Source organism: Nitrosospira multiformis, assembly GCF_900103165.1.
Lineage (GTDB): Bacteria > Pseudomonadota > Gammaproteobacteria > Burkholderiales > Nitrosomonadaceae > Nitrosospira > Nitrosospira multiformis_D.
In genome coordinates, this window is the sequence record NZ_FNKY01000001.1 from 1,095,759 (window position 1) to 1,153,429 (window position 57,671).

General features: G+C 52.4%; 56 protein-coding genes (2 of these 56 cut by a window edge). 21 read left to right on the top strand and 35 right to left on the bottom strand.

Annotation, left to right across the window (positions count from 1 at the left end):
* Positions 1-874, bottom strand: partial view of an LPS-assembly protein LptD gene (locus BLR00_RS04895; RefSeq protein WP_074634136.1) — the start only. Its footprint begins 1,985 nt before the window's first position; the window shows 874 of its 2,859 coding nt (coding positions 1-874); it begins with the start codon at positions 872-874; its stop codon lies beyond the left edge, outside the window.
* A 593-nt stretch (positions 875-1,467) separates the two neighbouring features.
* On the opposite strand from BLR00_RS04895, the gene mpl reads away from it, so the two are divergent.
* Positions 1,468-2,820, top strand: a complete 1,353-nt coding sequence (gene mpl / locus BLR00_RS04900) for a UDP-N-acetylmuramate:L-alanyl-gamma-D-glutamyl-meso-diaminopimelate ligase (RefSeq protein ID WP_074631098.1) — start codon at positions 1,468-1,470, stop codon at positions 2,818-2,820.
* 56 nt (positions 2,821-2,876) lie between these two features.
* Here mpl and BLR00_RS04905 read toward each other — a convergent pair whose 3' ends face one another.
* Positions 2,877-3,398 carry a DUF3617 domain-containing protein gene (locus BLR00_RS04905; RefSeq protein ID WP_074631099.1) on the bottom strand — a complete coding sequence of 174 codons (522 nt, stop codon included), beginning with the start codon at positions 3,396-3,398 and terminating at the stop codon, positions 2,877-2,879.
* A gap of 404 nt (positions 3,399-3,802) precedes the next feature.
* Between BLR00_RS04905 and BLR00_RS04910 the strand changes: the two genes are divergently transcribed.
* Complete coding sequence (locus BLR00_RS04910) at positions 3,803-4,456, top strand: ankyrin repeat domain-containing protein (protein WP_176759940.1); 654 nt, start codon at positions 3,803-3,805, stop codon at positions 4,454-4,456.
* 169 nt (positions 4,457-4,625) lie between these two features.
* Here BLR00_RS04910 and BLR00_RS04915 read toward each other — a convergent pair whose 3' ends face one another.
* The 4 genes from BLR00_RS04915 to BLR00_RS16200 all read right to left on the bottom strand — a co-directional run bounded on the left by BLR00_RS04915 (position 4,626) and on the right by BLR00_RS16200 (position 9,538).
* Positions 4,626-5,894 carry a cytochrome P450 gene (locus BLR00_RS04915; protein ID WP_074631101.1) on the bottom strand — a complete coding sequence of 423 codons (1,269 nt, stop codon included), beginning with the start codon at positions 5,892-5,894 and terminating at the stop codon, positions 4,626-4,628.
* Positions 5,895-5,963: 69 nt separating this feature from the next.
* The gene (locus tag BLR00_RS04920) at positions 5,964-8,111 is read right to left on the bottom strand and encodes a di-heme-cytochrome C peroxidase (RefSeq protein ID WP_305367274.1); all 2,148 of its coding nucleotides are present in this window, start codon (positions 8,109-8,111) and stop codon (positions 5,964-5,966) included.
* A gap of 456 nt (positions 8,112-8,567) precedes the next feature.
* Entirely contained in the window at positions 8,568-8,759 is a 192-nt protein-coding gene (locus BLR00_RS16195; protein ID WP_107797676.1) for a hypothetical protein, read from the bottom strand.
* A 2-nt stretch (positions 8,760-8,761) separates the two neighbouring features.
* Positions 8,762-9,538, bottom strand: a complete 777-nt coding sequence (locus BLR00_RS16200) for a PEP-CTERM sorting domain-containing protein (protein WP_107797677.1) — start codon at positions 9,536-9,538, stop codon at positions 8,762-8,764.
* A gap of 737 nt (positions 9,539-10,275) precedes the next feature.
* Here BLR00_RS16200 and BLR00_RS04930 point away from each other — a divergent pair.
* From BLR00_RS04930 to mgtE, 5 genes are all read left to right on the top strand, one after another.
* Positions 10,276-12,132, top strand: coding sequence for a ribonuclease catalytic domain-containing protein (locus tag BLR00_RS04930; RefSeq protein WP_074631103.1), 1,857 nt, complete (start codon positions 10,276-10,278; stop codon positions 12,130-12,132).
* A 307-nt stretch (positions 12,133-12,439) separates the two neighbouring features.
* On the top strand, positions 12,440-13,243 hold the full coding sequence (locus BLR00_RS04935; protein ID WP_308811295.1) for an energy transducer TonB: 804 nt from the start codon (positions 12,440-12,442) through the stop codon (positions 13,241-13,243).
* Between the two features lie 75 nt (positions 13,244-13,318).
* Positions 13,319-14,137 (top strand): shikimate dehydrogenase, encoded by an 819-nt coding sequence (gene aroE / locus BLR00_RS04940; protein WP_074631104.1) that lies wholly within the window; start codon positions 13,319-13,321, stop codon positions 14,135-14,137.
* A 153-nt stretch (positions 14,138-14,290) separates the two neighbouring features.
* Positions 14,291-14,989, top strand: a complete 699-nt coding sequence (mtgA, locus tag BLR00_RS04945; protein WP_074631105.1) for a monofunctional biosynthetic peptidoglycan transglycosylase — start codon at positions 14,291-14,293, stop codon at positions 14,987-14,989.
* 426 nt (positions 14,990-15,415) lie between these two features.
* A complete protein-coding gene (mgtE, locus tag BLR00_RS04950; protein WP_074631106.1) occupies positions 15,416-16,858 on the top strand; it encodes a magnesium transporter in 1,443 nt (480 codons plus the stop codon).
* Between the two features lie 25 nt (positions 16,859-16,883).
* On the opposite strand, the gene lysA is transcribed toward mgtE, so the two are convergent.
* Positions 16,884-18,137, bottom strand: a complete 1,254-nt coding sequence (lysA, locus tag BLR00_RS04955; protein ID WP_074631107.1) for a diaminopimelate decarboxylase — start codon at positions 18,135-18,137, stop codon at positions 16,884-16,886.
* The gene (gene lptM, locus BLR00_RS16205; protein ID WP_074631108.1) at positions 18,134-18,268 is read right to left on the bottom strand and encodes an LPS translocon maturation chaperone LptM; all 135 of its coding nucleotides are present in this window, start codon (positions 18,266-18,268) and stop codon (positions 18,134-18,136) included. The genes lysA and lptM overlap by 4 nt, the downstream gene beginning before the upstream one ends.
* Before the next feature lie 502 nt (positions 18,269-18,770).
* On the opposite strand from lptM, the gene BLR00_RS16600 reads away from it, so the two are divergent.
* The 3 genes from BLR00_RS16600 to BLR00_RS04975 all read left to right on the top strand — a co-directional run bounded on the left by BLR00_RS16600 (position 18,771) and on the right by BLR00_RS04975 (position 21,309).
* Positions 18,771-19,328 (top strand): FxDxF family PEP-CTERM protein, encoded by a 558-nt coding sequence (locus tag BLR00_RS16600; RefSeq protein ID WP_074631111.1) that lies wholly within the window; start codon positions 18,771-18,773, stop codon positions 19,326-19,328.
* A 379-nt stretch (positions 19,329-19,707) separates the two neighbouring features.
* Positions 19,708-20,379: a PEP-CTERM sorting domain-containing protein gene (locus BLR00_RS04970; protein WP_074631113.1), complete on the top strand. Its 672-nt coding sequence runs from the start codon at positions 19,708-19,710 to the stop codon at positions 20,377-20,379.
* A gap of 486 nt (positions 20,380-20,865) precedes the next feature.
* Positions 20,866-21,309 carry a hypothetical protein gene (locus BLR00_RS04975; protein WP_074631115.1) on the top strand — a complete coding sequence of 148 codons (444 nt, stop codon included), beginning with the start codon at positions 20,866-20,868 and terminating at the stop codon, positions 21,307-21,309.
* A 187-nt stretch (positions 21,310-21,496) separates the two neighbouring features.
* Here the strand turns inward: BLR00_RS04975 and BLR00_RS04980 are convergent, their stop codons facing one another.
* From BLR00_RS04980 to BLR00_RS05015, 8 genes are all read right to left on the bottom strand, one after another.
* Complete coding sequence (locus tag BLR00_RS04980; protein WP_074631117.1) at positions 21,497-22,966, bottom strand: patatin-like phospholipase family protein; 1,470 nt, start codon at positions 22,964-22,966, stop codon at positions 21,497-21,499.
* Between the two features lie 284 nt (positions 22,967-23,250).
* The gene (locus BLR00_RS04985; protein WP_074631119.1) at positions 23,251-24,012 is read right to left on the bottom strand and encodes a M48 family metallopeptidase; all 762 of its coding nucleotides are present in this window, start codon (positions 24,010-24,012) and stop codon (positions 23,251-23,253) included.
* The gene (locus BLR00_RS04990; RefSeq protein WP_074631126.1) at positions 23,975-24,745 is read right to left on the bottom strand and encodes a lysophospholipid acyltransferase family protein; all 771 of its coding nucleotides are present in this window, start codon (positions 24,743-24,745) and stop codon (positions 23,975-23,977) included. The genes BLR00_RS04985 and BLR00_RS04990 overlap by 38 nt, the downstream gene beginning before the upstream one ends.
* Positions 24,742-25,275 carry a D-glycero-beta-D-manno-heptose 1,7-bisphosphate 7-phosphatase gene (gene gmhB, locus BLR00_RS04995; protein ID WP_074631136.1) on the bottom strand — a complete coding sequence of 178 codons (534 nt, stop codon included), beginning with the start codon at positions 25,273-25,275 and terminating at the stop codon, positions 24,742-24,744. Before gmhB ends, BLR00_RS04990 begins: the two co-directional genes overlap by 4 nt.
* Positions 25,276-25,289: 14 nt before the next feature.
* The gene (glyS, locus tag BLR00_RS05000; RefSeq protein ID WP_074631138.1) at positions 25,290-27,413 is read right to left on the bottom strand and encodes a glycine--tRNA ligase subunit beta; all 2,124 of its coding nucleotides are present in this window, start codon (positions 27,411-27,413) and stop codon (positions 25,290-25,292) included.
* The gene (gene glyQ, locus BLR00_RS05005; protein ID WP_074631140.1) at positions 27,410-28,315 is read right to left on the bottom strand and encodes a glycine--tRNA ligase subunit alpha; all 906 of its coding nucleotides are present in this window, start codon (positions 28,313-28,315) and stop codon (positions 27,410-27,412) included. Before glyQ ends, glyS begins: the two co-directional genes overlap by 4 nt.
* A gap of 184 nt (positions 28,316-28,499) precedes the next feature.
* Positions 28,500-30,005, bottom strand: coding sequence for an apolipoprotein N-acyltransferase (gene lnt / locus BLR00_RS05010; protein WP_074634139.1), 1,506 nt, complete (start codon positions 30,003-30,005; stop codon positions 28,500-28,502).
* A 147-nt stretch (positions 30,006-30,152) separates the two neighbouring features.
* Positions 30,153-31,349, bottom strand: a complete 1,197-nt coding sequence (locus BLR00_RS05015; protein WP_074631143.1) for a sensor histidine kinase — start codon at positions 31,347-31,349, stop codon at positions 30,153-30,155.
* 246 nt (positions 31,350-31,595) lie between these two features.
* On the opposite strand from BLR00_RS05015, the gene BLR00_RS05020 reads away from it, so the two are divergent.
* Positions 31,596-32,912: a M23 family metallopeptidase gene (locus BLR00_RS05020; protein WP_074634140.1), complete on the top strand. Its 1,317-nt coding sequence runs from the start codon at positions 31,596-31,598 to the stop codon at positions 32,910-32,912.
* 79 nt (positions 32,913-32,991) lie between these two features.
* Complete coding sequence (locus tag BLR00_RS05025; protein ID WP_074631145.1) at positions 32,992-34,098, top strand: anhydro-N-acetylmuramic acid kinase; 1,107 nt, start codon at positions 32,992-32,994, stop codon at positions 34,096-34,098.
* 105 nt (positions 34,099-34,203) lie between these two features.
* Here BLR00_RS05025 and erpA read toward each other — a convergent pair whose 3' ends face one another.
* From erpA to rplM, 6 genes are all read right to left on the bottom strand, one after another.
* Positions 34,204-34,572: an iron-sulfur cluster insertion protein ErpA gene (gene erpA / locus BLR00_RS05030; RefSeq protein WP_074631147.1), complete on the bottom strand. Its 369-nt coding sequence runs from the start codon at positions 34,570-34,572 to the stop codon at positions 34,204-34,206.
* Positions 34,573-34,635: 63 nt separating this feature from the next.
* Positions 34,636-35,055 (bottom strand): bactofilin family protein, encoded by a 420-nt coding sequence (locus BLR00_RS05035; protein WP_074631150.1) that lies wholly within the window; start codon positions 35,053-35,055, stop codon positions 34,636-34,638.
* Positions 35,056-35,065: 10 nt separating this feature from the next.
* A complete protein-coding gene (locus tag BLR00_RS05040; RefSeq protein ID WP_074631152.1) occupies positions 35,066-35,806 on the bottom strand; it encodes a DUF6776 family protein in 741 nt (246 codons plus the stop codon).
* A 208-nt stretch (positions 35,807-36,014) separates the two neighbouring features.
* Entirely contained in the window at positions 36,015-37,043 is a 1,029-nt protein-coding gene (gene argC / locus BLR00_RS05045) for an N-acetyl-gamma-glutamyl-phosphate reductase (protein WP_074634141.1), read from the bottom strand.
* A gap of 397 nt (positions 37,044-37,440) precedes the next feature.
* Positions 37,441-37,833, bottom strand: a complete 393-nt coding sequence (rpsI, locus tag BLR00_RS05050; protein ID WP_074631155.1) for a 30S ribosomal protein S9 — start codon at positions 37,831-37,833, stop codon at positions 37,441-37,443.
* 3 nt (positions 37,834-37,836) lie between these two features.
* Positions 37,837-38,271 carry a 50S ribosomal protein L13 gene (gene rplM / locus BLR00_RS05055; protein ID WP_074634142.1) on the bottom strand — a complete coding sequence of 145 codons (435 nt, stop codon included), beginning with the start codon at positions 38,269-38,271 and terminating at the stop codon, positions 37,837-37,839.
* Positions 38,272-38,444: 173 nt separating this feature from the next.
* On the opposite strand from rplM, the gene BLR00_RS16605 reads away from it, so the two are divergent.
* The 3 genes from BLR00_RS16605 to BLR00_RS05065 all read left to right on the top strand — a co-directional run bounded on the left by BLR00_RS16605 (position 38,445) and on the right by BLR00_RS05065 (position 42,313).
* Positions 38,445-38,612 carry a hypothetical protein gene (locus tag BLR00_RS16605; protein ID WP_176759941.1) on the top strand — a complete coding sequence of 56 codons (168 nt, stop codon included), beginning with the start codon at positions 38,445-38,447 and terminating at the stop codon, positions 38,610-38,612.
* Positions 38,613-38,953: 341 nt separating this feature from the next.
* Complete coding sequence (locus BLR00_RS05060) at positions 38,954-39,826, top strand: phosphoribulokinase (RefSeq protein ID WP_074631157.1); 873 nt, start codon at positions 38,954-38,956, stop codon at positions 39,824-39,826.
* Positions 39,827-40,066: 240 nt separating this feature from the next.
* Entirely contained in the window at positions 40,067-42,313 is a 2,247-nt protein-coding gene (locus BLR00_RS05065) for a UvrD-helicase domain-containing protein (RefSeq protein ID WP_074631160.1), read from the top strand.
* A gap of 8 nt (positions 42,314-42,321) precedes the next feature.
* On the opposite strand, the gene BLR00_RS05070 is transcribed toward BLR00_RS05065, so the two are convergent.
* From BLR00_RS05070 to BLR00_RS05085, 4 genes are all read right to left on the bottom strand, one after another.
* Positions 42,322-43,044: a BPSS1780 family membrane protein gene (locus tag BLR00_RS05070; RefSeq protein WP_074631162.1), complete on the bottom strand. Its 723-nt coding sequence runs from the start codon at positions 43,042-43,044 to the stop codon at positions 42,322-42,324.
* Between the two features lie 58 nt (positions 43,045-43,102).
* Positions 43,103-44,053: a homoserine kinase gene (locus BLR00_RS05075; protein WP_074631164.1), complete on the bottom strand. Its 951-nt coding sequence runs from the start codon at positions 44,051-44,053 to the stop codon at positions 43,103-43,105.
* A 183-nt stretch (positions 44,054-44,236) separates the two neighbouring features.
* The gene (locus BLR00_RS05080; RefSeq protein WP_074631166.1) at positions 44,237-44,599 is read right to left on the bottom strand and encodes a DUF2782 domain-containing protein; all 363 of its coding nucleotides are present in this window, start codon (positions 44,597-44,599) and stop codon (positions 44,237-44,239) included.
* 51 nt (positions 44,600-44,650) lie between these two features.
* A complete protein-coding gene (locus BLR00_RS05085) occupies positions 44,651-45,379 on the bottom strand; it encodes an LOG family protein (RefSeq protein ID WP_074631169.1) in 729 nt (242 codons plus the stop codon).
* 20 nt (positions 45,380-45,399) lie between these two features.
* Here BLR00_RS05085 and polA point away from each other — a divergent pair, with 20 nt between their 5' ends.
* The 5 genes from polA to rplS all read left to right on the top strand — a co-directional run bounded on the left by polA (position 45,400) and on the right by rplS (position 50,376).
* Positions 45,400-48,150, top strand: coding sequence for a DNA polymerase I (gene polA, locus BLR00_RS05090; protein WP_074631172.1), 2,751 nt, complete (start codon positions 45,400-45,402; stop codon positions 48,148-48,150).
* Between the two features lie 213 nt (positions 48,151-48,363).
* A complete protein-coding gene (gene rpsP / locus BLR00_RS05095; RefSeq protein WP_074631175.1) occupies positions 48,364-48,630 on the top strand; it encodes a 30S ribosomal protein S16 in 267 nt (88 codons plus the stop codon).
* A gap of 22 nt (positions 48,631-48,652) precedes the next feature.
* Positions 48,653-49,165: a ribosome maturation factor RimM gene (rimM, locus tag BLR00_RS05100; RefSeq protein WP_074631177.1), complete on the top strand. Its 513-nt coding sequence runs from the start codon at positions 48,653-48,655 to the stop codon at positions 49,163-49,165.
* A gap of 2 nt (positions 49,166-49,167) precedes the next feature.
* Entirely contained in the window at positions 49,168-49,938 is a 771-nt protein-coding gene (gene trmD / locus BLR00_RS05105; RefSeq protein WP_074631180.1) for a tRNA (guanosine(37)-N1)-methyltransferase TrmD, read from the top strand.
* Between the two features lie 39 nt (positions 49,939-49,977).
* Entirely contained in the window at positions 49,978-50,376 is a 399-nt protein-coding gene (gene rplS / locus BLR00_RS05110; RefSeq protein ID WP_074631182.1) for a 50S ribosomal protein L19, read from the top strand.
* A gap of 188 nt (positions 50,377-50,564) precedes the next feature.
* Here the strand turns inward: rplS and BLR00_RS05115 are convergent, their stop codons facing one another.
* The 3 genes from BLR00_RS05115 to BLR00_RS05125 are packed head-to-tail and all read right to left on the bottom strand — an operon-like array spanning position 50,565 to position 52,182.
* Positions 50,565-51,221: a c-type cytochrome gene (locus BLR00_RS05115; protein ID WP_256324050.1), complete on the bottom strand. Its 657-nt coding sequence runs from the start codon at positions 51,219-51,221 to the stop codon at positions 50,565-50,567.
* Positions 51,222-51,226: 5 nt separating this feature from the next.
* Positions 51,227-51,709 (bottom strand): DUF411 domain-containing protein, encoded by a 483-nt coding sequence (locus tag BLR00_RS05120; RefSeq protein ID WP_074631187.1) that lies wholly within the window; start codon positions 51,707-51,709, stop codon positions 51,227-51,229.
* A complete protein-coding gene (locus BLR00_RS05125) occupies positions 51,706-52,182 on the bottom strand; it encodes a cupredoxin domain-containing protein (RefSeq protein ID WP_074631189.1) in 477 nt (158 codons plus the stop codon). Before BLR00_RS05125 ends, BLR00_RS05120 begins: the two co-directional genes overlap by 4 nt.
* A gap of 541 nt (positions 52,183-52,723) precedes the next feature.
* On the opposite strand from BLR00_RS05125, the gene BLR00_RS05130 reads away from it, so the two are divergent.
* Positions 52,724-53,944, top strand: a complete 1,221-nt coding sequence (locus tag BLR00_RS05130; RefSeq protein WP_074631192.1) for a hypothetical protein — start codon at positions 52,724-52,726, stop codon at positions 53,942-53,944.
* A 117-nt stretch (positions 53,945-54,061) separates the two neighbouring features.
* Here BLR00_RS05130 and BLR00_RS05135 read toward each other — a convergent pair whose 3' ends face one another.
* The 6 genes from BLR00_RS05135 to BLR00_RS05160 form a co-directional block, all read right to left on the bottom strand.
* Positions 54,062-54,622, bottom strand: coding sequence for a pseudouridine synthase (locus tag BLR00_RS05135; RefSeq protein WP_074631194.1), 561 nt, complete (start codon positions 54,620-54,622; stop codon positions 54,062-54,064).
* Between the two features lie 100 nt (positions 54,623-54,722).
* Complete coding sequence (locus tag BLR00_RS05140) at positions 54,723-55,040, bottom strand: DUF167 domain-containing protein (RefSeq protein ID WP_074634143.1); 318 nt, start codon at positions 55,038-55,040, stop codon at positions 54,723-54,725.
* Between the two features lie 56 nt (positions 55,041-55,096).
* On the bottom strand, positions 55,097-55,669 hold the full coding sequence (locus BLR00_RS05145; RefSeq protein ID WP_074631197.1) for a YggT family protein: 573 nt from the start codon (positions 55,667-55,669) through the stop codon (positions 55,097-55,099).
* A 223-nt stretch (positions 55,670-55,892) separates the two neighbouring features.
* Positions 55,893-56,705, bottom strand: a complete 813-nt coding sequence (proC, locus tag BLR00_RS05150) for a pyrroline-5-carboxylate reductase (RefSeq protein WP_074631200.1) — start codon at positions 56,703-56,705, stop codon at positions 55,893-55,895.
* Between the two features lie 84 nt (positions 56,706-56,789).
* Positions 56,790-57,605, bottom strand: coding sequence for a bifunctional DNA-formamidopyrimidine glycosylase/DNA-(apurinic or apyrimidinic site) lyase (gene mutM, locus BLR00_RS05155; RefSeq protein ID WP_074631202.1), 816 nt, complete (start codon positions 57,603-57,605; stop codon positions 56,790-56,792).
* 27 nt (positions 57,606-57,632) lie between these two features.
* Positions 57,633-57,671 carry the 3' portion of a GldG family protein gene (locus BLR00_RS05160; RefSeq protein WP_308811296.1) on the bottom strand. The gene runs 1,317 nt beyond the window's last position, so only the last 39 of its 1,356 coding nucleotides appear in the window; the start codon falls outside the window, past its right edge — the gene reads right to left on this strand; the stop codon is at positions 57,633-57,635.

Here is a 57,671-nt window from a genome sequence, read left to right on the forward strand (position 1 = left end):
GGTATTTCATTCGATCCGCAGAGATAAACTGGTCGCCGTTAAACAGTTCAGCCTTCCCGATTGCATCAATCTCTTGTCCGGTGTGACCCTCCAGGCGATCCGCCGAAACAAACACAGGTCTAGCTTCTTTCTTTTCCGGCTTGGTGGATGGAGCAGTCAATGCACTTCCATCTTTCAACGCCACCAATCGGGGCTCATCGCCCGGCGCCACCGCGCCGCCCAGCCGCAGCCGGGTATCGCCTTCCTGCTCAAGGTGTCCCCAAATTTGCTCGGTCCCGATGGTTACGGGCTTATTTTTACCGGGTTCTGTCCCCGCACCCGGCATTGCCAGCCTGCTTCCATCTTTTAACGCGGGGGCCGGCGCCGATGGGGCCGGCGCCGGTCCGGTTTGGCCGCCTTGGGCACCACTACGCAGTTGAGCCTCTCCCTCCCGTTCAAGATGTCCTGGCAAGTGCTCGACCCCAGCCAATACAGACGCATCGTCTTTGCTTTCCGCAGCGGTAACAGGCAATCCTGAAGCGGGTCCATCTTTTGCAGCCGGCGATAGTGTATAGTTCTGCTGCGGCTGCAATGGGGCACTGTCCGGCGCACTGCCGGACTGTTTGACGGGTACGTTATTTTGATCGGCTGAGACAACAGGGCCGCGGCGCAACTCGGTATCGCCCCTGGCCTCGATTTCATATTCATGATGACCTTGTATGCGTTCCGCATCGATGAATACAGGTTTGTTATTCTTGGTTTCTGCCTTGGCGGCCGGGTCTGCCCGTTCACTCCTGTTTTTCGATGTTGAGGGTGGCGTGTCGGCATGTGCATTGAATACAAGGCAGAATAAACAGGCAGACCAGCGGATGGAGCGGGAGAAACGCGATTTCATGTGTGAATATTCATCCTGAAACGGCATCTTGACACGGATGAGCTACCATTTCCGGATTTATAAGTCTCGCATCATAGCTATGAGGGCGCGACAACACGTAGCCTGGTGGGGTCGGGTTAGGAAAATCGAGAAAGCTCCGCATTAGGCCCAGTTGCTTGGTGGACCTTGATGATGAATTAACGAGAGCAAAACCGTAAGTGTAACAAAAAATGAAGGACAACCTATCGCATGCTTGCGTGCAGACGCGAAGGAATCTCTTAACAGGTCCCCCGGCATTGCGCTCCATGGCGGACTTGCTCAGTTTGATCCGCTGGCCGGAAGGAGTGGAATGGCGATTCCGCGAGGGTTGCTTTCACCTAAAGCCGGTGATTGATCGCTCATTTTTCAGTCTAGAATTATGATTTCGTAAAGAATTTATTTGATATTTGATGCTCATCTTTTGGGTGAGTCCGTCCCGGGTCTGGCCCAGTTCTTCCGGTTATGCCAGGAATTTAGGCCCTCACTGGCCATTTCCTTGTGCAATAGCTGGTAAAGACCGCAACTTTGCTTTGCGCCAAAGCCGCTATCGTTTATTCATATTCAGGAGTTGAGCCTTGCATATTCATATTCTCGGCATCTGTGGCACATTCATGGGTGGCGTCGCGGCAATCGCACGCGAAGCGGGTCATGAGGTGAGCGGCTGCGACGCAGGCGTTTATCCACCCATGAGTACGCAATTGGAGGCCCAGGGGATAGCGCTGATAGAGGGATTTTCCCCCGAACAAATCCGGCTGAATCCTGATTTGTTCGTAATCGGGAATGTGGTAACTCGCGGCAATCCGCTGATTGAGGAGATCCTCAACCGCAACCTTCCCTATATTTCAGGTCCGCAATGGCTATCTGAAAATATATTGCGCGACAAATGGGTTCTGGCGGTCGCGGGGACTCACGGCAAGACCACGACCAGTTCGATGCTGGCGTGGATACTCGAATACGCCGGCATGAAACCGGGGTTCCTGATTGGAGGCATACCACGGAACTTCGGGTTGTCGGCCAGACTGGGCGGTTCGCCCTTTTTTGTCATCGAAGCGGATGAATATGACACCGCTTTTTTCGACAAGCGTTCCAAGTTTGTTCACTTCCGCCCCAGAACCGCGATTCTCAATAACCTGGAATTCGATCACGCCGATATATTTGCGGACCTTGCGGCAATCGAACAGCAGTTTCACTATTTTGTACGCGTAATTCCTGGTAATGGTCTTATCGTCAGCAATGGGAAAGAGGGAAACCTGGAACGCGTGTTGACCAAAGGATGCTGGACGCTGGTGGAACGAGTAGGAATAGCCGATGGCTGGCAGGTGGATATCCTGGCCGATGGCGGGGCTGCAATCCATTTCATGGGCGAAGTCCAGGGAACATTGTATTGGGAGTTGCTGGGAGAACACAACCGCATGAATGCGCTGGCTGCGCTGGCTGCAGCTCGTCATGCCGGTGTGCCGGTCAGCATCGCTATCGCCGCGCTGATGCAATTCAAAAACGTGAAGCGCCGCATGGAAGTGCGCGGCGAAATCAATGGCATTACGGTATACGATGATTTTGCGCATCATCCCACTGCCATCCGAACGACTCTCGAAGGCTTACGCAACACCGGTGGCGCACGTATCATCGCTGTGCTGGAGCCCCGTTCCAACACCATGAAAATGGGCATATGGAAAGACAGCCTGGCGGATAGCCTTGCGGTGGCTGATCTGGTGTTTTGCTATACGGCCAATCTCGGCTGGAACGCGAAAGAGACATTGAGCGGCATGGGCAGTCGGGCGGCGAGCCATGACAATCTGGAGCAGCTAATCGCAGCCATCGTGGCTGCGGTTCGTCCTGGCGACCGTGTTCTCATCATGAGCAACGGTGGTTTCGGCGGTATCCACGAGAAATTGCTCAAGGCGATAGGAGAAACCACTACAAATTAATGATTATGTTGTGGCCGCTATGACCTGAAGAGCGAAGGAACGGCTATGGACAGAAATCAGTAGGGTGGCTTCACCGTATCACAGCTTGCACTGATCCATCGGCCACTCGTATCGGCGTGCTCATTGATAGGACGATCTTGTACAGTACCCTTGAATATCGTCCATCCCGAGAAGTTCTCGGGAGTCGTAAACGTGCCCTCAGCTCTTCCATTGCCCTTTAATTGAGGATTTGTACAGACGAGATCCATCGCGTAGCTATTTTCTGTCCGGACCGCGTTTTTAAAACTGCATCCGATTTGATTTTGATGAAAATAGGAAGGAATTTTTTCGTCCGCCATTTGCTGGGTGATGCAGACTCTGGATGTTGCCGCTCCATTCTGGATCTGCGGCATGTCCAATCCATATTGCTTGGCCAGGCTTGTCAATTGTTGCATTTGATCCGGCGGAATCTGGGGCACCAAGGCCAACAACATCGACGTTGTCGTGACTTCCCATAACCCGGGACGTATGTTGTTCTCGGCCGCGCCGGCTGCTGAAGCTACGGATAACAGGAATAGTGATAACAGGATTTTTCGCATCGAGTCTCCCGAAAACGGTAATACATGACTTTGAACGTGTATTAGATCAGATAAGTCTAGCAGCCTGCCGGACTTAAAGGAAATCGACGGCAAAGGCCAACTGTGAAACCATCGGGCGGGTCTGTATTTTGCCGCTTTCAACCCATAAAGACCAATGGAACAACTATCGGCCTTCAAAATCGTCGGACTCTGTCTTCACGCTGTCAATTTTCTCGCTTCGATCTTTAAAACCGGCAGGCTGCTAGCGTATTACCGCTTGAACTTGAAGTTTGATCAACGTAATCTGAGATGGTTCGCGTTAAAAGGGGTGCACGTAGCATATGCTAAGCCGACACGAAGCTAAAACGTTGTCGTTGCTCTATATGAACCGGAATCAGGAACATGTCATGGAAAGGAGAATTAAAATGATCGGGTTGCAGAAATATAGGCATGTTTTGAGCATGCTCTTACTCTGCGCTTCACCGGGCACGTGGGCAAACATGGGTGATAGCGAACTCATCGCTGCTGCCGGAAACGGTAATGTTTCTCGGGTCAAGACGCTGCTCGCGACCAAAGCCAATGTGAACGCCAAGGCGGATAATGGTGTTACCGCATTGATAGCGGCATCGCAGAATGGCTATGAAGAGGTGGTGCAGGTATTGATAGAAGCCAAAGCAGACATCAACGCCAAGACAAGTAACGGCACCACCGCATTGATGCAGGCGTCGCAGAAGGGCCATGGAGAGGTAGTGCGGGAATTGCTTGCCGCCAAAGCTGATGTGAATGCCAGGAGGGGCGATAGCGTCACGGTGTTGATGCAGGCTTCACAGGAAGGGCATCGTCAGATAGTACAAATGCTGCTTACCGCTGGGGCCGATGTGAATGCCCGGCTGGGCAACGGTGCGACGGCGTTGATGCTAGCCTCGCAGATCGGTCATGCAGGCGTGGTACAAATACTGCTCGCAGGCAAGGCCGATGTGAACGCCAAGGCGGGTAATGGCGCGACAGCGCTGATGCTGGCATCGAAGTATCGCCACCAGGACGTCGAAAAACTCCTTAAGGAGGCGGGTGCCAGATAATCCCAAAATCTGGCAATGGCCCCTTCATTTGCCAGCAGCCCGACCAGCAGCCTGTTCCAGGGAGCTTATTCAAGGTCTCTATTGCTGGCAGCCTGTGGAGCTGGAAAAAGCGACGAAATATGTCCGGCCGGACTTTTTGTAGCCGATTTCCTTCAAATCCGACAGCTTGTCAGGTCCAGGAAAGGTCGTATTGTTCCGGAAAAGGGCCGGACTTGTAGTCGATCGGTGCATTGGCCTTGATATTTTGCCGATTCAGGACCTGACGCACCATTTCGGGAATCATGACCATTCCAACGTAGCGTCCCAGGCACTCATGACTACCAAAACCGAAATGGAAATAATTGTACCAATTGCGTTGCGGCATAAATTCGTCCGGTGATTCAAACGCCCGCTCATCAAACATTGCCGACAGGGTAACCGGTAAAACATGAGTGCCTTCGCGAAGGACGGTGGCATGTCCGGTACCCTTGGCCGCGGTGTAATCGCTCGCGGTGGTGCGAAACAAATAGGGAGTAATCGGGACGAAGCGCAGAGCCTCCCAGACGATGCCATCGAATTCGGCGGGCGTATCCTTTAGCGCGGCAGTCTTCGCTTTGCCCAGCCATTCCGGACGTTCCATCAGATACTGGATGATCTGGGCAACCGCCTGTGCAGTGGTCTCGATTGCACCAATCAAGAGACCGCCAGCATTCAGCCCGAGCCGTTTGATGTCGAAATCCAGTTGTTTAGGGTAATCCGTGCGCAACATTCTGGTTACGATATCGTCGTCCAGCCGCACGAGGGTTGAAAGGGTTATTGCCTCCGCTTTTACCTGTAGCAGGCGGCGAGCAATAAGTTCAACGATGAACATACCGAGCGCTTTGGAAGTTTCATTATGGCGATCAATGATGTGCTGGGATTTTTCCGGGGGCAGCAGATCGAAAGGCTGATTGTGGAAGGTATCCCATTGGTTCCAGTACGACCATTCGATCAAATCACTCCGTTTCGCTCCGGTTAGTCCGAAATATTCTCGCACCAGCGTTGCCGGCACCATGCGGCAATAGTTGTTGACCAGTTCAATGTTGCCGTTGGCGGTGTCGAGTATCTCCTTGGAGACATTTGCCACCATTTCGCGCACAGCAGGCAGGTCATCGCGATTCAGCATACATTGCATCAGTGATTTTTCGCGTGTATGCAGGGCATCATCGTCATGCATCATCAGATAATCGGCCATCTTCGGAACATAGGGCTTAACCGTGAATACCTTAGGCATGCTCAGCACTTCCCTGACATCGTCGAAGCGTGTGACCAGGGTGAATTTGGGCGTTATCAGAATGGGGCGTTTTTCACGCAGCTCCTTGAAAAATGGTAACGGTTCTGTGTCGATCCAGCGGCGTGCCAACGGAGATTTATCTGCATCGGCAGCGGCGTCGTACTGCTCCAAGTAGTTCGCACTCATCGGTAGCTCCCTTATGGTTTGTAGGTGATAGATATTAAGAATCGTGCTGATCAGAAATCGGGAAGTCGATCATAGTGTTTTCAGGTATTCGAGCAAATCAAGACGTTGTTCTTTCGACATGGGGTACAGGCATTTATCCCTGATGGATTTATCCACAAGTTCGTCTTTAATTGTCTCATCCATGCATTGATCCTTGATCTTCTGATCCACAGGCCCATCAGACTCGTCTACGGTACGTCTGACGCCGTAGTCGTGCCCGGCGTTATTATTGCCGCGGATATTGGTCTTGAACATGAAGCCCCCATATCCGCTGCTTTTTAAGCCTACCTTCACAGGGTCGAATTCACGTGCACCGACCTCAAACTCGTCAGGCCGATATTCACCGTCTTGCGGATCTCCCGGACGTCTTTTTGGCAGTAATAAATCATAAAGCGTTGGTACGGAGCCATTATGCAGGTAAGGTGCGGTTGCCCAGATGCCATTCAGTGGCCTCGCCTTATAAGATTTTAAAGATGCGACTGGATTGGCCGTGGTGTCTGGATCGTAATCACCGTGCTTGATCGATGGCTTGATCTCGTTATGGCGGAACCCTGCTGCTAAATTGGAGATCCAGTCGATCCAGCGGCGTAGAAACCATTTGTCCTGATCGGGGGTGGCGACAACCCCAATAGTCGCCCGGGTCAGCAAGGCCGCAACCGGAGCCCGCCGATCCAGCAAGACATCGCCCACACTCATGCCAACATACTGATTCCGCAGAATGCCGGAGAAGCCTTGGTAACTTACGCTATTTTCGGCCATCTGGGGGTCCGTACCCACATCGCTCGCCCTCGACATATGCGCCACGACGCGGCGATCAGGATCGTCGCGCTGGATTCTTGCATGGCAGCTCACGCAATGCTTATTGAACAAGGACCGCCCATTCGCAAGGCGGGTCTCGTCGATGGGCGGAAGGATATCCTCCGGCCATAGCGGAGATTGAAGACTCAACAGACGCGCTTCGATAAGGCGCAGATTTTGAACATTAACGGAAGAATAATAGCTGATATGACGACCATACAAACCCTGCCCATTAATGAAGGCGGATATCGAAAATCCTTTATTTTCCGTCCAGTCAAGTGTACCGAATACGCCTATCGCTTCCCCCGTATTGCGTGCAATCGCCTTAAGCCCGGCATTTTCCGTGAGGCCGTTCCATTGAACATAGTCATGTTGAGGTGTGTCCCATAGGAATGGGTAGCTTACCGGTGCGTCAGGGGGGTTAAACAGCTTCTTCCGTAAACGCCCGAGTGCTTCCCAGCCATTATTCTCGTTTAGAGTCGTCACAATATTTTCGACGATACTGTCTCGTTCAGCGCCACTCAGGACATCACCCGCCCCATTTGTTATCGATCTTATCTGTTCCTCTGTCATCGCGTGGCTTCCCATTATCCTGGGGTCGCGCAATAGTTCCTGGAGCTCTTTGACGTTGATGACATGTTCCAGAACCCTGTTGTAAATGCGTCCGAACGCATCCAGCCTCGCGTAGCCGTAATGGAGGCTGCTGTAGTTGATCGTAATGTAACTGGCGAGACGTTCGCGATATTTCTTGAGGTCTGCGAGGACCTCGGCCTCCGTCTTGTAATTGCCGCGGGCTAATACATTTTTCACAAACCGGTTTCGAACCTCCTCGTTTTTGAGGGTTGCTATCAAGGCGCGGACAATATCCGCCATGAAGGTTTCCATATCTGCGCTTGCCGGACCGCCATCGATCCGTATCCCCTTGCCCTTATAGTTTATTTGTCCGGTATGGCAGGCGGAGCAAGTCAAACCGAGATATTCTTTACCCTTATAATCATCCTTGACAAATCCAACCGGCAGTCCATCCGGATTACTGGAAGTCACCTTCTGCGGCAGATAACGATATCGATTCATGTTCTCGTTAGAGCGGAACGGCTCGGCTTTATCCACCTGCTCCAGCGCCAGGAAAAAATCGTAGGGCATCATGTCGGATCCCTGCGTGATGGTGTAAAACCAGAGACTGTCGGTGGGCGTCCATCCTTGATCAAGGTACTTTATCGCCGTAAAGCTGTCGCCAAAAACATCCTGCTTGACTATCGTTGCACCCCTGTCGGGATCGGCGTCAAGAGCCGCGCAGGCAGGCAAGAGCGCGGTCAAAAGAATCAAGACAGGAATGGAAGAGTTACGTCGCTTTTCCAACGCGATTGAAAATTGGTTCACGGTGTCCCCTTTATGGCGAGATTGCGGTTTCGTACAAATTTATTATAGTCGATTCCTGAAAAATATCTTGTCATGGATGAGCTTATATTGAGCGCAGCATCAGAGTACAAGGGTTTTTTAGATCGGATTGACTTGGAACTCACATTAACGTGTCAGGGGAGCTCGTCGGACTTAAAGGAAGTCGGCTGCAAAAGCCGGATAAAAAGTATCAGGTGGTCCATATTTCACGAGCTCCCTCGCGCGGGACCTTTTCAGGTAGCAGCTTGAGCAGCGATTGGGGGGCGTTTGTGCAATCGGTACACGACCCGCAGCCACCCGGGAAAATCTACCAGCCGCGCCCAATGGCGTCTAGCCAAGACACGGCGGGGCTGTATGCGCAATACCAGTTCACACAAGTGTGGCTCGCGCAATCGCGTGCCAAAGATACCATTGGCAGCAAGAAACAAGAAAAACCTGTTAATCGAAGTGGCCAAAAATGAAGCACGCCTGAAACGCGCCGCCATCAACCTGCTGGCGGGCGATAGGCTGGATAAAAAGTTGTTCTACCAGCTTACCAGCACAACCTGGCGGGATTCCCGGCGCATCAGTGGGTACCTTGCGCGCGTCAATATGGTTCAGCTCCTTGAGCAGTTCAACAGCATCGATCAAATTTATGGCCTACGTTGGCGTCTAAATACTAGCCCAATTAAAGCTGCAAGACTCAAAAGGGCAAGGGTGGGCGGTTCTGAAACCGGAACCAAAGTTCCCTGCCAATCGTAAGACATAATATTGTTGCTGAACGACATGTTACTGAAAATAACTCTGCCTTCCTGCTGCTGAGTCGGCATTTGAACCGATAACCCGGTGTATAGCGTGTGTAGATCTACCACAAAAGATGATCCATTCGCGCGTACTAGCGACGCCGTAGTAGAAACTTCGATGCTTGTAGGATCAAGCTGTGTCCAAATCCAGTGGTAGTCAGTTACGAATACAAGGTCGGTTGGACCATTGTATGTACCATTGACATCGGCCGTATAATTCAACATGTTGCCTATCGTCGACATATGAGTCGTTACACTAATTTGGTCGCCCGGCAGCGAAGGCCACATCGCTACTCGACCTGCATCGTAATTTCCTCCACTTAGATCGAAGAGGTTTAGGGCACCCCCAGACGTGTGAACACCTAATGCGCTGTTTGAGGTCGTCCAGGAATTTCCAAGTGCGAATGGGCTGATATTGCTAGGAATCGACGTAAAATCAACTTGAACATGACTAAGAGTATTACCTGTTACATCCGTCTGGCCGGTCGCGGTTGCGATAATTGGTACACCATTAATCTGTCCTGTATAGTCGCCCGAGAATTGAAATATGGGATTGGCTCGGACCAAGCCACTGAATGAAATATTCAAACAGATAACTAATGCCAATATAGAATAATTTATTCTCATGCTATTCTCCGTTTTTAACCTGCCAATAGATGGTGTGAATTCTATTTAATAGTAGTAGGGAAAACAGGAAATGCAACACGAGGTCGTTAATGTGTGCATATAGAATTGGAAAACCTATAGATACACAAAGTAATTGGTCAAATTCTATCTGCCATGTCAATTATTTCTTAACGACGTTTTTTGTATGGGGCTCTAAGCCCAAACCAGCGGAATCTTTAACTGTACAGGATTCTTATGAAGGCGGCCGGTGCTGAGCATGTTCATATTTATGAATGATAACGTCCTTTATCATTCATAAAATAACGCTGAGATTGATCGTTCCGAAGCTTATGGTCTTTTTGCTGTTTTTGAGCGACCTCTTCTAGAACTCCAATTTGCGTCGTTAAAACCAATAAATGTCGACCCGTTGTCTTGACGTGTTGCCCCGGACCGTTTTTTTTCGACCGATAGAACAATCGTTACCGTCAAAATCTACCTTCACCTCAGTCACTTTTTCGCTTTGATTCTTCAAGTCCGGCAGGTTGCCAGGAGCATCATCGTAGAGAAATCTGCACATAATGCCGCGTTTCCCGCTAAGCTGGTTAGAGCAATCAGAACCAGAGCGGACACTGTCTGGTCCGTCTTGTCTCGTTGCAAGTGCGTTTCAGGCTATAATCCCATAGTCAATCCTCCCAAACATCATGTTTCGTTCGCGATGTTCATGATTTTTACCGGCAGCACCCGCAAAAAACCATTTTATGAATGTTTTTTACGAAGAGGAAGGTATCTTCAAAGTAGGCACAATCCTTGCCGACAATACGACGTCTCTTCAAGTGGAGGCGCCTCACGGTAAGCGTGCAAAAATAAAGGCGGCTTCGGTACTGCTGCGGTTTGACGCACCATCGCCGTCCGAATTGATGGATATCGCCCAGAAAATGGCGGAGGATCTCGATCCGAATTTTCTCTGGGAGTGCTGCGAAAGTGAGGCCGAGTTCGCCAGCGATGCATTGGCTACGGATTATTTCGGTCACATAGCCAGTTCTGAGGAAGCAGCCGCGGTGCTGATCCGGTTGCACAGCGCGCCGATGTATTTTTACAAAAAAGGACGGGGGCGCTATAAAGCTGCGCCATCGAAAGCACTGGAGGCGGCGCTTGCCAGTCAAGAAAGAAAGCGCCTGCAGGCGGAACAGCAAGCTCGCTATGTGCAATTGCTGGGCGCGTTTGCCCTGCCGGAAGAATTCCGGCCATCGCTGTTCAATTTGCTCTACCGGCCCGACAAGAATACCGTGGAATGGAAGGCGCTTGATGCCGTTTGCACGTCGGCCAAGCTAAGTGTCCCCGGGTTGCTCGAAAAATGTGGTGCGATACCGTCTACCCATGACTACCATGTCAACCGGTTCCTGCTAGAGCATTTTCCCGAAGGAACAGATTTCGGTGCGCTTGACGCGCGCGGCGAATTGCATGACGCGGTAGATTTGCCCTTGGCGGATGTGACTGCCTTCAGTATAGATGATGCCACCACAACTGAGATCGATGATGCCTTTTCGGTCACGCCGCTGACTCTGGGCAGCTTTCGCATCGGTATCCACATTGCCGTTCCCACGTTGGGAATCGCACCCGGTTCGCTCCTGGATGTTGCAGCGGCACAGCGTCTTTCAACCGTGTATCTTCCGGGCAGCAAAATAACCATGCTGCCGGAAGTAGTGATACACCACTATACATTGGGCGAAGAACGGTTATGCCCGGCGGTTTCAATGTATATCGATGTGGCGGACGATTTCACCGTTATTGCCACAACCAGCCGCATCGAACGAGTAAAGGTTGCCGCCAATCTCAGGCACGACGTGTTGGAGGAGCGTTTTAACGAACACACTCTGGCGACGGGAAGTCTCGATCATCCTTTTGGCAAGGCACTGCTGGCGCTATGGAAATTTGCCTGCAAGATGGAAGCGGTTCGCGGCAAGACCAACGACAGCAATAATGAGAAGATCGATTACAGCTTTCACGTTGAAGATGATCGTATCACTATCAGCGAGCGCCGGCGAGGTTCGCCGATCGATAAGGTGGTATCGGAATTGATGATTTATGTGAATACTGAGTGGGGCAAGCAACTGGCCGATAGCGGTATCGCCGGCATCTATCGCAGCCAGGGTGGCGGTAAGGTCCGGATGGGCACTTCTCCCGCGCCGCACCAGGGTTTGGGTGTTTCCCAGTATGCCTGGATCAGCTCACCGATGCGCCGCTATGTGGATTTCATCAATCAGCGGCAATTGGTCGCGCTGCTGCGAAAGGAAACGCCACCTTATACCCGGGACAGTGATAGTCTGCGGATATCCATGCGGGATTTCGAAGCGGCTTATGAAGTCTATGGAGATTTTCAACGAAGAATGGAGCGCTACTGGTGTTTGCGCTGGCTGTTACAGGAGAATATCAATACGACGGGAGCGCAGGTAATTAAGGAGAATCTGGTGAAACTGGATCACCTCCCTTTGGTCGCGCGAATAACCTCCTTACCGGAATTGTCGCCAGAAACGGCTGTTGAAGTGGAGATTTCTCAGATTGATTTGCTGGAACTCACTTTTCACGCAAAATTCCTGCGCAAATTGGATGCATAGATTGGGCTGTCAACCTGTGTGACGAGCGTATCGTTGTTGTTTTACAATGAACCTGAATTCGGGAGTTGGCCGCTCATTAGATCAGTGTTATGACTAATACCAGTATTATTTCGTACTATTTGACTCTTACCTTTCGTCCAATTACCGGATGTAGTATGAATGTTGTTTCCTAAACAGACATCGGTCTAAATTTACACGCGTTGTTAAATTGAGCGTCACTCCAAACATATCGGATTTTAGCTCAGCCTTATCTCGCGGATGGCTGTCAGATCCTTCGTCGCGCCTGAACTTAACGATATTGATTTCGGTGATTTTTCACGCGATTGTTTTGTTCGGGATTACCTTCAAACTCCCCTATCCAGAAATCGACAAGACCGCTATGCCGCTGGAAGTCGTGCTGGTCAACAGTCAATTCGCATCGAAGTCGCGCAATGCGGATACGCTGGCGCGAGCTAACCTGGAGGGTGGGGGAGCCACTGACAGCAATCGCCGGGCCAAGACGCATCTTCCATCGTCGCCAGAACATCAGCACGCGGCTACTGAAGAAACGGATCAGCCTGAACAGGAAACAAAGCAAATGATGACCGCGGTCGAGAGCGGTCAGGACGTTTATCAAACAACTCCCCCTTCGAATCAGACCGAACAAAACAGCCTCGGTATTAACGGTAGCGACCTGGTTCAACGTAGTATCGAGATCGCTCGCCTGGGGGCTCAGACCGCACGGGATGGTGAAGCTTATCAGCATCGTCCAAAACGCAGATTTATCGGTGCTCGTACGCAGGAATACCGCTTTGCCCGCTATGTGGAAGATTGGCGTCTCAAAGTGGAGCGGATCGGCAACATGAATTATCCTGAAGCGGCGAGGCGGGAAAAAGTCTATGGAGACCTGCAACTCACCGTTGGTATCAGGTCTGACGGCAGTCTCGAGTCGCTTGAAATAAATCGCTCGTCAGGGAAGAAAGTTCTGGATGAAGCGGCGTTACGCATTGTTAATCTGGCGGGACAAAATGGATTTGCCCCCTTTCCGCCGGACATCAGCCGAGATACTGATGTCCTGCATATTACCCGTACTTGGGCGTTTACCCGTTCGGATGAACTGACAAGCCAATAAGATCCGCGTCGTTGCCACTTTGCCCTGTATCCCAAAAACTGCACACTTCACCCCGCTCACGCCGTTTACTGACTCATGACCGATTTCTATGCCGTCATCGGCAACCCCGTCGCTCACAGCAAATCACCGTGGATCCATGCCGAGTTTTCCCGGCAGACGGGCCAGGATATGCAATATGAAGCGATACTTGCGCCGGTAAATGCTTTTCCTGCAACGGTGGCGGTTTTCCGGGAGCGCGGCGGCAAAGGCATGAACGTGACGGTTCCATTCAAGCTGGAAGCCTGTAAGCTTGCCGGCCGTTTGACTGAGCGAGCCGATGCCGCCCAAGCGGTAAACACACTCGTATTCAACGCTGATGGGACTCTAGGCGCCAATACCGATGGCGCTGGATTGGTGCGCGACATCATGGTTAATCTGGGATTCTCTCTTACTGGCAAGCGGGTATTGTTAATGGGTGCGGGTGGAGCGGCCCGGGGTGTGGTGCTGCCGCTACTGGAACACGACCCCAGTATTCTGGCAATCGTCAATCGTACTCAACAAAAAGCGCATGCGTTACAACAGCAATTTTCCTGCTACGGAACCATTGTATCTGGCGATTACGCGGATATTCTTGGGGAAAAATTTGACCTTGTTATTAATGCCACCTCCGCCAGCCTGAAGGGCGAGCTGCCGCCGTTATCCCCAGGTATTTTCGCGGCTGAATCGCTGGCCTATGACATGATGTATGGCGATGGATATACACCTTTTCTGCAATTCGCGAAGCAACAGGGCGCATCACGTCTGGCTGACGGCATCGGTATGCTGGTGGAGCAAGCGGCGGAATCTTTCTTCCTGTGGCGTGGGGTAAGGCCGGAAACCGGGCCGATAATTAAAATGCTCAAATTACATACCTGAACCTAAGTCCGGCCGCCGACCGCTTTACCTCGTCCAACTACCGGATTTAGGATGATCCATCAAAACCCTTCACGCCATTCGAGCTTCATCTTTTCGGTGAGCTCGTTACCGGGCGGATTTAGGTTGAAAACCTGACAGCATAATCCCTGGTGCATGCAGAAATTTATTAAGCGTTGGTTATGGCGTTTCTTCCTGTTATTAATCGCCGCGGTACTTGCCTATCAGCTATGGATTCTCGGCCATGTTGTCTATTGGAACTTCTACAATCCTTCCACCAGTGCATTCATGCAGGATCGGTTGCATGATTTACGAAATAAAGACTCCACAATGGCGTTACGCACCCAGTGGATGCCTTACGAGCGGATTTCACCTCATCTCAAGCGTGCGATCATAGCCGCTGAGGATGGCAAGTTCCTGGAACATGAGGGTTTCGATTTCGAAGCTATTCAGAAGGCATACGAGAAAAACCTGAAAAAGGGCAAGCTGGTTGCGGGCGGCTCTACTATCAGCCAGCAGCTTGCGAAGAACCTGTTTCTTTCCGGCGAGAAAACGCCGTGGCGCAAAATCCAGGAAGCCATCATCACGCTGATGCTGGAAAGGGTGATGTCCAAACGGCGCATCCTGGAGATCTATTTGAATATCATTGAATGGGGAAATGGAGTATTCGGCGCCGAGGCCGCTATTCGCTACTATTACGGTGTTTCCGCTACTTCTGTCACCGCGGAACAAGCCGCCCGTCTCGCCGCCATGGTTCCTGATCCGAGATTCTACGATCGTAATCGCAATACGCCGTGGTTATTGAGAAAAACTGATATTATCCTTAGCCGTATGGCATCTACGCAAATTCCCTGACAACTCCTCACCGGTTCGTCCGGCAACATGAACCATACTTTGCGTTCACTCTCCGCCCTGTCATAATATTTGCTCTGCATTCTGAGTCTCCCTGCAAACAGGCGCTCCCGCCAAACGAGAAGCGAGTGCGTCAGAAATATCGCGCATAACGGTTTCAAATAGGTGCTACAAATGACGGGACTGATGTCGAGCGAGAAGCGGGGTAACGCATATCTATCCATACGCAACGACGAACAATCCTGAATTCGCCTTCTAGCGGACTCGCCAAGAGGTGAGGGTCAACAACGAAAGAAGTCTTTTGTGAATCCTGACACTAAAATGAAACACGAGCGGTTAACCGGCGGATTTAGGATAATGTCGCATGGCGGCAATGCAGCCCGTTTAAAGTAGCGGTACTTTTGACGCAATACACCAGAGCGATGGGCGATGACTAAAGCAAATACCCTTAGGGAGACCGAAGATCTGCAAGAGAACTTGCGGCGCCTGACGCATCTATTGCACAAACACAAGCTGGTAGAAGGTCTGGTGCATACACAGCAAATGCCGCGCCAGGAACTGGTCGAAGCCTTGGTGCATAAGCAGAATCTGGCGGAACTGCAAAACCTGCTCGACAGGCTTCACCCCGCGGACGTTGCTTATATCCTTGAAGCCATGCCCCTCGGAGATCGTCTTATGATCTGGGAGCTGGTCAAGGCGGAGCGCGATGGCGAGATTCTTCTGGAAGTTTCGGACGCGGTTCGCGAAACACTCATCGCCACGATGGACAGCGATGAAATGCTGGCGGCGACGGGACAGCTCGATGCCGACGAGATCGCTGATCTCGCACCTGATTTGCCGCGTGATGTTATGGAGGATGTATTCCGGTCGCTGCCGATGGAGGAGCGCGAGCAGTTACGCGCCGCCATGTCTTATCCGGAGGATGCGGTGGGCGCGCTGATGGATTTCGACGTGGTGACTATCCGCGAGGACGTGACGCTGGAAGTCGTGCTGCGTTATCTGCGCCGTTTGGATGAGCTGCCTGACCATACCGACCAATTGTTCGTGGTGGACCGGAATGAGCATCTCAAAGGCGTGCTCCCGGTGAACCGGCTCCTGGTAAGTGATCCCGATGCCACAGTGGGATCGGTGATGGCCAAAGAAATGGTGAAGCTTCACCCCAAAGATAATGCACACCAGGCAGCGCAGGCATTCGAGCGCTATGATCTCGTTTCTACTTCGGTGGTCAACGCCCAAGACAAACTGGTAGGACGCGTTACCGTTGATGCGGTGATGGATTTTATCCGCGCGCAGGCGGAAAGCGAAGCGCTGAATGTGGCGGGTTTGCGGGAAGAAGAGGATTTGTTCGCACCTGTATGGAAAAGCGTGAAGAACCGCTGGACCTGGCTGGCTGTCAATCTGATTACCGCATTTATTGCATCACGCGTGATTGGCGTGTTTGAAGATTCAATCGAGAAACTGGTGGCACTGGCGGCACTCATGCCGATTATTGCCGGTATCGGCGGCAATTCCGGCAATCAGACAATTACAATGATCGTGCGCGCCCTCGCTTTGGGCCAACTCCATCCAGGCAATGCACGTAAACTGTTTGCCAAGGAGATTAGTGTGAGCGCGGTGAACGGTCTGGTATGGGGGAGTGTGGTCGGATTATTTGCTTTTTTCATTTACGGCAATGCCTCACTTGGGGTGGTGATGACACTGGCGATGATGTTGAACTTGCTGCTGGCGGCTTCATTGGGGGTAGTGATTCCGCTGACCCTGACTAAACTTGGCCGTGACCCGGCAGCGGGCTCCAGCGTGATGATTACCGCCGTCACCGATAGCGGGGGTTTTTTTATTTTCCTGGGACTCGCAACTCTTTTTCTGATATAGCCAGGAACCACCGGATAAGTTTCACTCAGGGTAGAATTTTCTCGCCGGCAATTAGCTGTTCCAGGGATTCGCGTTGGCGAATAAGATGAATGCGGTCACCGTCCACCATGACCTCGGCGGCGCGGGGGCGGGTATTGTAGTTTGAACTCATGCTCATGCCGTAGGCCCCGGCGGACATAATGGCGAGCAGATTGCCCTGCGCCAATGTCAGCTTTCGGTCATGCCCCAGAAAATCGCCTGTTTCACAAACGGGTCCGACAACCTGATAAATTTTATCGCCGCCGCTATTCGCAATAACCGGCAGGATCTCATGGTAGGCGTCATACAGTGCCGGACGCATCAGGTCGTTCATGGCGGCGTCCACGATAGCGAAATCCCGATGCGGGGTATGTTTGAGATACTCGACACGCGTAAGCAATACTCCGGCATTACCCACCAGCGCTCGGCCGGGCTCGATCAGGATACGCTGGTTACGCCGGCCGATCGCGGCACACAATGCCGTGACATAGTCTTGCACCGCTGGCGGGTTTTCTCCCGAATAGCGAATCCCGAGACCGCCGCCCAGATCCAGATGATCGATAGTGAGTCCCTGGGTTTCAAGGCGAGTCAACAGGTCAAGTATTTTCCCGCAAGCTTCGACAAAGGGACCGAGTTTGGTCAATTGTGAGCCTATGTGGCAGTCCAGTCCGCTGATGCGCAAGTTGGCAAACTCTTGTGCGGAGGCATAAAGCTTCTCCGCTTCGTCGAAGGGCACCCCAAATTTGTTTTCCTTGAGACCGGTGGAAATGTAAGGATGCGTTTTTGCGTCCACATCGGGGTTGACCCGCAGGCTTACCGGCGCGATTTTATTCAACTCGCCTGCTACCTGGTTTAGTACGGCCAATTCCGCTTCCGATTCCACGTTGAAACAGAATATCCCCGCGGCAAGTGCCGCCCGCATTTCGCTCGGCTGTTTGCCTACTCCCGAAAATACTATTTTTTGCGGATCACCACCCGCTTTCAGCACTCGCTGAAGTTCACCCCCGGAAACAATATCGAAGCCGCTGCCGAGACGGGCGAATAAATTGAGAATGGCCAGATTGGAGTTGGCTTTGACCGCATAACACACCAGATGGTCGTGTCCGCCAAAAGCGGTGTCGAATTCCCGGTAGGCCGCAACGAGCGCCGCGCGTGAATACACATAACAGGGTGTGCCGAATTCCCGGGCAATGCGGTCCAGTTGAACCGATTCGCCGTACAGTCTGCCATTGCGATAGTCAAATGAAGGGAAACCGCTCACTTCTTTTTCACTTCGCCCTGAGATTGTTGCGATGGCTGTGGAGGTTGTTCTTGTGGAAGATAGAGGGGTCCCTTCAGGCCGCAGGCATTGAGCAGCAAAACCAGCAGAGCAGCGGTACAGAATTTATGCATGGAACGATACCGGAATGATTGATACGAAATACTAACATAAAGGGTAAGAATCTCTGAATAAGTCCCTCCCAGATCAGCCAGCCACCACAGACAATTCTATTCAGTTGATTGACAGCGCTATTGCGTACCGCAGTTGCTTCATTCACTTCACTGTCTTCCTCTATGGCATGTGCTTAATAGCTTATGTATATGAATCCTGGCCGGCATTGGCTGTCATTTTTTTTCGTTAAGCTTCTGACGTGCTGTAAAGCCACGCCCGTTTTGAGCCGGTCCGGAAAACCCAGAATATGCCAAAACCATGGCTTTGCTAAAGAAGCCTGTCAACATGCAGATAGCCGAAATACCAGTATGGGGGTTAGCTACAAGGAGCTAATAGCCTTGGGTAATGCAGGCCATGTTAACTATATCCCAGTCTCAACAATTGACATAATCATTTCATATGATGGCCACTCCCCCAACTCATCAATACCAACAAGTAATTTTTTTAATAGGGAGACTAGAAATGAAGTTGATTAAAAGTTTCGTCCTTACAAGTATATTTTGCATTTCCAGTGCCGGTGCTTTCGCTGACACAATTACCCATCTTAATGTTGGGCCCTTGCCAACTTCGCTCGCGTATAGCAACTCATTCGCTAGCGCATCTTCAGGCTCTACATTTTTTGATGATTTTATTTTTACGATTCCTAATGGTTCCGCCAACTCAGTCACTTCGTCAATAAACCTGAGTAGTATATTGGGTCTTACCGACCTTAGGGCTCGCTTATACACGGGTAGCACGCATCAAACTGGGGCAGTTGTCCCGGGTACGCTTATGGAAGCATGGGGAACCACCGTTAACTACAGCCCAGCAGTATCTGCAACAACCGTTGTTTTAAATCCGTTGACATTGGATGCTGGCACCTACACCCTTCAAGTCAAGGGAACGGTTGCTGGTTCAGCTGGCGGCTCATACGCGGGGGTATTGAACATTTCGCCTGTACCTGAACCAGAAACTTATGCCATGCTGTTGATCGGTCTGGGTCTGATGGGCTTTATGGCACGTCGTAACAAGATTTCTTGAGCTAAGCTTGATTCTGAGCCACAGAGAGGGGGGTCTCTTTGTGGCTTTTTTCGTTTTTAGCGACTGATAAAATTATGCCGGTATCAAGCTTGCCGGATCGACCCCAAAAGCATTCCACCCCGCACTTAGTAGAATCCAGGCATGCGCCTTAAAGCTCATGTTTATGAATTCTGATGGAGTATGTGCTGTCATTTTCCCTCGTTAAGCTTTTGACGTACCGTAAAGCCACACCCGTTGTGAGCCGGGGCCGGAAAATCCAGGGTCTGCTGAAGCGCACGGATTGATGAAGAAGCCTGTGTGTGCACAGATAGCCAGAATGCTGGTACGCCATTTCTTTGCAACATAAATCTTTGAAACCAAATTCTTGGGAGGATCGTTCATGAGTTACTTGAGGCCATTGCCGGGGTTACTGTTTGCCCTCGCGATATCGGTTTATCAACCGCCCGGACACGCGGCGGTATCGACATCTTATAGTTTTGCAAATATCACGCATAGCAACGCTGGAGCCGAGGCGGATGGGGAAGCGAATCTGAATGTTGAGATGATAGATCTTGGCGGCAGTCAGGTGAGGTTCACTTTTACCAATACCTCCACCTCTTCCCTGGCCGATGTCTACTTTGATGACGGTACGCTGCTCGGGATTGCATCCATTTCGTCCTCATCGGGGGTGAGTTTCTCGCAAGGGGCCACTCCGCTCAATCTTCCTGGTGGCAATACCGTCAGCCCAGCCTTTGTGACAACCGCAGGCTTTCTGGCGGATTCCGACGCACCTGTCTCGCCCAACGGTGTTACCCAGGGTGAATGGCTCTCCATCGATTTCAACCTGACTGCCGGTCAGACATACAGCAATGTTATTAGCGCGCTTGCACTCCCGAACAATGGCGGAGACGGCGACTTGCGCATTGGTGTGCATGTGCAAGGGTTTGCAGCGGGTGGCAGTGAGAGCTTCATCAACATAGCTTCTCCCATCCCCGAACCTGAAGTCTATGCCATGCTTATGGCTGGCCTGGGTCTGATAAGCTTTATGGCGCGTCGTAACAAGACTTCTTAAGCTAAGCTTGATCCTGAGCCACAGAGAGGGGGGCCGCTTTGTGGCTTTTTTTGTTTTTAGCGGCTGATAAAATTATTCCGGTACCTATGGTCGTCTTAATTTATGCCACTGCTGTCTGCCATGCACCGAAAGTCTCAGTGGTGTCGATTCGCAACTTTTGCCACCGGCAGAAACGTGCCAGGAACGGACTCTCAGACGTTAAGCCGATGATGAAAAACTTGAACGAGTTTGTTTGCTACCCCCTTTCGTGCTGCTCGGCTGGCATCACACCAGCTTTGGCCTAATAAATCCGCTTCAATAACCATGGCACGAGAGCAACTCACCTGTAACGCTTAATAGGATAGCCAACGCAGAGGTTGCCTCTGCTTTACAAATCAGATTCTTCATCTATGATAAACATGAAATCTATCCTAAATACTGTGAGATAAAGACGCGTAGCGCCAGTCACTTTTTACGTTAGGTCCCATCAATCACTGGAATGAACCCATGCCGGATACCAAGTCGACATTTGAGATAATTGCTACTACGGTTCAAACACTCAGTATTGTTGCTGGGATTGTTATTAGCATCATGAGCTTTAATGCAGCCCAACGGAAAGAAGCAGAGGCCAGAGAGCTTGAAACGGCAAAGCCGTTCTATACACTTAGACAAAACTTGTACGCCGAGGCCGTCAAGTCAGCAGGAGTCCTGTCAAACCCCGAAGTACACACGAAAGAAGAGATCGCGAAGTCCAGGATTAGATTTAGGGAGCTGTATGTCGCAGAGTTGGCTATGGTCGAGGCGCCTGCAGTCGAAGGCGAAATGATGGCACTCGCCTCGATAATCGACCCAGAATTGCTGAATATGACCGAAGCTCAGAAGGCAGCATATGACTTGGCTCATGCTCTTCGAAATTCTTTCACGCATTCTTGGAAAATCAAAGACAAATGAGCGCTATTATTTTGGGTCCTAAACCCTCATGTATCGGACCGGCCTGCGGGCGATCTTGAACATCGAGCATTCGTCATCGAGAAGCGCAGCTGCCTGATGGGTGTCGGTTTACGACCTTCGAGACGGCAGAAATGTGCCACAAACAGTCAGTCGCCGTACCTCGAATGCAGACACTCGTCTTTAGGACCTAGCGCGCTGTCGCCGGGTTGCCACCAGCCGCTGGTGCTACGATCAGCTTAATGCCGGCATCCCTCACGAACCGCTGGAATTCTGGCGACGCCATGATGAGCGTCCCCGCTGCGGCGCGCAGACGGTCGACGGCTTCGGCGGGCAACATAAACGACGTAGGCAGCTGATTCAAAAAATGGAGTTCCGCCTTGTCATCCAGCGCAGGGAACGAGACGTCGATGGCATAGATTTCGGCGTCCGGGACGCGCAGCGCGGCGGCAACTGCTGGAGGCTTATTGCCCTTCAATGCGGCCCAATCACGAATCATCCGCAAGGTTCGCCAACGCGCTGCCGTATCTTTCAACAGTTCTATCGTCTCGTATGAATACGAGTCGATCGGCGTGCCGGCCGCTTTGCCTAGGATGTTCAGGACACCGGGAATGCTCTCCGACTGGTCCCACTTCGTCGTGGGAGAAGACATCGAATTGACGATGAACACCACGATTCTCTTCGCAGTGTCGAGCCGCGTGCGCACGCCGGATTCCTGCAGCGCCTCGAGAATTTCCAGTGACATGAGCACGCTGCGCATGCCCACGTTGTCCGATACAGCGCCGTCGACGAGATGGAGATAGGGCCGATTGACACCGTCGCCGTACGCTTCCTCTCCTTGGAGTTGCCGTACCGCCCGCGCCGCCGGTCGTGGCGGTTCTGCGGTGTCGACGAATGGCGCCACCCAAGCGGGTCTGATCTTGTTGCAGGTACCGCCATAGTTGTTGATAGCGACGGGTGAGAACACTACCGGCACGGCGGACGAGGCCGCAGCGGCGCGGGACAGCGGCAGCGCATTGAGATCCGAGCAGATGATGTCAAAAATGCGCTGGCTGAAGACAAAACGGGAGCCCGTCGTGATGTCCGTGGCCGCCACCCAGATCATTGGACTCGCGCCGTGGTCGAGATCGGCGAAAGTAGCGCCGTTGAAGAGGATTTCGTCGTACAGCTCGGCCGCCAATTCAGAACGGCCCCAACCCGTCGTCCACAGCTTTCCCCAGTTGGCTGGATTCAACGTGCGCGCGATGATCTCACCTTGCACATCGCGTTTCAGGAAGCGCTGCTCGTAATCATTAAATAGCTTGTCGCCATACAGGCCATAAGCCAGCGCGGTGAACGCACCCCCGGACACTCCGGTTATGATGTCCACTTCGTCCAGCATGCGGATGTTCAAGCCCGTCGGGAAGATGAGATCCATGCGCCGCAGGGCTTCGAGGGCTCCGTATGCGAATGCGGCAGCACGGGTGCCACCCCCGGAGAAGGCGAGGATGATTATGTTCTCGGTGTCATAGCCAATGCGGTGCTGCCAGCGGGTTTCATAGCGAAACCCTCCCTTCAGATCGACCCACTCGAGCGGAGGGTTGATCGGGCGCGTCGCGCAACCGCTGAGCACGGCCACCACGATGACAAGAAGCAATGATGGAATGCGCGATCGAATCATGGGCTGACGGCAAAGCGTTATGAGAGCTGGAATTCTATCACGCGCCATTATGTACAATAATGGGGCTAAAGCATAGCTTGGTCCTGAGGCACAGAGGAGCATCCGCCCCTCTGTGCCTTTCTTTTTTTGCTGTCCGGAGCCATACACTCCCGCGTCGCCGAGATCCTTGAACAGTTGAACCTAACGAAGCCGTTCCGAATCTCATTGTCCATTGCTCCATCTTAATTGAAGCGATGTTTATGTATATGCCTTGTACAGGAGGATAAATATGACGTACGTCGCCTTCACCCAAACCTCTTCAACTCTTTTCTCGCCTCCGCATAATTCGGATAGACGCGTCCCACCGCTTGCCAGAAGGCTGGTGAATGATTCATCTCGATGAGGTGCGACAATTCATGCGCTACCACATAGTCCACCAGATGAAGCGGCATTTGAATCAGCCGCCAGTTGAGATGAACAATGCCACGCGAGTTGCAACTGCCCCACTGGGTTCTGGCGTGCGATAGCCGCAACTGCGGCAGTGCAACGCCGAGCTTGTCCGCATACAGCGCAAGCCGTTCGCTGAAACATGCCAATGCTTTGTTGCGATACCAGTCCATCACAATTTTTTCGATTTGGCGGGCGGTCAGTACGGATGGCAGTGGCAATTGCATCTGCCTGTCTTCGGCTCCTGCCTTCATGGTTGCCCGAGTCATTTGCATCACCCCGGTAGCTATCGCCGCCAGCCGCCAGGGTTCGCCCAGGAGCGGAAAAACGGCGCCTTCCTCCCACACCGGTTCACTGGATTTTCTGCTTTTCCATTCATCGAGTTTTTCTACCACCCAATCGGCCCTGTTTTGCAATACCGATTCGACCCAGCACACCGATTCTCTTAATGGAATGCGGACAGTCAAGCCCTCGCTGTCAATTTTCATACCAATCGTTCTACGTTTGCAGCGCTTGAGCGTATAAGCGACTTCCTTGCCATTCAAGCTGACATGGCGGATTTCACCTGCGGGCGTTGTCCGCCTATCCTTCGGAGACCGGAATAATTTTGCTGTTGTCATATGCCTTCCGATTCTGGTCGCCAATACGAATCATTTCCGCCTCGATCCAGGTTTCCACCATGGTGTTGAGATCGCCGGACTCCATTCCTCGGGGATCTATCGGCGCGCCGACGCTCACTGTAATTGTGCCGGGAAGTTTGATAAACGCATTCTTGCCCCAGAATTCCCCCGCATTGTGCGCAACCGGGACCACTGGCGCGCCAGTATGCGTAGCGAGCCATGCGCCGCCAATGTGGTATTTCCCTTTTTTCCCCGGCGCAATGCGCGTGCCTTCCGGGAAAACCACGATCCAGAAACCCTGCTTCAGGCGATCTTTTCCTTGCTCGACGATTTGCTTCAGTGCCGTTTTTCCCGAGCTGCGATCGATCGCAATGGGACTATTCATTGCCAATCCCCAACCGAAAAATGGTACACGCAGCAGCTCTTTTTTAAGTACCCACACCTGGGGCGGAAAAATCTGCTGAAACGCGAGGGTTTCCCATGCCGATTGATGTTTGGACAGTATGATGCTCGGTGCTTGCGGGATGTGCTCCGCGCCCATAACGCGATATTGTATGCCACAGATAATGCGCAGCAGAAACAGCATCAGATGCGCCCAGCCGGAAGTGATGCGGTAGCGGCTCATGGGCGATAGTGGGAACGCGGCGAATACAATCAGGAAATAAAGCGGAGTGATGACGATCTGCAATAGGCTATATAGCGTTGAACGCAACACCGGCAGGATCATATTCATTCCGTCAGTGCATCAACGGCTGCTGCAAGGTCACGGAATATCCGGGTGTTTTGGGGCAGTCCACCCTCTGCTTTCGTTTTTTTGCCTTTGCCGGTCAGCACCAGAACCGGAATAGCACCTACCGCCGCCGCAGCCTGTAAATCACGCATTGAATCGCCTATTGCGGGTACGCCACCCAGCTCCAGGCCAAAGCGCTGAGAAATTTCCTTGAACATTCCGGTTGCGGGCTTGCGGCAATCGCAATTATCCGCAGTGGTATGCGGACAGAAAAACATCGCATCAATGCGTCCACCCGCCTGGTTTGCCGCTTTCCACATCTTGTCATTGATCGCATTGAGCGCGGCCATGTCCAGCAGCCCCCGGCCGATGCCGGCCTGGTTGGTGGCGACCACGACCCGATAACCTGCCTGGGTGAGACGCGCAATCGCTTCCAGGCTGCCAGGAATCGGCTTCCATTCATCCGGCGTTTTAATAAATGCGTCGCTGTCAAAATTGATGACACCATCGCGATCGAGAATGGCCAGTTTCATAATAGGGATCCAGATTAAGTAGCCAACTTGGAAATATCAGCCACGCGATTCATTTCCTGCCGTAACTGGGCCAACAGAGCAAGACGATTGGCGCGCAAATCGGCATCCTCCGTATTCACCATCACCTTGTCGAAGAATGTGTCCACCGGTGTTCTCAATGCTGCGAGTTCCTGCAGAGCAAGGCTGAATTTTCCGAGTTTAAAGGCGATGTCTGTTTTTGGCATGACGGTATTGAGTGCGGCATGCAATGCCTGCTCGGCAGGCTCCCGCAAAAGTGCGGCATTCACCGCGCTGCTGACCGCACCTTCAGCCTTTTTCAGAATATTGCTTACCCGTTTGTTTGCAGCCGCAAGGCTTTCAGCTTCCGGTAAAGCGGAAAAAGCGCGGACGGCGGCAAGGCGCTGATGAATTTCGTTCAAAAATTGCGGCCGTTTGGCAATAACCGCTTCAATCTGTTGTGGTGAGTAGCCTTGTTCACGCAACTGACTGGACATTCTTTCATAGATGAAATTAAGCAACTGATGAGACTCGGCATCACCGAAATTAATCTTGTTATTGAACACTCCACTTGAAATTCTGATTACCTCTTCCAGAGAGATTTCGATTTTTTTTTCTGTCAGCATACGCGTCACGCCCAAGGCATTACGGCGTAATGCAAATGGGTCTTTATCACCGGTCGGAGTCTGTCCGATGCCAAACATGCCTACCAGCGTCTCCAGCTTGTCTGCCAATGCGACGCAGAGTCCGGTCATATTACGCGGCAACTCATCACCCGCAAATCGTGGTTTGTAGTGATCTTCGATGGCAAATGCAATATCGTGTGACAGTCCGTCATGCTGGGCATAATAGCGCCCCATGATGCCTTGCAACTCGGGGAACTCGCCTACCATGCCGGTAAGCAGATCTGCTTTGGATAGCATGGCGGCTTCGCCGGCTTGGGCCGCAAGCACATTACCGCCCAATCGCAATCCAATCGCCTGCGCGATTGCCCAAATCCGTTCCACACGCTCCGCCTGGGTACCAATCTTGTTGTGATAAACAACTTTATCCAAACCCGCAACGCGCGCAGCCAGCGTTTTCTTGCGATCCTGATCGAAGAAGAATTTTGCATCCGCCAGGCGTGAGCGCAGCACGCGCTCGTTGCCGGTAATTACCTGGCTGGCATCTGCCGGACGAATGTTGGAGACAATCAGGAATTGATGGGAGAGCTTGCCGCTTGCATCCAGAAGCGGAAAGTATTTTTGATTCGCCTTCATGGTCAGAATCAGGCACTCTTGCGGCACCTCCAGGAATGCATTATCAAACTTTCCCACCAGAACACTCGGCTGTTCGACCAGTCCGGCCACTTCGTCCAGCAATGCTTCGTCTTCCACGGGTTGCAGGCCTGTCTCAGCCGAGACGGCTTGAAGCTGCCGGACAATTTCGGCACGCCGTGCCGGAAAGCTGGCAATAACCGCACCCTCGTTTTTTAGTTGCGATTCATAGCTATCAGCATTCTTCAACATCACCGCCTTAACCCTTGCTTCAAAGCGATGCCCTTGTGTCTCTCGTCCGGCGGTCAAACCCAAGACGCTGATGGGTATGATTTCCGCGTCGTGCAGGGCGACCAAACCATGCGCGGGGCGCACAAAATTCACGCTCTTCCACCCGTCGGCCAGTTGATAGGTCATCATCCGGGCAATTGGCAGCTTGATGAGAGCTTCATCAATGGCTCTCTGTAAACCTTCTGCCAGTACCACGCCCTTTACTACACTGTCGAAGAACAGGGCCTCTACCTTGCCATCAAACGTTCTTTTAAGCTGAGACACTGGCATATCCATGGCATCGATGCAGAGACTCCCGAGTTTCTTGAGCAGGGCGGGTGTGGCCTGCCCATTAGAATCCAGGCCAACTGACACGGGCATCAATTTTTGTGAAGCGGATTTATCAGCCGCTTGCGCCGCCACGTTTTCAATATGCACCGCAAGTCGACGCGGTGAGGCAAAAGCCGTGATGACGGCATCATTTTCGGCCAAGCCCTGGGCCTTGAGGTTTGCAGCTATTACTTCCGCGAAGCTGTCACCCAGTTTTTTAAGTGATTTGGGTGGCAGTTCCTCAACGAGCAGCTCAATCAACAGATTTCCGGTTGCGTTGCTCAAGCGATTTTCTCCGTCATTTGCTCGACCCACTCGCGCGGCGCCATCGGAAAATCCAACCGTCTGCGGCTCTCGTAGTAGGCTTGCGCTACGCTACGGGCGAGATCGCGAATTCGCCCAATATAGGCCGCGCGCTCTGTAACGGAGATCGCACCGCGCGCATCCAGCAGATTGAATGTATGCGCGGTTTTCAGCACCTGCTCATAGGCTGGCAGCGCAAGCCCGTGTTCCACCAGATACCGGGCTTGCGTTTCGTGACTGGCAAAGGCATTCAGCAAAAAATCCATATCACTGTGCTCGAAATTGTAGGCTGATTGCTCGACTTCATTCTGATGGTATACGTCACGGTAGGAGAGACCTTGCGCCCAGGTCAGATCGAACACGTTTTCCACTCCCTGGAGATACATGGCAAGCCGCTCCAGACCGTACGTGATCTCGCCCGTAATCGGCTTGCAGTTCAATCCGCCGACTTGCTGGAAATACGTAAACTGTGTCACCTCCATCCCGTTCAGCCATACTTCCCAACCCAAACCCCACGCACCCAGCGTCGGGTTTTCCCAATCATCCTCAACAAAACGAATATCGTTTTGCTTCAAATCAAAGCCGAGTTCTTCCAGTGAACCAAGATACAGGTCCAGGATACCGGGAGGAGGAGGCTTCAGCACGACCTGAAATTGATAGTAATGTTGTAAGCGATTTGGATTTTCACCATAGCGTCCATCCTTGGGCCGGCGCGCAGGCTGAACATAAGCGGCTTTCCAGGGTTCCGGCCCGAGGGCGCGAAGAAAGGTGGCGGTGTGTGAAGTGCCGGCGCCGACTTCCATGTCATAGGACTGGAGCAGCGCGCAACCCTGTTTGTCCCAATAATGTTGCAGGGTGAGAATAATTTCCTGGAATGTGAGCATGGAAATGCCTGAGTTAACCTAAATCCGGTAGTTGATCGCTCATTTATCAGTCTGGAATTTTGGAATGGAACGACCATTTTGCGTCGTTGCGCCTGCCCTGTACCCCAAAAACCGCGCACTTCACCCCGTCCAGCTAACGAATTCAGGGTTAATCGTGCTGATTTAAAGCCAACATGCCGGGATTTTACAGGTTTTTGTGCTCGCCGCGAAAAATCGGCAACAAGCCGATAACCAGCAATACGCCGGCGAGTATGAATAACAGATTATTGCCGAAACGGACATAGGGCGTTGCACCGGCGTATCCTTGCGCCATACCGTGCAGCGCAGTTGTGGTAAATACTTCCGCTTCCTGCAACACGATGCCGCGTTCGTTAATAATGGCGGTAACGCCGGTATTGGTGGCGCGCAGCATATAACGCCCCGTCTCCATTGCGCGCATTTGCGAAATCTGCAGGTGTTGCCGCGGACCGATGGACCGGCCAAACCAGGCGTCATTGCTGACGTTGGCGAGGAGCGTGGCTTGAGGTAATTGCTTGATGATTTCCTCTCCAAATACATCTTCGTAGCAGATGTTCACCGCAACCCTTTGTCCGGCCAGACTCATCGGTTGCTGGTCAAGCCCTCCGCGCGAGAAATCCAATAACGGGATTTTCAATACATCGATGACCCAGCCGAACACAGGCTTCAATGGAATGAATTCTCCAAACGGCACCAGATGGTACTTGCGGTAGCTCTGATCGGGAGATGTGCCGAAGCTGAACATGGAGTTGTAGTATTCGCTGCGTCCGCCGGGGGCTTCAACCATGCCGACCAGGATATCGCCATTATTCCGTTTGGCATGAGTAGCCAGTCGTGCCAGATAACTCGACGGTACCTCGTCACGGTACAGCGGTATCGAAATCTCGGGCGTGATAATGAGGCGGCTGCTGCTTTCCAGCGTGAGTCTGGCGTACGTATCCATCGACGTGACGAGCTGATCTTCCCGCCATTTCAAATCCTGCGAGATATTTCCCTGTAGCAGGCTTACTGTGACCGGTTCACCTTGTGGTTCAGTCCAGCGGATCTGCTGCAAGCCGAAACCGATAAACCAGATTGCCAGAAGCGGCAGCAGGTAACGCCATTCCCGAAATCGCTTTTCGAATAATAGACATATCAGTGCCGCGCTTAGAACGAGTACCAGTGATACGCCATAAACACCCATGACGGGGGCAAAACCTCCCAATGGGCCGGCCGGCGCTTGCGAGTAGCCCAGTGTCAGCCACGGAAAGCCGGTGAACAAGAAGCTGCGCAGCCAGTCGGACAACCCCCATAACGCACCTGCGGCCAATGACCAGACGATGGGCGCGCTGATGCGCAACTTCGTCAATATCCAGCCTGTCAATGCGGGGAATAAAGCGAGATAGGCGCACAAAACGACCAGCGCAAGCACCGCGGCTGGCATCGGCATTGCGCCGAAGTCATGCAGGCTGATGTAAATCCAGGTGACTCCCGCGCTGAACATGCCCATGCCGAAGATGAAGCCCAGTAAGGCGGCGCGCATGGATGTCGCGCTTATGCGCCAGAAGTGGCATAGCAGCGCGAGCGTGAAAACGGGAACTGGAAAAAGATAAAACGGCGCAAAACCGAGAACAGTAATTGCGCCGAGCAGAAATGAGAGGGCTAATTGCGAACGGAGTGTTTTTTTCGACACTTCAATCAATCATGTTATCGGGTTCGGTGCGAACAAGGGCGTGCAATTCACTCAAGGTATAAACGCTCATGGCGATCTAACGGTGAGCCAATATAAGTGAACCGGTTGCGCGGGAGACAGACAAAATTGCAAGACGATGAGGTGACTTCACGGCTTATTGCCCTGAATCACGTTCTGGTCCTGATCCTTCCTGGGCAGCATTAATCGAAACGTGGAACCCACTCCCACTTTGGACTGAACTTCCAATTTGCCGCCCAAAAGCCGGGTCGCTTCCGAGGCGATGGCAAGCCCCAGACCTACGCCCGGTTGACCATACGTATCACCCCGGCGGAAGGCATCAAACAAATGACTCAGGTTTTCCGGTGCGATACCCGGCCCCTGATCGCTAACGCTTAATACCCAATCGATGTCTTCTTCACTATTCGCATCCTTCCGGGCCAGTATTTTTATTTCGCCTTCGGAACTATATTTCATCGCATTACCCAGCAGATTCTGCAATACCAGCGTCAGCAACCCTTCGTCACCGATGGCCTGCGCTCCATCGGGTACGTCCGAATCCAGCTTTATCCCTTTGGCTTTGGCTTCATGCGCAAACTGGCTGGTAATTTCGGAGAGCAACAATTTCAGATCCACTGGTTCCGCTGTGTGATGAACAGGTTCTTTCCGCAATTGCTCCGACTGAAGCATCCGATCCATCCCGGCGGTCGTCTGGAGTATCGCACGCTTGACGGATTCCAGGTCCGCGACGCTATCCGCGAACTCAGGTACTTGAGTCAGCCTTTTGACGAGAAGCTGCACGTGAAGCATGGCGTGGTGCAGATGGTTGCGGAGATCATGCGAAAGAAACGAAAGATACTTGGCCTGAACCTCGGTGGAGGTTCTATTCTGCTGCTGCAGGTGTTCGATAAACCTGATGACTCCGCTTTGCAGCGCGGTGTCCACGGCCATGTTCAAAGCGATGTTACTCCGCATATCCAGCCGCTCATCCATTGCTTCCGTGACTTGCTCGATGATGACCCGGCGCAGTAGACGGTACTCAACGACCAGCTCACGTATATTATAGTTTTCCTGGAAGCGGGACTCGCCATGCATTTTGCTGCCTTCAACGAGATTGCGAGTGACGGATGGTTTATCCGAGGCGAATGCGTCTATGATCTCTTGCAGGATCAATGGTATCGAGTTGCGAAGATTCTGGAGGGTGAGTGCGTCGGCAGCGGGAAGCGTCTGAACCACGGCGGCCTCCCACGCCTGGACGATAGCGTCCTGCCGCAGCCTTAAGGCAGATGCGAGGTGAGGGAACGCGTGGTAGGCCAGGAGATCAAGCGTCAAGTCTTCCGTGGACATGCAATGCTCTCCATTGGCAATATAAAACGCTCAGAAAAGCGGGATTATATGAATTAGCGCGATAGTTCAAGGAACCCTGATTTCAGCCTAGAGGCAAATACTCGCACTGTTCTTCTTGCTCAACGCTAAGTTCTGCCGGCCGCAGCCAGGGAAACTTTCCGTACCCGTAGGTGACATAATGACCCTGTAGTCGATATGGATGGCAATTTCTATGTTAAACTTCACGTTCCCAAAAGTGAGGTAAGCATGCCGGGCGACAAAATCAGCATTTTAGCGCATAAACCGCTTACGCTGACAAAAAAACGACTACGCTGGTTAATCCTGTTATCCAGTTTTCCATTATTTGGAATGGTGGCTGCCTTTGGTATTGCGCCCGATACCTCGTTGGAGGATCTTCCCGTCGAGGAAGTTATCCGTGGTCTTGAGCTCCCCGAGATTCTTCCGCCCTCCGGCGAAAATATGACATTCTGGCGCCAGGAACGCATTCAGGCGGGCGACACCATCGCAACCCTGCTGTCCCGGCTTGAGGTGAATAATCAGGATGCGGCCAGTTTCCTGCGCGATTCGAGAAGCATCAAGGCCACGCATCAACTGGTGGCCGGCAAGATCGTCCATGTGCAGACTACCGCGGCGGGTGAATTGCTCTTGTTGCGCTATTTCCCCGGCGGCAGTGAACAACTGGTGATGGAAAAGATTGACGGCGTCTTCAAGGTAAGCGAGCAGCCGGTCAAACTGGAAACACACATTCAGATGAAATCCGGGGTGATAAACAGCTCGCTGTTTGCAGCCGTCGATGGTGCGGGTGTTCCCGACAGCGTTGCCACGCAGATTGTCGATATTCTGGCGTCTGACATTGATTTTCACCGGGATTTACGCAAGGGCGACCGCTTTACGGTGGTTTATGACTCACTTTATGGTAATGGCGAGCCCGCCAGGCCCGGCCGAGTGCTGTCGGTGGAGTTCATTAATCAGGGTACCCCTCATCGGGCAGTCTATTTTCAGGCTGACAACGGGGAAAGCGGTTATTACACACCCGACGGAAAAAATCTGAGAAAAGCATTCTTGCGTTCGCCGCTGGAGTTTTCCCGCATCAGCTCGGGCTTTTCCAGCGCACGTTTCCACCCTATCCTGAAAACATGGCGTGCTCATAGCGGCATTGATTACGCCGCGCCAACGGGAACGCGGGTGAAGGCCGCCGCGGACGGGACGGTGCTGTTTGCCGGTTGGCAGGGCGGTTACGGTAATGTCGTCATCCTGCAACACCATGGGCAGTACTCTACGGTTTACGGCCACTTATCGACCTTTGCCAAAGGTTTGCGCTCGGGACAAAGTGTCAGCCAGGGTGATGTCATCGGTCATGTCGGCGCAACCGGGATGGCCACAGGTCCGCATCTGCACTATGAATTTCGCTTCAATGGTGTTCAACGCGACCCCACGCGGATGGCCATGCCCACCGCCAATCCCGTTTCGGCCAAACATCTGCCCGCATTCTATGAGTACACAAAGCCATTGATGGCTCGGCTGGATATGCTGCGTGGTACGAGCCTGGCTTTCCTGGACTAGCCAGTTTCATCCTATTCGCTCTCCCACTTCCGTTCCCACTCCCACCCATAGAGGCGAAAATAACAGAGCACGCAGGCGGATGGATTTGAAAACCGCTTACTATATCGGCATTATGTCGGGCACCAGCCTTGACGGAATTGATGCGGTGCTGGCTGATTTTAGTTCGTCGCCTCCCTTTCTGCTACAAACCTGTTATCTATCTTACGACAGTGAGTTGCGCGGCCGATTGCTGGATCTGAACCATCCGGGTAATGACGAGCTGCATCGCGCAGCCATGCTTGGTAATGAGCTTGCTCGCCGCTATGCGGAGGCTGTGACGGGTTTGCTGAATAAGTGCGGCGTAGAACCTCGGCAGATAACTGCCATTGGCTGCCATGGCCAGACTGTGCGCCACTGCCCCGAGTCGGAGAGAGGCTATACCATTCAGCTATGCAACCCCGCATTGCTGGCCGAACTCACAGGTATTACCGTGGTAGCGGACTTCAGGAGTCGTGACATCGCCGCGGGCGGCCAGGGTGCTCCTCTGGTTCCGGTATTCCATCAAATTTTGTTCCAGGATTCACAAGTTCATCGCGTAATTGCTAATATTGGTGGAATCTCCAATCTCACCAGCCTCACGCCCAATGGAGAGGTTACCGGATTCGACTGCGGCCCCGGTAATATAATGATGGATGCATGGTGTTTGCATCATACCGGCAAGCCATACGATGAGAACGGCGCGTGGGCTGAATTCGGCCGAGTGATCCCGGAACTGCTTGAGAAGCTTCTTGCGCTTCAGTTTTTTTCTCTTGCTCCACCAAAAAGCACAGGCAGGGAATTATTCAATCTGGTCTGGCTGGAGAGCTATCTATCTGGAGATGAGAAGCCGGCAGACGTTCAGGCAACTTTGCTGCAGTTGACGGTAGCGGGAATTGCCGGGGCAGTGCTTGCCTACTTTCCGGATGCCGCGGAAATCTATCTGTGCGGGGGGGGTGCGCGTAATACGGCACTCGTTGCACGATTACGAATGGCACTCCCTGGCAGGAAGGTGGAATTGACAGACAGTGTCGGCGTCGACGCGGATTGGCTGGAGGCATTTGCCTTTGCCTGGCTAGCGAGGCAGGTCATTTCAGGAGTTCCTGCCAGTCTTCCCGCGGTAACCGGTGCGCGCGGCGCCCGCCTGCTCGGTGCGATCTATCCGGGTTGACCTTGAATCCGGCAGTTGACCGCTCATTGACTGATCGGCACTATTTTTCTATAAACAAAAACGGAAGCCGCGGCTTCCGTTTTTTAAATAAAGCCGCACGGGTAGTTAAACGGAGAATGAAGATCCACAACCACAGGTGCTGGCAGCCCCCGGATTTTTGATAACGAATTGGGCTCCTTCAGCATTTTCCTGGTAGTCGATTTCCGCCCCGGCCAGGTACTGAAAACTCATCGCATCGACCAGCAGTTTTACGCCATTCTTTTCCATTACCATATCGTCTTCGCCTATCAGTTCGTCAAAGGTGAAGCCGTATTTAAAGCCGGAGCAGCCTCCACCCGCAACGAATACCCTGAGCTTGAGATCATTATTCCCCTCTTCTTCAATCAGCTCCCTGACTTTGCTTGCCGCGTTATCGGTAAAGATCAATGGGACTTGCGTTCCCGCGACTAAATTTTCCCCAGCTGCAGCGTTCATATCGAGTTATCCGCATCAAAATTAATCCAGGGGAACAAATTATGTCCTCCTGTCAAATAAACGTCACTCACCATGGGTGGCGGGTATCAATGCCACCACCTTATTTTCGAGTTGGGCATTGTCCAGAAGACGATGAAGCATGCCGTCAACCGATGCGCCAAGCTGAATCTCCATGGATTTGTAATGTACATCTCCGGAGATTTTGGCTTTGGGCTGTAATTCCACATACTCGGTTCCATATATGGCGCCGGCTACGGTGCCATTAATAACCGCGTGAGAAACCTGGATTTTCCCCTCTACGATCGCTTGATCGCTCAATACCAGGGTGCTGGGCTTGTCGCCCACCGCGGTAATGTTTCCTGTAATATGGCCATCTACGCGCAACCCTCCGCTGAAATTGATATTGCCGTCGATATGGGTTCCCGCGCCGATTAGCGAATCAATCTGGTTCTGAGGCGTGGGTGTTTTCTTTCCACCAAACATTTTCTCTCCTTCACAAAGACAGATTAACGGTCTGTGTTAGCCTTGCCTGCGCTACGCCTTTTTCAAATACTTTTACCTGTATGCTCTCCACTAAAGCATCCGGCGGCATCCGGAAACTTCTCTCCACTCGCTGGTAAAACTTGAAGTTAACGTCAAATGTATTTGACGGGCTTTCACTGACAAGAGGCGTGACCATTTTCTCACCATTCTGCCGGAAATTGACGACGAATTCCAGACTACCCTGAAAATCTTTGGCGCGTTGCCCGCCCTGGACCAGTAGCAGGCTGTAACGATATTCTCCGGGCAACTGGCCGCGCGCCAGCTTTAAATGGCTAACAGAAACCCGTTGTTCGGTTTTCCCGGTAACCGATCCGAGATTCTGGAAAAATGCGACATCTTCCTTCAAGCGGATATTTTCATCTTCCAGGGTTTTGACATGCTTGGTAATATCTTCACGTGCGACCGTGTCCATCTGCAACTGGCGTTCAAGCCCGGCCATTTTCATACGTAGCTCGCTGTTTTCTTTCTCCAAACGATTATTCAATCGTGATAGCCGGTCCAGTTCATGGTTTATCTCATTTTTATCAAAACCCGCAAACTGATGCCCGGCATCGTACATGCCCCATGACAGAGCCAATGCGAGCGCGGTAAGCAAGCCGATAATAAGCCAGCGCAAATATTCAGGCCTGTGTGGACGTATCGCCACTTTCGGGGCAAAAATGCCAGATTTTCTTTTAGGTGATTTAATCATGGCCGTCAGTTTACGCTGTTATGACAGCCAGACACCGAGGGTTGGAAGAATTCTGCCGGACCCAGGTTAGAGGAATTTGGTCGCAGAAGCATCTGGCCGGTGATTCCGCCATTCTTTTGGCCAATATAATAGCCATCGGCCTTCAATATCTGTCTTCGCGGCCTCACTTTAAGTTTCGATTCTTCAAGCCGGGCAAGCGGCCAAGCGGTTATGGCAGCAGTGGGACATGATCGATCGCAAGGGTTTCCGGAAAACCGAGCATAAGGTTCATATTCTGTACGGCCTGTCCCGCAGCTCCCTTGACCAGGTTGTCCGTTACCGACAATATTACCGCGGTATTACCCTCTTGCGGACGATGAACCGCGATGCGGCAGAGATTCGAACCTCGCACTGAGCGGGTTTCGGGATGAGCGCCTGCTGGAAGCACATCAACAAATGGTTCGTTGGCGTAGCGCTTTTCGTATATGGCCTGTAAATCGGCATCTTTGTTAAGCCTGCCATATAGCGTGGCGTGAATGCCCCGGATCATGGGGGTGAGGTGCGGGACGAATGTCAGTCCGACCGGGCCTCCTGCCATACGAGACAGTCCCTGTCTGATTTCGGGCAGGTGCCGGTGTCCGGATGCCCCATAGGCCTTGAAATTATCCGAAGCTTCGGCAAATAATGTAGGCACTGCCGCATTGCGGCCCGCGCCGGAGACACCGGATTTGGCATCGGCAATGAGATGCTCCAAGTCTACAATACCCGCTTCGATCAAGGGCAGGAATCCCAATTGCACTGCGGTGGGGTAACAGCCAGGATTTGCTATGAGCCGCGCACCTTTGATTTTGTCACGATTGATTTCAGGCAAGCCATAAACAGCTTCTTCCACCAGATCGGGGCAGGCATGTGTCATCCCATACCATTTTTCCCACACCGCTATGTCCTTGATACGAAAATCAGCGGCGAGGTCGATCACCCGCACTCCCGCATCGAGCAGTGATCTGGCCTGTTGCATGGCGATACCGTTGGGCGTCGCAAAGAACACGATGGCGCATCGGTTGAGTTCCGCTTCGGCCGGATCACAGAATTTAAGTGGGACCCGTCCGCGCAAGCTGGGAAATAACTCGGCCACACTCATTCCGGCCTCTTTGCGCGAGGTAATGGCGTGTATGCTTACTTCGGGATGCTGCGACAAAATGCGCAACAATTCTACGCCGGTATAACCGGTTCCACCTACGATACCAACTTTAAGCATAAAATCTCCAGTTTCTATGCGAAGAATGGGATTCTCCATCACCATTTTTCATATTACATATCGGGCCTATTTTGTATCCGCGTTCTCGTTCGTATCCTTAGTTACAGATAATAAATAGGCTTTGCCCAGAATCCTGAATTTTTAGAGACATCTTTATATATCTTGGTTCGATTAGCCGGATGCCTTGCAGGGAAAATGCAACCGGTTGATCAATTACCCTAAATTCACCGCGTAACAAACTCACCATGACGCGAAGACAGGTGATGAAAAAAGTCTTTGCGGGTCACAGTGTCGAGCTGAGAAATGAGCGAACAGCCGCTGAATTCAGAATTATAAGCAACAAGTAAAAAAGCCGCCAGAAACAGGCGGCTTTTGAATAGGGGACACGCAAAAAAACTTATCGTTTGGAGAATTGTTTACGCCGACGCGCCTTACGTAACCCCACCTTTTTCCGCTCCACTTCGCGCGCATCGCGCGTTACCAGCCCGGCATTGCTCAATACGGGCTTGAGCGTGGCGTCAAAGTCAATCAAAGCGCGGGTAATGCCATGGCGCACTGCGCCAGCTTGTCCCGATTCGCCCCCCCCATGGATGTTGACCACGATGTCAAAACTTGTAAGATTTCCGGTTAACTCAAGCGGCTGGCGAACCACCATACGGCCGGTTTCACGGGAAAAGAATTCGTCGACGGGTCTGTCATTGACAGTAATCAACCCCTTGCCAGGTTTCATGAATACCCGCGCCACCGCGCTTTTACGACGACCGGTACCATAGTTATACGTTGTACTCATAATTTAAGCCCTGACTTCAAGTTGTCGCGGTTGTTGCGCCGCGTGCGGATGCGTGGCACCGGCATAGATTTTAAGCTTCTTTAACATGGCATAACCGAGCGGACCTTTTGGCAGCATACCTTTCACTGCTTTTTCCAGAGGCCGTTCCGGAAACCGTGTATGCATTTTGGCGAAACTGGTTTCGTAAATACCACCGGGGTAGCCGCTATGACGGTAATAAGTCTTGTCTTCCATCTTATTTCCGGTGACGCGCAGCTTGTCGACATTGATTACAATAATAAAATCGCCGGTATCCACATGAGGCGTGAAAATAGGTTTATGTTTCCCGCGCAGACGACGGGCAATTTCCGCAGCGAGGCGCCCGAGCACCTTGTCCGCCGCGTCGATCACGAACCAGTCGTGGATTACTTCATGTGGTTTGGCTGAAAAGGTTTTCACAACGCCCGCCTTTGCTGATTTCAATAAAGCCGCGAATTCTATGCCAGACCAGGTCGAATGTCAAACCGGACCATTACACAAATGGATCTAGGGCCTGTTAACACTTATTTCGCACCCGCGTTGCTACACAAAAAATGCGGAGGCAAGGCGCGAAGCTTGGCCATAGCAGGCTTATGGCCAAGCTTCGTAACGCGGCATCCACGTTTTTTGTGCGCAACCCGAAGGGGACGGGACGGATTCCATCCAGCCCTTCGTTACTCGCCGCTTACGGAGGCCTGCTCCGCCGCGCGGCTCATGCCTCGTGCTGGATGAAATCCGTCGCCGTCGCGGGTGCGAAATAAGTGTTAACAGGCCCTAGAAAAGGAATACGCCGCTCATACGCCATTACCAGTGGAGCTCGGTCCGCGAGCGATTCTCCCGGTATTCATCATACTCGCTGCGAATTGCGGCATACCTTATCTGAAATGCCGGGCCATTTAACCCGGCATTTTTCTGTCGATACTGCCCGTCGCTATGCCTGTCCGAGGGCGTGAATCTTTATCTATTCTCACCAAAATTTTTAGGAAAACGGGTATCATGTTGGGAGAACAATACCGTAAAAAAGTCTGCTGATACTTGTAGATTATCGGCGTGAAAAATACGGTAACATCCTATTATCTTATTGTCTGAGGAGAGCGTTTGTATGTCACAAAAACACCCTGTTATCGCCGTTACTGGATCGTCAGGTGCCGGTACATCGACAGTCAAAAATAGTTTCGAGCATATTTTTCGCCGCGAGAAACTGACTGCTGCGGTGGTAGAGGGCGACAGTTTTCATCGCTATGATCGTGATGCAATGAAGGCAGCCGTCGCGGAATCGGAGAAAGACGGTGGTCATCCCATCAGTCATTTTGGTCCCGAGGCCAATGAGTTCGAGAAACTGGAAGCGTTATTCAAGGAATATGGCGAGAGCGGCGGCGGCAAGACGCGCCTGTATTTGCACAATGATGAAGAAGCGGCGCCCTATCAGCAGAAGGCTGGGACATTTACCCCCTGGACATCAATAAAGCCGGGTTCCGATATGCTGTTTTATGAGGGCTTGCATGGCGGGGTCAAGAGCGAGACCGCCGATGCGGCAAAGTATGTGGATTTACTGGTGGGTGTCGTACCGATTGTTAATCTGGAATGGATCCAGAAAATCCATCGTGACATGAATGCGCGTGGTTATTCGGCGGAGGCGGTGACTCATACCATTCTCCGCCGTATGCACGATTATGTGCATTACATTACCCCGCAGTTCTCACTGACTCATATCAATTTTCAGCGAGTCCCGACAGTTGATACGTCAAATCCTTTTATTGCGCGTGATATCCCGGCTCTGGATGAAAGTTTTGTCGTGATCCGCTTCCGCGATCCCAAGAACGTGCAATTTCCCTACCTTCTTTCCATGATCCACGATTCGTTCATGTCGCGTCCGAATACAATTGTCGTGCCGGGCGGGAAAATGGGATTGGCCATAGAGTTGATATTAACACCGCTGATTCTGGATCTCGTCACGAAAAGCCGGAGTAAATAATCCGGCAGCCGTTGCCGATAAGGATGCTTTTTGAATTCAAAGGGACGGGCAATCCGCTATGCGGATTGCCCGTCCACGTTATTTACCCTCCGCTCCATGTGAGCTTCACCCGGAATTTAGAAATTTCTTGAGTGCCTCGAAACGTTGTGCCGGCATACCATCTTTGTATTCCTTCCTTTACACGGTTCGATGAAACTCAAGTAATTCCGGCGCTATTTAAGCGGAAATAGTTTTCTTCCAATGTCTTCCCTAATTTCAGAATTAAATCCTGAACAATTTGAAGCCGTGACTCTGCCACATCAATCAGCGCTGGTGCTGGCTGGTGCAGGCAGCGGCAAGACACGGGTACTCACCACTCGTATTGCGTATTTGATCCAGTCTGGTCAAGTCAGTCCTCACGGCATACTTGCGGTTACCTTCACGAATAAGGCGGCGAAGGAAATGCTCATCCGCATCGCTTCCATGCTGCCGATCGATACGCGTGGCATGTGGGTAGGTACCTTCCACGGTCTGTGCAACCGCATGTTGCGCGCCCACCATCAGGATGCCGGCTTGCCACAGGCTTTTCAGATTCTGGATTCTGCCGATCAGTTGGCGGTGATCAAGCGTTTGCTGAAGGTACTCGACGCGGACGATGAAAAATTTCCTCCACGCCAGGTGCAATGGTTCATCAATAATGCCAAGGAAGAAGGACTCAGAGCGTCGCAGGTCGAAATTTACGACGATTTCGCCCGCAAGATGGTTGAGTTTTATCTATTTTATGAGCAGCAGTGCAACAAGGAAGGTGTGGTGGATTTCGCTGAGCTCCTGCTTCGCAGTTATGAATTGCTGACTCGCAACGAACATCTGCGCGAGCACTATCGTGGCCGCTTCGATCATATTCTTGTGGATGAATTTCAGGATACCAATCGCTTGCAGTATAAATGGCTGAAGCTGCTTGCCGGTAACCGCGCCGCGGTATTTGCGGTCGGCGATGATGATCAGAGCATTTATGCGTTCCGTGGGGCGAACACCGGTAATATGAAAGATTTTGAGAGGGATTTCCATATCTCTAAAATCATTAAGCTCGAGCAGAACTATCGCTCGCATGGCAACATTCTTGATGCGGCCAATACGCTGATACGCAACAATAGCGGCCGTCTCGGCAAAAATCTCTGGACTTCGGAAGGCCACGGCGAACCGATACGCGTGTATAACGCACCGACCGATTTTGATGAGGCTTCCTTCATCGTGGACGAAGTGAAGTCGCTACGCGCGGAAGGCGTCGTGCTGTCCCAGATAGCGTTGCTTTACCGTTCCAACGCACAATCGCGCGTGCTGGAGCATGCCTTGTTCAATGCTTCACTGGCTTATCGGGTATATGGCGGTATGCGTTTCTTCGAACGTCAGGAAATCAAACATGCCCTGGCCTATCTGCGGCTGATGGCAAATCCTGAGGACGATAACGCACTGCTCAGGATCATCAATTTTCCCGTACGCGGTATTGGCATGCGCAGCCTGGAGCAATTGCAGGACGAAGCTAAGAGGCAGGGTGGCAGCTTGTGGGCGGCAATGCAACAGAAGTATGGAAACGATGCGGCCTTCATCCCGAATTCGGGAGATCAAGCCCCGATCAGGCTTGAGAGCAATCAACGGTTGGACAAGCCAAGAAAAGGGGTTGAGGGCTTTGCTGTGCTGATCGAGTCAATGCGCCAGGTTTGCGAAAAGCTGCCGTTACCGGAAGCCGTCGAGCATATGCTGGAGCATAGCGGGCTGGTGGCACATTATCGCGCTGAGCGCGAGGGAGCGGACCGCCTGGAGAACCTGAACGAATTGATTAATGCTGCCACCGGCTTTGTGCATGAAGCCGAGGATGACAGTCTCACGGCATTTCTGAGTCACGCATCGCTGGAAGCGGGCGAGCATCAGGCTGGTAGTGGTCAGGACGCACTGCAGTTGATGACGGTGCACTCGGCCAAGGGGCTGGAATTTCACAGTGTATTTCTGAGCGGATTGGAAGAAGGTTTATTTCCCCACGATAATAGTCGTAACGAAGCAGGTGGCGTGGAAGAGGAGAGACGCCTAATGTATGTAGCGTTGACCCGGGCACGACGACGCCTGTATCTGAGTTTCGCCCAAAGCCGCATGTTGCATGGCCAGACCCGCTATAACATCCCTTCTCGTTTTCTGCATGAGATTCCGGATAGCTTGCTCAAGTGGCTGCAACCGATGCAGAAGGCAACGATCAGGAATGAGGATTGGGGAAGAGGGAGGCAAGGATCAGGCCGGGTAATCCAGGAGCCTGGCGTTCAAGCTCGCACATCGAATATTCGGGATTCGACGGCGTCGCAATGGCGCATAGGACAGAATGTGATGCATGCCAAGTTTGGCGCGGGGGTGATAGTCAATTGCGAAGGTCACGGAGCGGATGCTCGCGTTGAGGTCAGATTCGGCCGCATCGGCACGAAGTGGTTATTGCTGGAATATGCCAAACTGACCCCTGCGTGATTCACCGCTCAGGCTGATTCGGCCGTATCCACAAAAATATCCCGGTAGCTTGCGTAAATAGAGCCAAACAGAGTCGGTATCAGTATAAACAATCCCAGGCCATAGGGCATCGTGGCAAGTATTACCAGCGCTACTAGCGTAATGCCGTAAATCTGGAATGCGATGATGTTCTTCAGGCAGGCGACAAAACTTAGCCGCATTGCATCCACTGCGGCCATGCCGTTGAATATCACCAGCAAAGGTGCAAACCAGGTAGCCATCATCAGCGGAACGGAAAGCGTTAGGCCGACCAGCGAGGCGGACAACATATTGCCGGAGACGCTTTTCAACTCATTCTCATCCACCCGTTTCCCGTCTATCAATAGATCCATCAGAACATCACCCCCGACCAGCATGAATAGTCCAAGAATCAACACTTGCCCTACCAGATAAATTCCTCCTATCGTGATCAACGGTCCAGGGGTGCTCCTGAAGCCTGCAAGCAAGTGAGCAATCTCCAGTTTCTCGCCTTGTTCCAGGGCTCTGCATCCTATCATTAACCCGGCTAGAAACACCGGTGAAAGGAGGGTGAAGATGAACTGTCCCGCCATTGGAATAAGCGATAAGGTGACGGCGATAAGAAGCAAAGTGGTGCACAGCAAAATCCACACCAGTGGAATCTGGCGGAATATATAGAATCCGGTCACAATCCATTGCCACCCTTGTTTTGCATCGACCTGCCTGACTTCCATTTTCTGTATCTCCGGTTGAGTAGCGCCTGCTATCCAATTCTGTGGTGCGGTTTACCGTTCACACCCAAACTTGTGCCAGTCTTGAATGGGATGCCGCATGGTTCTTCAATATGCGCATAAAGTGAGCGGGATTCTTGGCATGAGTGAGTTCTCCCATGCGCGGCAAGTAATAATCATGCAGCCGCGACAACCAGAAGCGCAGAGCCCCGGCTCGCAGCATTATCGGCCAGGCACCCTTCTCGATAGCGGTAAGCGGGCGGATACGGTGATAGGCTTCGAGTAGCGACAGCACACGTTTTACGTCTAACTCGCTATTTTCACTCAAACACCAGTCATTGGCCGTAATAGCAATATCGTACAGCAACCTATCGTTGCAGGCGAAATAGAAATCGATTACCCCCCCTATCGTATCGCCGGTGAATAGTACGTTGTCACGAAATAGATCCGCATGAATTACGCCACACGGCAGATCATCGGAATAATGCAACGACTGAAAATGGAGTTCCTCCTCAAGAATCGCTATTTCCTCCCCCGTAAGAAACGGGATGACACAAGGCGCCGTGGCTTTACACCATTCGAGACCCCGCGGGTTCTCCATTCTTTCGGGGTAGGACAGACCGGATAAATGCATGTTCGCGAGGAGCGCGCCGACCTCGGCGCAATGCGCAGGGGTGGGACGTTCCTGTGATTTGCCGGGCAAGCAAGTAACGATGCTTGCCGGCTTATCATTGAGTTCGCCAAGGAATCCCTTGTCAAGATTGGCTATCGGACAAGGGCAAGGAATGCCGCGTTGCGACAAATAGGCCATCAGGTTCAAGTAATAGGGCAGATCGGACGAGGTTAGTTTTTCAAACAAGGTGAGAACATATTTGCCCCGGTTGGTTGTGACAAAATAATTCGTATTTTCGATGCCGGAGGAGATACCTTGCAGATCAATCAGCGCACCCAGCGAATAGTTATTCAGCCATGTGGAAAGCTGATGTTGAGTGACGGTAGTGAAGACAGACATGAGCGAGAGGAAAAGGGAGAGAAGAAGTCGTTTAATCCCATCGAACTTCTTGTTCTTTAAGGGTATTTAACCTAAATCTAGCGGTTGGCCGCTTCGTTTTTCAGTTCATTTATCAATTTGAGCGCCATGATGCGTATGGATTTTCCGCACCCGCCCTTGTCTACTTCGGATTCAGATTCGGATTTAAAACTGGCGTAATATCCACATTGGGGGCCGAATATTCTGATCAAGTCCCCCGGAGCCGCCAGCGGAAAATGTACCATCTCCCTGATTATCAATCAGGTAATACGGCAGACCAATGCGGGGAGTCACTTTGATCATGTAGAGACGCCCATTGATGCGGTATTCTTCGATCTTATCCTCTCCGCGCCTGGTAATCGTAACCTGTGGTTCAAGCGCGGCATCATCCTGGTCGGCGCCCGGTGAAGGCAAGGCTATTTCAGGCGGTTCTGGTACTTCCGGTATCGGCCGCAAATCCTTGGGTTTGGATTGTGCCGCTGCCGGCAGGGCAGCGCTCAATAACACGATGAGAATTATTAGACGCATGGCTGCTCCGGCGGGGTCAACGCACTCATTCTATCTGAAATGACACGGGTTTTACAGATTGAGCTGAACTTCCCGTTCAGCTGTGGAAGGCTCGAAGCCGCTGGTTTCATAATACCTGAATATTGCCTTGACTACTTCGCGGGGTTCATCGATCACCTGTATCAAATCCATATCTTCCGGGGCAATCATGCCCTCGGTTATGAGGGTATGCCGCAGCCAGTCGAGCATGCCGCGCCAGAAGTCTGAGCAAACCAGAATAATCGGCATTTTCCGTGTCTTGCCGGTCTGAACCAGCGTGAGTGCTTCCATCAGTTCGTCCAGCGTGCCGAATCCGCCGGGTAAGACGACGTAAGCAGTAGCGAATTTCACGAACATATACTTGCGCGCAAAAAAATGGCGGAAAGTCTGGCTGACGTCCTGGTAAGTATTACGATGTTGTTCGTGTGGGAGCTGGATATTCAGGCCGATACTCGGCGACGTGCCAAAGTAAGCGCCCTTGTTGGCCGCCTCCATGATACCTGGACCGCCGCCCGAGATGACGGAAAAGCCGGCATCGGACAATTGCCGCGCGATCTGCTCGGTTAATATATAGTTGGGATGATCGGGAAGCGTACGCGCGCTCCCGAAAATACTGACGGCGGGCCGAATTGAATTCAAGCGTTCCGTAGCTTCGACAAATTCTGCCATAATGCCGAACACGCGCCACGACTCCCTCGCCGACCAGGTTTTTTCCAGAAAATCATTTGTCATGGTACGGGCTAACTTATCTTGCGTGCTCATTGAAAACCTTTGGAAGTTAAATGAAAACATTGCTGCTGGTTGATGGCTCATCCTACCTGTATCGCGCTTTCCATGCGCTGCCGGATTTGCGCAACCGCAATAACGAACCGACCGGTGCGATTTATGGCGTGCTTAACATGCTGCGCCGTTTGCACAAGGATTACCAGGCTCATTATAGCGCTTGCGTATTTGATGCAAAAGGCAAGACTTTTCGCGACGACCTCTATGCGGAATATAAAGCGCACCGTCCCCCCATGCCGGGCGATCTGGCGGCGCAGATCGCGCCGCTGCATGAGTGCATAAGCGCCATGGGTTGGCCAATGCTGATTGTGGAAGGCGTGGAGGCGGATGATGTGATTGGCACGCTGGCTAAACAAGCCGTGCTCGAAAACATGCATTGTGTCATTTCCACCGGTGATAAGGACATTGCGCAACTGGTGAATCCGCAAGTGACGCTGATCAATACCATGAGCAATGAAACGCTCGACGAAGCGGCGGTGCTTGCCAAATTTGGCGTGACGCCAGCGCGCATGCTCGATTATCTGGCATTGGTGGGTGACACGGTGGACAACATTCCGGGCGTGGAAAAGGTCGGCCCCAAAACCGCGGTGAAATGGCTCACCCAATATGGCACATTGGACAATCTTATCATTCATGCAAATGAAATTGGTGGCGCGGTGGGGGAAAATTTGCGTGCGGCGCTCGACTGGTTGAGCCGATCGCGCGAATTACTGGCGATAAAGTGTGATGTGGTACTCCCTGTCGCTTTACACGATCTTGGGCTGCAACCGCAGGATACCGTAAAACTGGCCGAGCTGTACGAGCGGCTGGATTTTAAAACCTGGTTGCGGGAAATACGGCAGAATGTGGGCTCGGGCTCGGGGAATCCAAGAGTGATTGGCGACGCGCCTTCGGCCACCGGATATCCGGCAGTGGATGCGGATCGGCAATCTTCGGATAGGGTGTCAGCGGACTATCGGACCATTCTCACGCAATCTCAACTGGATGAATGGATCGCACGCATTCATGCCGCGCCGCTGGTTTCGCTGGATACGGAAACCACCGGACTGGATCCGATGCAGTCGCAGCTCGTCGGAATTTCGTTTTCCATTGCGCCTCATCAGGCGGCTTACCTGCCGCTGACCCACCGGTACGCAGGTGTGCCGCCGCAACTGGGGGTGGATCTCGTGCTCGATAAGCTCAGGCCCTGGCTGGAAGACCCCACCAGATCTAAAGTGGGCCAGAATCTAAAATATGACAAACACATTCTTGCCAATCATGACATTACCTTGAACGGGATTGTCCACGATACGCTATTGCAGTCCTACGTACTGGAATCCCATCGTCCGCATGATATGGATAATCTTGCGTTGCGGCATCTTGGAGCCAAAACCATTGGCTATGATGAGATCACCGGCAAGGGGGCCGGGCGTATCGGTTTTGATCAGGTAGACATCGAACGTGCGGCGCAATATGCGGCGGAAGATGCCGATATCACGCTGCAACTGCATCAACACTTGTACCCCGAAATAGCGAAGGACGCGAAGCTCGATTACATCTATCGCGCACTTGAAATGCCGGTATTGGACATACTGTTTGAAATGGAGCGTAACGGCGTATTGCTGGACTTAAGATTGCTGGAAATCCAAAGCCGCGAACTCGGCGAGAAAATGCTGGCGCTGGAAGGGCAGGCACACGCAATTGCCGGGCAGCCATTCAACCTGAATTCACCCAGGCAAATTCAGGAGATACTGTTCAATCAGCTCAAGCTTCCCGTTATCAAGAAAACGCCGGGCGGCACACCCTCCACCGACGAAGACGTGCTGCAACAGCTCGCGCCGGATTATCCCCTGGCAAAAATCCTGCTCGAATACCGCGGTCTTGCCAAGCTTAAATCCACTTATACGGACAAGCTGCCGCGCATGGTGGATGCCGCAACCGGCCGCGTGCACACCAATTATGCGCAAGCGGTGGCGGTGACCGGGCGGCTCGCCAGCAATGAGCCCAACCTGCAAAACATCCCGGTACGCACCGCCGAAGGCCGCCGTATCCGCGAAGCATTTATCGCATCGCCCGGGCATCGCATTATCTCTGCTGATTATTCGCAGATCGAGCTACGCATCATGGCGCACATATCACAGGACGCGGGATTGCTCAAAGCGTTCGCCGCAGGCGAGGACATACATCGCGCCACTGCAGCGGAGGTGTTTGGCGCGGCGCTGGAAGCGGTGAATAATGAACAGCGCCGCTACGCAAAAATCATCAACTTCGGGCTGATTTACGGCATGTCCGAATTCGGCCTCGCCTCGCAACTCGGCATCGAACGCTCCGCCGCCCGTGCTTACATGGACCGGTACTTTGCCCGCTATCCAGGAGTCGCGAATTACATGCAACGTACCCGGGAAGCCGCAAGAGAAAACGGTTACGTCGAAACCGTATTTGGACGCAGATTATGGTTGCCGGAGATCAACAGTTCCAACGGCAATCGCAGACAGGGTGCGGAACGCGCCGCAATCAACGCCCCCATGCAGGGTACCGCGGCCGATATCATCAAGCTTGCCATGATCGCAGTGCATGGCTGGCTGGCCAAAACAGGCTTGCGTAGCAAATTGATCATGCAAGTCCATGACGAGCTGGTACTGGAAGTACCGGATGACGAAATCGAAACGGTAAAAGATGAGCTGCCGCGGCTAATGGGTGGTGCGGCGACGCTTGATGTACCACTGCTGGTGGAGGTGGGTGTGGGTCCGAATTGGGAGCAAGCGCACTGAGGAATCGTACAACAAGTCCTTCCATGGAAGCAGCGTAGGAGCGCTGCCAACGCCAACCATTCAAACAGATTTGAAGTCATTCTGTTTTATGTCGTTAATCCCGCTCCCGGCAGAGATGTTTTATACCGTCAGCAATATTATATACTTGCTAATAGGATAAAGATTACCGTAAAATCTCACCCTTTTCGGTTCCGGACCCACATAGGCATATACATGGTCATTATTCGACTGGCGCGAAGCGGTGCCAAGAAACGTCCGTTTTTTAACATGGTAGTAGCGGATTCCCGAGACGCCCGTGACGGCAAGTTCATTGAGCGCATTGGTTTTTATAACCCCAGGGCGGCTGGAGGCGAAGACACATTGCGTGTTCAATTGGATCGTGTCACCCATTGGCAATCACAGGGTGCACGATTATCCGATACCGTTACAAGGCTGGTCAGACAGTTCGGTGCAAAACAAAAAGCCGCAGGAAGCAGCTAAATCAGGCGAAGCAGCCGAGCCAATGGTGGTGATGGGGCGTATTGCCGGCCCCTTTGGTGTGTTAGGCTGGATCAAGGTTTTTCCCTTTACTGAATATGTAGACGGGCTGCTTGACTATCCAGTCTGGTGGCTGGGCAAAGGCAATGGGGAATGGCGCGAGGTAAAAGTTACCGGATGCGAAGTTCACGGGAATACGTTGACGGCCGCGCTTGAGCCATACGCTGACCGTACTGCGGCAATGCGGTTGAAGGGCATGCAGATTGCGATACCTCGCAGCCAGCTGCCGAGTTTGTCCAAGAGCGGTAAGGATGGCTACTACTGGTCGGATCTAATCGGCCTTGAAGTCATTAATCTGCGGAATGAAGAATTGGGGAAAGTAACCGGGTTACTGGAAACTGGTGCCAACGATGTGCTTCAAGTGCAAAGTCTGATAGAAGGTGAGAAGGAACGATTGATCCCCTTTGTCAGCCAGGTGATTGTCAAGGTGGATTTAAAGGCTTGCCGGATAACGGTGGACTGGGGTGTGGACTACTAGCCGTGGCTTTTGAGTTCGACGTCATTACGCTGTTCCCCGAAATGTTTGATGCCATCACCCGATACGGCATAACCGGCCGGGCGAAGGAAAACGGGATTTACCGGTTGCATACCTGGAACCCGCGTGATTTCACTGAGGATAATCACCGTACAGTGGATGATCGTCCTTACGGCGGCGGCCCGGGAATGCTGATGCTGGCACAGCCGCTGGAAAAAGCCGTCGCTGCAGCCAGGACGCGGCAGACAGGTAATGGTGTTAATGGGACAAAGGTAATCTATCTTTCTCCCCAAGGACGTTTGTTAGACCACGACCTGGTGATGGAACTGTGCGAATTGCCATCATTGGTACTACTCGCCGGGCGCTATGAAGGCGTGGATGAGCGTTTGATAACGCGTGAGGTGGATGACGAAGTTTCCATCGGCGATTATGTGCTCTCTGGCGGAGAGCTCGCGGCAATGGTGCTGATAGACAGTATGGTGCGGCAGATGCCAGGCGTACTGGGAGACGCGGATTCAGCCAGCCAGGACTCGTTTGTGAGTGGGTTGCTTGATTTTCCCCAGTACACGCGACCGGAAGTTTATCAGGGAAAAGTCGTGCCGGAGGTTCTCATGTCCGGCAACCACGCCAGAATCAAGCGCTGGCGTTTGCAACAGTCATTGGGCAGAACATGGCTGAGGCGACCGGATTTACTGGCGTTGAAAATTGAACGCGGCTTGACCGGAGAGGAAACCGAGTTGCTGGAAGCGTTCAAGCACGCTTATGAATCGAACTGAAGTAATAGAAACCAAGCGAAATAAAGTAAGGAGTGGCAAATGAATCTGATCGAACAACTTGAAAACGAAGAAATCAGCCGTCTTGGCAAGACAATTCCGGATTTCGCCCCCGGCGACACGGTAATTGTTAACGTCAAAGTGGTTGAAGGCGACCGTAAACGCGTACAAGCTTATGAAGGCGTTGTTATCGCCAAGCGTAATCGCGGCCTCAACTCGGCTTTTACCGTACGCAAAGTGTCCAGTGGTGAGGGTGTGGAACGAACTTTCCAGACCTATTCACCGCTAATTGCCAGCGTAGAAATCAAACGTCGTGGCGATGTTCGCCGCGCCAAGCTATATTACCTGCGGGATCGTTCCGGTAAATCGGCGCGCATTCGCGAGAAGCTTCCGGCTCGTGCCGCGGTAAAGAAGGGACCCGCGAAAGCGGAGCTGGCCTAAGCTTCAATCGCAACGCTCCGAGTCCTTGGAGCGAAGTCAAGCACCGAAAAGATCAAGGGTCAAGCGGGAGTCGGCCGCTTGACCCTACCCTATATGCGCCGGTCAGCATGGACTGGTTACAACCCGGCTGCTGAAGTAGCCAATACCGACTCTGCCCTTGGCCTATCGCTACCGGCAACCAATAGCACTCAATTTTTCTTCGGTTCCGGCTTATTCTCAATTTCCTTGTGCCAGATATCGTAGACTTCATCTGGCCACAGTGATTTGATCCAGACAATCACGTCATCGATTTGCTGATTTGTCAACTTGCCATCCCACGATGGCATGCCTCCGATATCTGCCGGACTACCTACCCGGATCATTCTTTCCAGTGTCTCGGTTGAGTGATGCCAGGCGTGGGCGCTGCCGTCCAGCGGCGGTGGCGGGTATCTGCCGTCAGCGCCAGGATTCCGCCAGCCTGGCGTGGCTTCCCCATTGGGTCCATGACAATTGGCACAATTTGCACGATAAACAGCTTCACCACGCTTGATTTTCTCGGGATCAAGCTTGCGTGCCGCCAGGTTTTTTGGCTCCGCTGGCGCGGCAATAGGTGGTGCCGGTTCAGCAGCGGGTGAGATTGAGCCGGCAGAGGGCGTTTCCGGTGCAGCAGCGGGTGCGACAGCGGGTATCGGCGCAGCGGCAGGAGGCTTCGATTCACCGCAACCGGCGATCAAGACAACTACCATGCCTGCCAGAAGGACATAGAGCAGACTCTTGTTACCCTTCGTATTTATCGGCATGAATGCGGAGGTTGAAGATTTTCTTTGCTGGTTCCCAAGGACAGCGAGAGTAAGGGAAGATTTCATGCCCCTCATTTCAATCTCATCAGGGATTCTTTTGGATCAGATGGTAGATGTCGGCTGTACACGGTCGTATCGCCTTGTTTGTTGATTAGGAGCACGTCATAAGGATCGCTGCGCGCGCCCTCCATGCCGGGAGAACCATGAGGCATTCCCGGAGCGGTCAGGCCAATCGCGCGCGGACGCTCTTTGAGAAACCGTTTGATGTCCTGTGCGGGCACGTGACCTTCAATCGCATAACCATCAACCAGGGCGGTATGACAGGAACCAAGCGTAGTGGAAATACCCGCACGCTCGCGTACCTCCTTGTTGCCCACATCGTGGGTGTTGACGGTAAAGCCATTCGCACGCATATGGTCGACCCATTTTGCGCAGCACTTGCAGGTTGCACTTTTGTAGACCTCGACGGTTGTCGAGGTGGCGTTAGCGGCAGCACTCGACAAGGCGCCGACGAGAAGGGATCCAGCTAATAAGGTGTAAGTTAGTTTTTTCATTTGGCCTCTACTTCGATTGTTCCTTTCATGCCCGGGAAACCCATACCTTTGAAGTGGCCTGGCAGCGGGCAGGCGAAGTCGACCACGCCGGCTTCAGTGAAATGCCATACCAGTTCCCCGGTCTTGCCCGGGCTGACGGAGATCATATTGGGTTCATCGGGGTGTTCCTTGTCGGGGAATTTTTTCATTATTTTTCCATGCTTATCAATTTCATCCGGGGTGCCAATCATTATCTCGTGTTTTTTCTTACCGGTGTTCTTAAGCAAGAATTTAATCGTTTCACCCTGTTTCACTTTTATTTCAGAAGGTTTAAACCGGTTCTCCACCATTGTGACTTCAATGGTGCGTGACACTTTGCTCAGATCACCAGGGCTGCCGACGGTGCTATCTCCACCCGGATGATTCTCGTCGGCGGAGATTCCGGCCGACATCAAGCCCAAGGTTAGTGCAGATACGATCAAAAGGTGCTTCATGTGTTCTCCTTTCCGTAGAGATCCCATACCCCTCTTTTAAGCATCAAACTTATTATGATTACCTTCATGTCAATATAGCAAGAAAACGCACCACCACCCATTTTATTCTAACAAGGACGTATCTGATGTGCTTTTAAATCTGGGACGCGAACATATTTTATTACCTTGTGCCGCTATCAATGGTTAAAATATCTTGATCAGTAGGATTGGGCAGATGTAATGTCATGGCGTGATAGACTGCAAAGCGGCTCTGTAGTTCCTATTTTTAATGGTTGGGCAGCCTGTGGGATTTGAAGAATCGAAGCGAAAAGAATGACGGAGAGGACAGATATCGAGAGCCGATTGTTGTTTATTAATTAAAAAGCGGCGAAATATAGACCGGCCAGCCGTTAAGCGTTTTCAGTCTGTACTAAACGAACTCCACATAATCCGGTATAGCTTGGCCAAATGCCATGCTATGAACCGAATCGGCCGCACAGGTGTGCTGGTATCTATATTTACTCCGTATAACAATAACTTGTCTGCTACTCCCCCTGCTGAGATGAAAATACCCTATATAGATATCCTTTGCCCTCTGCGCTCGTTATTCTTGACGCTGTGTCTTGTATCCGCGTTCGCGCTCTCCGGTTGTGTCTCGCCCATCGCGCTCAATCGTGCAGTCGGGGCCTATGATGAAGCCATCACCACCGCTGCTTCCCGACAGCTATTGACAAATATCGCCCGCGCTCATCACCATCAACCAATTCACTTTACCGGGGTTTCGAATGTCGCGGCTACCTTCGATTTCCGCTTCAGTGCAGGGGCCACTCCCGCGCTGGGGGGACTTGCCGGCGAGGTGTTGATGCCCACATTTGGCGGCAGCGTCGCGGAAAATCCCACCATCAGCATTGTCCCGATCGAAGGCGAAGAATTTACCAGGCGGCTGCTCACCCCGTTTCAGCAAGGCAAGCTCACGCTTCTGCTCCGTCAGCGCTTTGATATCGATCTCTTGCTGAGGTTGATGGCGCAGGAAGTGCGTATTCAGGATTCCACACCAAAGGTTGCGTATCGAAATAGACCCTCTGATTCATTGGGCTACGAAATGTTCCGTCGCGTGGTGCTGCATCTTTCGGCCATTCAGGACCAAAACCAGCTCTATGCTGAACCGCTGAATCTGGAACGCACCTGGATCATCCCCGCTGGTTCAGTTTCGGCGGAAGGCTTTCAGGCTCTGGAGAAAGAGTTTTTCGTGCTCTATAACAAGCAGGACAATACTTACATGCTTCGTAAACAAGTGCCAGGTCCGATTCTCATCACCAACTATGATCCCGAAACGCTATCCCTGGAGGAACGTGCGCAGTTGAACAATGAAGGAGGGACCTGGAATCCCCACGATGTTGCTTTCGACATTCGCTCTAACCTTCCAGGGGGAGAGTGGCCAATGAGAGGAACCTTCCGGCTCAGAAGTTTTCACGAAATTCTCAACTTCCTCGGCCGCTCCCTCGGCGACGAGCCGGAGTATCATGTCGAGAAAGACATACGGACGCTCGCCATCAAAGGCGATGAAAATCCGATCGCTACCATGGGACTCGTCGTGTCGGATAAACCGCCATTGGAAGCCGATCTTTCGATCCGTTCGCATAATCGGTACTACTCCGTGAATACCGCTGGCCCGCTTGCTCGTTGGAACCGGGATGCCTTCCAGATGTTGTACCTGTTGTTTCAAATGACCATCACGGATTTGCCGCGTACCGGCGTGCCGAGTATCACGATTGCCAAGTAATTCAACCCTTCTAGCGTTGCTGCGAATGTGCGGCGTCGCTGGGAGAGAGCAAATAGTGGGCAATGCATCCAGTCGATCTACACATGGTGTGCCTGACAAGGGTGTTCCCCGGCTATTCTAAAGCAGTGGCTGCATACTCGAAAAGCGCCATTCACCCGGTGCAAGGCCGTGCAGGGAATATGCGCCGATCGCATGGCGGATCAGCCGCAGCGTAGGGAAAGATACAGCCGCCGTCATATGTCTGACCTGGCGGTTCTTGCCTTCCATGAGCGTCAATTCGATCCATGAAGTAGGGATGTTTTTCCGGAAGCGAATAGGTGGTGTGCGCGGCCAGAGGTTCCCCGGTTCATCCAGTAGAAGTAGACGTACTTGCGCGGGCATGGTCTTGAAAGCCCTCAGTATCACACCCCGGCGCAATTTATCCAGTGCAACTTCATCGGGTACACCTTCTACCTGCACCCAGTATGTTTTCGGCAGCTTATGCTCGGGGTTGCTGATCCTGTTTTGCAATTTGCCATCATCGGTGAGGAGTACCAGACCTTCGCTATCGGCATCGAGTCGTCCGGCGGCATAAAAACCTGACAGCGGTATGAAATCTTTGAGAGACTTGTATCCGGCCTCGGGCGTGAACTGGCAAATGACTCCGTAAGGTTTATTGAAAAGAATCAGGCGAGACATGATTTTTGTCGATAGGACTGCACGGTATTTACCGGGAAATATGGAATAGAAATTAACCTGAATCCAGTAGTTGCAGCAAACTCACCTGCAGGATTCAGGATTAATCCGTTCCGGAATTGGGTGTCTTAAACAATACATCCGGTTCTAATACCGTTTGCCAGATTTCAACGACTTTGCGCCGGGATTTGACTCCGTGTCTGAGTGTCACCTGACTTAGCGGCACGCCAAAAGTCATTGCAAGAAACTTTAGCAGCGCAGTGTTGGCCGCACCTTCCACCGGTGGCGCGGCAAGCCTGATTTTCAGTGCGTCGCCATGCAGCCCGACGGCTTCGGTGCGTTTCGCACCGGGTTGTATGTGAACCCTAAGGATAAGCCGCTGACCACCATCAGCGCAGTGGTGCCAGGCGTGGTGCGACAATGCTGACGACACAAAAAAACTCCCGTAAGGTATCAATACTTCGACAGACTCATACATCAGAATAGAAGAGAGATCTCCTTGCCTGCCCCCGCTACGACGAACAGCAGTAATTGAATAATCACCAGCACAAACAGGGGCGACAGGTCGACATTGCCGATCGGTGGAATACGCCTGCGGATAACGCCGAGGAATGGCCGTGTGAAGCTGTCGAGCATCGGGGCAAGGGGAGTGTGAGGATTGAACCAGGAAAGTACCGCCTGCATGATGATCGCCACCAAAATAATATAGAGTGTCATTTTGATAATCTCTATCAATCCCAGCAGCACCAGTCCCGTGATCGCGATGCCGATAGTCGATCTGAACTCATATCCTTGAAGCATAAGCACGCCGGTCAGCAACATGCATTGCGCAAGCCATGCCAATAACAACGTGGAAAGATCCATTCCGCTATATCCGGGAATGACCCGGCGGGCAGGCCGTACGATAAAATCGGTAAGTGCCACGAGAAATTGAGACAATGGGTTGCGGTAGGGCGCGCGGAGCAATTGCATATAAAAACGCAGCAGCAGCGCCAGAGAAAACAGACCCAGCAGGGTGTCGAGCAGAAATATCAGTATCTGGTTGAGCATATACGTTCCTGGAAAATAATAACCCTAGGGTCTGTTAACACTTATTTCGCACCCGCGTTTTTTGTGTAGCAACCCGAAGGGACGGGACGGATTTCATCCAGCCCTTCGTTACTCGCCGCTTACGGAGGCCCGCTCCGCCGCGCGGCTCACGCCTCGTACTGGATGAAATCCGTCGCCGTCGCGGGTGCGAAATAAGTGTTAACAGGCCCTAGGTGATAAAGTTTTATGTCCTGCCAAACTCGTCACCCAATTCACGCGAGCGTTGATTCGCCATATGAATCGCACGCACGATCGCATGCTTGACATTGTCATTTTCGAGAGACTGGATCGCGCGCTCTGTGGTGCCACCCTGGGAAGTTACCCGGGCACGTAGCGTGGCGACGTGTTCATCACTCTGAATTGCGAGCCGGGCAGCGCCGGCAAAGGTTTCCAGGCTTAATTGCCGTGCCTGGCTCGCATCCAGCCCTAGTTCCTGCCCCGCCTTCTGCATGGCCTCAATGAAATAAAATACGTAAGCCGGACCGCTGCCCGACAAGGCTGTCACCGCATCCAGCAGCTCCTCGTGATTGCACCATAGCACGGAACCGACCGCGCCAAGTATAGTCTCCGTGTTGCGCTTATCCTCCGCACTGACCCCATCCAGGGCATATAGTCCCGTAACCGCTGCGCGAATCAATGCCGGCGTGTTGGGCATGGCTCGCACCACACGTGCATAACCACTCATCCAGCGGCTTATATCAGTCGCGCGAATACCGGCAGCGATAGATATAATCAGATGGCTTCTAAGCAGTGCCGCGAGTTCCCGTGCCACAGCTGACAGCTGCTGCGGCTTTATCGCCAGCAGGATGACGTCGCTGCCGGATAAGCCTTTGGCGAGTTCCGCCACGGCTTCCACGTCAAATTCGTGCTTTATTTTCTCACGCCTTTCGGCGTTGATTTCGACTACACATATTTGCCCAGGCGAATAACCCTGTTGCAATAGGCCACCGATCAAGGCGAAAGACATATTGCCGCCGCCGATAAATGTGATGTTCATGTCGCTCCTGTGATTGTGAAGTCTCGTAAATGTGATGATATAGCGAGGGGGTCATGCTGAGCATTTCGCTGTTCTGTTCTCCCCTTATTTTTGACAATGTGGACAATAAAAACTTGAACGCTGTCCCTGCCTGATTTGCATGATGATTACACCGCACTTCCGGCATGGTTGCCCGTTTCGCTGATACACCCAATACTGTTGCTGAAAATAGCCGGGATTGCCGTCGCTGTTAACGAAGTCGCGCAAGCTGCTGCCGCCTGCTTCGATCGAGAGATTAAGCGTTTCCTTTATTGCCCGCACCAGTTTCTCGTACCTGCGCACGCCGATCCGCCCTGCGGGGGTTATGGGACTGATGCCCGCGCTGAAGAGCGCTTCACTGGCGTAAATATTGCCAACGCCGACGACAATGCGACTGTTCATCAGTACTTCCTTGATGCTGGCGCTGCGGCCTCGAGTCTTTTCGTATAACAATTTCCCATTGAACGCTTTGGTAAGCGGCTCAGGTCCAAGTTGAGCCAGTAAAGCATGGTGCATGACATCACCGGTGTTCCATAGCACTGCGCCAAAACGGCGCGGATCTTTGAAACGCAGAATTATGCCGGTATCCAGTATCAGGTCGATATGATCGTGTTTCTGCGGCGGCGTGGCGGCGGGAAGCAATCTCAGGCTGCCGGACATGCCGAGATGCAAGATCAGTGTTCCGGTGCCACAGTCGAATAGAAGGTATTTGCCGCGCCGGGTCACCGTATTGATTTTCAACCCGCAAAGCGTGTGTCCGAGATCGTGAGGTACCGGCCAGCGCAGGCTCAAATTTCGCAGCGTAGCACCAGCAAGACGGTGCCCCTCCAGATGAGGGACGATGCCACGACGGATAACTTCGACTTCTGGTAGTTCAGGCAACTGGAGTATCTCTATAAAGTTCGGGGTTCATCTTCTTCCACGCAGCCACCAAATGATCAATCCGCT

Coding starts and splice junctions, on each gene's coding strand:
- BLR00_RS04910 (WP_176759940.1), top strand. CDS start 3,803: ATGATCGGGTTGCAGAAATATAGGCATGTTTTGAGCATGCTCTTACTC.
- BLR00_RS05135 (WP_074631194.1), bottom strand. CDS start 54,622: ATGTCTCGCCTGATTCTTTTCAATAAACCTTACGGAGTCATTTGCCAG.
- BLR00_RS05025 (WP_074631145.1), top strand. CDS start 32,992: ATGGATTTGAAAACCGCTTACTATATCGGCATTATGTCGGGCACCAGC.
- BLR00_RS04905 (WP_074631099.1), bottom strand. CDS start 3,398: ATGCGAAAAATCCTGTTATCACTATTCCTGTTATCCGTAGCTTCAGCA.
- BLR00_RS05060 (WP_074631157.1), top strand. CDS start 38,954: ATGTCACAAAAACACCCTGTTATCGCCGTTACTGGATCGTCAGGTGCC.
- lptM (WP_074631108.1), bottom strand. CDS start 18,268: ATGCATAAATTCTGTACCGCTGCTCTGCTGGTTTTGCTGCTCAATGCC.
- BLR00_RS04985 (WP_074631119.1), bottom strand. CDS start 24,012: ATGACAACAGCAAAATTATTCCGGTCTCCGAAGGATAGGCGGACAACG.
- erpA (WP_074631147.1), bottom strand. CDS start 34,572: ATGAACGCTGCAGCTGGGGAAAATTTAGTCGCGGGAACGCAAGTCCCA.
- BLR00_RS05125 (WP_074631189.1), bottom strand. CDS start 52,182: ATGAAGCACCTTTTGATCGTATCTGCACTAACCTTGGGCTTGATGTCG.
- BLR00_RS05015 (WP_074631143.1), bottom strand. CDS start 31,349: ATGTCCACGGAAGACTTGACGCTTGATCTCCTGGCCTACCACGCGTTC.
- BLR00_RS04930 (WP_074631103.1), top strand. CDS start 10,276: ATGAATGTTTTTTACGAAGAGGAAGGTATCTTCAAAGTAGGCACAATC.
- mgtE (WP_074631106.1), top strand. CDS start 15,416: ATGACTAAAGCAAATACCCTTAGGGAGACCGAAGATCTGCAAGAGAAC.
- BLR00_RS05115 (WP_256324050.1), bottom strand. CDS start 51,221: ATGAAATCTTCCCTTACTCTCGCTGTCCTTGGGAACCAGCAAAGAAAA.
- BLR00_RS16200 (WP_107797677.1), bottom strand. CDS start 9,538: ATGAGAATAAATTATTCTATATTGGCATTAGTTATCTGTTTGAATATT.
- BLR00_RS16600 (WP_074631111.1), top strand. CDS start 18,771: ATGAAGTTGATTAAAAGTTTCGTCCTTACAAGTATATTTTGCATTTCC.
- BLR00_RS05080 (WP_074631166.1), bottom strand. CDS start 44,599: ATGCGTCTAATAATTCTCATCGTGTTATTGAGCGCTGCCCTGCCGGCA.
- polA (WP_074631172.1), top strand. CDS start 45,400: ATGAAAACATTGCTGCTGGTTGATGGCTCATCCTACCTGTATCGCGCT.
- BLR00_RS05040 (WP_074631152.1), bottom strand. CDS start 35,806: ATGATTAAATCACCTAAAAGAAAATCTGGCATTTTTGCCCCGAAAGTG.
- BLR00_RS16605 (WP_176759941.1), top strand. CDS start 38,445: ATGGCCAAGCTTCGTAACGCGGCATCCACGTTTTTTGTGCGCAACCCG.
- BLR00_RS05020 (WP_074634140.1), top strand. CDS start 31,596: ATGCCGGGCGACAAAATCAGCATTTTAGCGCATAAACCGCTTACGCTG.
- rpsI (WP_074631155.1), bottom strand. CDS start 37,833: ATGAGTACAACGTATAACTATGGTACCGGTCGTCGTAAAAGCGCGGTG.
- argC (WP_074634141.1), bottom strand. CDS start 37,043: ATGCTTAAAGTTGGTATCGTAGGTGGAACCGGTTATACCGGCGTAGAA.
- BLR00_RS05130 (WP_074631192.1), top strand. CDS start 52,724: ATGAAAATACCCTATATAGATATCCTTTGCCCTCTGCGCTCGTTATTC.
- BLR00_RS04915 (WP_074631101.1), bottom strand. CDS start 5,894: ATGAGTGCGAACTACTTGGAGCAGTACGACGCCGCTGCCGATGCAGAT.
- rplS (WP_074631182.1), top strand. CDS start 49,978: ATGAATCTGATCGAACAACTTGAAAACGAAGAAATCAGCCGTCTTGGC.
- rpsP (WP_074631175.1), top strand. CDS start 48,364: ATGGTCATTATTCGACTGGCGCGAAGCGGTGCCAAGAAACGTCCGTTT.
- BLR00_RS05145 (WP_074631197.1), bottom strand. CDS start 55,669: ATGCTCAACCAGATACTGATATTTCTGCTCGACACCCTGCTGGGTCTG.
- aroE (WP_074631104.1), top strand. CDS start 13,319: ATGACCGATTTCTATGCCGTCATCGGCAACCCCGTCGCTCACAGCAAA.
- gmhB (WP_074631136.1), bottom strand. CDS start 25,275: ATGAAACTGGCCATTCTCGATCGCGATGGTGTCATCAATTTTGACAGC.
- rimM (WP_074631177.1), top strand. CDS start 48,653: ATGGTGGTGATGGGGCGTATTGCCGGCCCCTTTGGTGTGTTAGGCTGG.
- BLR00_RS04990 (WP_074631126.1), bottom strand. CDS start 24,745: ATGAATATGATCCTGCCGGTGTTGCGTTCAACGCTATATAGCCTATTG.
- BLR00_RS04980 (WP_074631117.1), bottom strand. CDS start 22,966: ATGATTCGATCGCGCATTCCATCATTGCTTCTTGTCATCGTGGTGGCC.
- BLR00_RS05035 (WP_074631150.1), bottom strand. CDS start 35,055: ATGTTTGGTGGAAAGAAAACACCCACGCCTCAGAACCAGATTGATTCG.
- BLR00_RS05065 (WP_074631160.1), top strand. CDS start 40,067: ATGTCTTCCCTAATTTCAGAATTAAATCCTGAACAATTTGAAGCCGTG.
- BLR00_RS05070 (WP_074631162.1), bottom strand. CDS start 43,044: ATGGAAGTCAGGCAGGTCGATGCAAAACAAGGGTGGCAATGGATTGTG.
- glyQ (WP_074631140.1), bottom strand. CDS start 28,315: ATGCTCACATTCCAGGAAATTATTCTCACCCTGCAACATTATTGGGAC.
- BLR00_RS05120 (WP_074631187.1), bottom strand. CDS start 51,709: ATGAAAAAACTAACTTACACCTTATTAGCTGGATCCCTTCTCGTCGGC.
- proC (WP_074631200.1), bottom strand. CDS start 56,705: ATGAACATCACATTTATCGGCGGCGGCAATATGTCTTTCGCCTTGATC.
- BLR00_RS04975 (WP_074631115.1), top strand. CDS start 20,866: ATGCCGGATACCAAGTCGACATTTGAGATAATTGCTACTACGGTTCAA.
- mtgA (WP_074631105.1), top strand. CDS start 14,291: ATGCAGAAATTTATTAAGCGTTGGTTATGGCGTTTCTTCCTGTTATTA.
- BLR00_RS04970 (WP_074631113.1), top strand. CDS start 19,708: ATGAGTTACTTGAGGCCATTGCCGGGGTTACTGTTTGCCCTCGCGATA.
- BLR00_RS05075 (WP_074631164.1), bottom strand. CDS start 44,053: ATGTCTGTCTTCACTACCGTCACTCAACATCAGCTTTCCACATGGCTG.
- BLR00_RS05085 (WP_074631169.1), bottom strand. CDS start 45,379: ATGAGCACGCAAGATAAGTTAGCCCGTACCATGACAAATGATTTTCTG.